The organism is Zunongwangia pacifica, from assembly GCF_023499215.1.
Lineage (GTDB): Bacteria > Bacteroidota > Bacteroidia > Flavobacteriales > Flavobacteriaceae > Zunongwangia > Zunongwangia pacifica.
Genome location: NZ_JAKHSK010000002.1, coordinates 57,672 through 115,342, shown reverse-complemented (window position 1 = coordinate 115,342; position 57,671 = coordinate 57,672). Strand labels below are relative to the sequence as shown.

At 38.4% G+C, this 57,671-nt stretch carries 37 protein-coding genes and 1 pseudogene (2 of these 38 cut by a window edge); 26 read left to right on the top strand and 12 right to left on the bottom strand.

What is annotated here, in order from left to right; genetic code table 11:
- From L1967_RS01870 to L1967_RS01845, 6 genes are all read left to right on the top strand, one after another.
- Nucleotides 1-1,516, top strand: the 3' portion of a protein-coding gene (locus L1967_RS01870; RefSeq protein ID WP_249600017.1) for a ThuA domain-containing protein. Its footprint begins 254 nt before the window's first position; the window shows 1,516 of its 1,770 coding nt (coding positions 255-1,770); its start codon lies beyond the left edge, outside the window; its stop codon occupies nucleotides 1,514-1,516.
- Nucleotides 1,517-1,567: 51 nt separating this feature from the next.
- Nucleotides 1,568-2,149 carry a gluconate 2-dehydrogenase subunit 3 family protein gene (locus L1967_RS01865; RefSeq protein WP_249600016.1) on the top strand — a complete coding sequence of 194 codons (582 nt, stop codon included), beginning with the start codon at nucleotides 1,568-1,570 and terminating at the stop codon, nucleotides 2,147-2,149.
- Between the two features lie 89 nt (nucleotides 2,150-2,238).
- Nucleotides 2,239-4,395, top strand: coding sequence for an outer membrane protein assembly factor BamB family protein (locus L1967_RS01860; RefSeq protein WP_249600015.1), 2,157 nt, complete (start codon nucleotides 2,239-2,241; stop codon nucleotides 4,393-4,395).
- A 66-nt stretch (nucleotides 4,396-4,461) separates the two neighbouring features.
- Nucleotides 4,462-6,522, top strand: coding sequence for a TonB-dependent receptor (locus L1967_RS01855; RefSeq protein WP_249600014.1), 2,061 nt, complete (start codon nucleotides 4,462-4,464; stop codon nucleotides 6,520-6,522).
- Nucleotides 6,523-6,649: 127 nt separating this feature from the next.
- Complete coding sequence (locus L1967_RS01850; RefSeq protein WP_262917402.1) at nucleotides 6,650-8,824, top strand: outer membrane protein assembly factor BamB family protein; 2,175 nt, start codon at nucleotides 6,650-6,652, stop codon at nucleotides 8,822-8,824.
- A gap of 88 nt (nucleotides 8,825-8,912) precedes the next feature.
- Nucleotides 8,913-10,142, top strand: coding sequence for an MFS transporter (locus L1967_RS01845; RefSeq protein ID WP_249600012.1), 1,230 nt, complete (start codon nucleotides 8,913-8,915; stop codon nucleotides 10,140-10,142).
- A gap of 35 nt (nucleotides 10,143-10,177) precedes the next feature.
- On the opposite strand, the pseudogene L1967_RS01840 reads toward L1967_RS01845, so the two are convergent.
- Nucleotides 10,178-10,392, bottom strand: a pseudogene (locus L1967_RS01840) (IS1595-like element ISNia2 family transposase); the annotation flags it as partial.
- A gap of 270 nt (nucleotides 10,393-10,662) precedes the next feature.
- On the opposite strand from L1967_RS01840, the gene L1967_RS01835 reads away from it, so the two are divergent.
- Nucleotides 10,663-12,819: a SusC/RagA family TonB-linked outer membrane protein gene (locus L1967_RS01835; RefSeq protein WP_249600011.1), complete on the top strand. Its 2,157-nt coding sequence runs from the start codon at nucleotides 10,663-10,665 to the stop codon at nucleotides 12,817-12,819.
- A 17-nt stretch (nucleotides 12,820-12,836) separates the two neighbouring features.
- Nucleotides 12,837-14,471: a RagB/SusD family nutrient uptake outer membrane protein gene (locus L1967_RS01830; RefSeq protein ID WP_249600010.1), complete on the top strand. Its 1,635-nt coding sequence runs from the start codon at nucleotides 12,837-12,839 to the stop codon at nucleotides 14,469-14,471.
- 132 nt (nucleotides 14,472-14,603) lie between these two features.
- On the opposite strand, the gene L1967_RS01825 is transcribed toward L1967_RS01830, so the two are convergent.
- Nucleotides 14,604-15,428, bottom strand: a complete 825-nt coding sequence (locus L1967_RS01825; RefSeq protein ID WP_262917404.1) for an AraC family transcriptional regulator — start codon at nucleotides 15,426-15,428, stop codon at nucleotides 14,604-14,606.
- Between the two features lie 210 nt (nucleotides 15,429-15,638).
- Here L1967_RS01825 and L1967_RS01820 point away from each other — a divergent pair, with 210 nt between their 5' ends.
- The 9 genes from L1967_RS01820 (at nucleotide 15,639) to azu (ending at nucleotide 24,072) form a co-directional block, all read left to right on the top strand.
- Entirely contained in the window at nucleotides 15,639-16,463 is an 825-nt protein-coding gene (locus L1967_RS01820) for a phytanoyl-CoA dioxygenase family protein (protein WP_249600008.1), read from the top strand.
- A gap of 37 nt (nucleotides 16,464-16,500) precedes the next feature.
- Nucleotides 16,501-17,322: a sugar phosphate isomerase/epimerase family protein gene (locus L1967_RS01815; RefSeq protein ID WP_249600007.1), complete on the top strand. Its 822-nt coding sequence runs from the start codon at nucleotides 16,501-16,503 to the stop codon at nucleotides 17,320-17,322.
- 38 nt (nucleotides 17,323-17,360) lie between these two features.
- Entirely contained in the window at nucleotides 17,361-18,476 is a 1,116-nt protein-coding gene (locus L1967_RS01810; RefSeq protein WP_249600006.1) for a Gfo/Idh/MocA family protein, read from the top strand.
- A gap of 33 nt (nucleotides 18,477-18,509) precedes the next feature.
- On the top strand, nucleotides 18,510-19,517 hold the full coding sequence (locus tag L1967_RS01805; RefSeq protein ID WP_249600005.1) for an aldo/keto reductase: 1,008 nt from the start codon (nucleotides 18,510-18,512) through the stop codon (nucleotides 19,515-19,517).
- Nucleotides 19,498-20,388 (top strand): creatininase family protein, encoded by an 891-nt coding sequence (locus L1967_RS01800; protein WP_249600004.1) that lies wholly within the window; start codon nucleotides 19,498-19,500, stop codon nucleotides 20,386-20,388. The genes L1967_RS01805 and L1967_RS01800 overlap by 20 nt, the downstream gene beginning before the upstream one ends.
- Before the next feature lie 48 nt (nucleotides 20,389-20,436).
- Nucleotides 20,437-21,174 (top strand): ThuA domain-containing protein, encoded by a 738-nt coding sequence (locus L1967_RS01795; RefSeq protein WP_249600003.1) that lies wholly within the window; start codon nucleotides 20,437-20,439, stop codon nucleotides 21,172-21,174.
- An 80-nt stretch (nucleotides 21,175-21,254) separates the two neighbouring features.
- Entirely contained in the window at nucleotides 21,255-22,394 is a 1,140-nt protein-coding gene (locus L1967_RS01790) for a Gfo/Idh/MocA family protein (RefSeq protein ID WP_249600002.1), read from the top strand.
- Between the two features lie 26 nt (nucleotides 22,395-22,420).
- Complete coding sequence (locus L1967_RS01785) at nucleotides 22,421-23,473, top strand: sugar phosphate isomerase/epimerase family protein (RefSeq protein ID WP_249600001.1); 1,053 nt, start codon at nucleotides 22,421-22,423, stop codon at nucleotides 23,471-23,473.
- A 68-nt stretch (nucleotides 23,474-23,541) separates the two neighbouring features.
- A complete protein-coding gene (gene azu / locus L1967_RS01780; RefSeq protein ID WP_249600000.1) occupies nucleotides 23,542-24,072 on the top strand; it encodes an azurin in 531 nt (176 codons plus the stop codon).
- Between the two features lie 193 nt (nucleotides 24,073-24,265).
- On the opposite strand, the gene L1967_RS01775 is transcribed toward azu, so the two are convergent.
- Nucleotides 24,266-25,471, bottom strand: a complete 1,206-nt coding sequence (locus L1967_RS01775) for a site-specific integrase (RefSeq protein WP_249599999.1) — start codon at nucleotides 25,469-25,471, stop codon at nucleotides 24,266-24,268.
- A gap of 548 nt (nucleotides 25,472-26,019) precedes the next feature.
- Between L1967_RS01775 and L1967_RS01770 the strand changes: the two genes are divergently transcribed.
- From L1967_RS01770 to L1967_RS01760, 3 genes are all read left to right on the top strand, one after another.
- The gene (locus tag L1967_RS01770; protein WP_249599998.1) at nucleotides 26,020-27,105 is read left to right on the top strand and encodes a Fic family protein; all 1,086 of its coding nucleotides are present in this window, start codon (nucleotides 26,020-26,022) and stop codon (nucleotides 27,103-27,105) included.
- Nucleotides 27,106-27,352: 247 nt separating this feature from the next.
- Nucleotides 27,353-27,628 (top strand): hypothetical protein, encoded by a 276-nt coding sequence (locus L1967_RS01765; RefSeq protein ID WP_249599997.1) that lies wholly within the window; start codon nucleotides 27,353-27,355, stop codon nucleotides 27,626-27,628.
- A gap of 560 nt (nucleotides 27,629-28,188) precedes the next feature.
- A complete protein-coding gene (locus tag L1967_RS01760) occupies nucleotides 28,189-29,112 on the top strand; it encodes a hypothetical protein (protein ID WP_249599996.1) in 924 nt (307 codons plus the stop codon).
- A 566-nt stretch (nucleotides 29,113-29,678) separates the two neighbouring features.
- Here the strand turns inward: L1967_RS01760 and L1967_RS01755 are convergent.
- The 4 genes from L1967_RS01755 to L1967_RS01740 form a co-directional block, all read right to left on the bottom strand.
- The gene (locus L1967_RS01755) at nucleotides 29,679-30,527 is read right to left on the bottom strand and encodes a 3-keto-disaccharide hydrolase (protein WP_249599995.1); all 849 of its coding nucleotides are present in this window, start codon (nucleotides 30,525-30,527) and stop codon (nucleotides 29,679-29,681) included.
- Nucleotides 30,528-30,556: 29 nt separating this feature from the next.
- Nucleotides 30,557-32,032, bottom strand: coding sequence for a Gfo/Idh/MocA family protein (locus L1967_RS01750; RefSeq protein ID WP_249599994.1), 1,476 nt, complete (start codon nucleotides 32,030-32,032; stop codon nucleotides 30,557-30,559).
- 166 nt (nucleotides 32,033-32,198) lie between these two features.
- A complete protein-coding gene (locus L1967_RS01745) occupies nucleotides 32,199-34,046 on the bottom strand; it encodes a RagB/SusD family nutrient uptake outer membrane protein (RefSeq protein ID WP_249599993.1) in 1,848 nt (615 codons plus the stop codon).
- A gap of 15 nt (nucleotides 34,047-34,061) precedes the next feature.
- Nucleotides 34,062-37,097 (bottom strand): SusC/RagA family TonB-linked outer membrane protein, encoded by a 3,036-nt coding sequence (locus L1967_RS01740; protein ID WP_249599992.1) that lies wholly within the window; start codon nucleotides 37,095-37,097, stop codon nucleotides 34,062-34,064.
- Between the two features lie 1,063 nt (nucleotides 37,098-38,160).
- Between L1967_RS01740 and L1967_RS01735 the strand changes: the two genes are divergently transcribed.
- Nucleotides 38,161-39,783 carry an aspartate:alanine exchanger family transporter gene (locus L1967_RS01735; protein ID WP_249599991.1) on the top strand — a complete coding sequence of 541 codons (1,623 nt, stop codon included), beginning with the start codon at nucleotides 38,161-38,163 and terminating at the stop codon, nucleotides 39,781-39,783.
- Between the two features lie 136 nt (nucleotides 39,784-39,919).
- On the opposite strand, the gene L1967_RS01730 is transcribed toward L1967_RS01735, so the two are convergent.
- Nucleotides 39,920-43,996, bottom strand: coding sequence for a hybrid sensor histidine kinase/response regulator transcription factor (locus tag L1967_RS01730; RefSeq protein ID WP_249599990.1), 4,077 nt, complete (start codon nucleotides 43,994-43,996; stop codon nucleotides 39,920-39,922).
- A gap of 598 nt (nucleotides 43,997-44,594) precedes the next feature.
- Between L1967_RS01730 and L1967_RS01725 the strand changes: the two genes are divergently transcribed.
- The 5 genes from L1967_RS01725 to L1967_RS01705 all read left to right on the top strand — a co-directional run bounded on the left by L1967_RS01725 (nucleotide 44,595) and on the right by L1967_RS01705 (nucleotide 53,659).
- Nucleotides 44,595-47,753 (top strand): SusC/RagA family TonB-linked outer membrane protein, encoded by a 3,159-nt coding sequence (locus L1967_RS01725; protein WP_249599989.1) that lies wholly within the window; start codon nucleotides 44,595-44,597, stop codon nucleotides 47,751-47,753.
- 22 nt (nucleotides 47,754-47,775) lie between these two features.
- Entirely contained in the window at nucleotides 47,776-49,617 is a 1,842-nt protein-coding gene (locus L1967_RS01720) for a RagB/SusD family nutrient uptake outer membrane protein (protein WP_249599988.1), read from the top strand.
- A gap of 31 nt (nucleotides 49,618-49,648) precedes the next feature.
- Nucleotides 49,649-50,320, top strand: a complete 672-nt coding sequence (locus L1967_RS01715) for a DUF3823 domain-containing protein (protein WP_249599987.1) — start codon at nucleotides 49,649-49,651, stop codon at nucleotides 50,318-50,320.
- A 331-nt stretch (nucleotides 50,321-50,651) separates the two neighbouring features.
- Nucleotides 50,652-51,665 (top strand): glycoside hydrolase family 43 protein, encoded by a 1,014-nt coding sequence (locus tag L1967_RS01710; RefSeq protein ID WP_249599986.1) that lies wholly within the window; start codon nucleotides 50,652-50,654, stop codon nucleotides 51,663-51,665.
- Between the two features lie 50 nt (nucleotides 51,666-51,715).
- The gene (locus tag L1967_RS01705; protein WP_249599985.1) at nucleotides 51,716-53,659 is read left to right on the top strand and encodes a glycoside hydrolase family 97 protein; all 1,944 of its coding nucleotides are present in this window, start codon (nucleotides 51,716-51,718) and stop codon (nucleotides 53,657-53,659) included.
- 101 nt (nucleotides 53,660-53,760) lie between these two features.
- Here L1967_RS01705 and L1967_RS01700 read toward each other — a convergent pair whose 3' ends face one another.
- The 4 genes from L1967_RS01700 to L1967_RS01685 all read right to left on the bottom strand — a co-directional run.
- Entirely contained in the window at nucleotides 53,761-54,273 is a 513-nt protein-coding gene (locus tag L1967_RS01700) for a GNAT family N-acetyltransferase (protein ID WP_249599984.1), read from the bottom strand.
- 748 nt (nucleotides 54,274-55,021) lie between these two features.
- Nucleotides 55,022-56,449 carry a TolC family protein gene (locus tag L1967_RS01695; RefSeq protein ID WP_249599983.1) on the bottom strand — a complete coding sequence of 476 codons (1,428 nt, stop codon included), beginning with the start codon at nucleotides 56,447-56,449 and terminating at the stop codon, nucleotides 55,022-55,024.
- A 3-nt stretch (nucleotides 56,450-56,452) separates the two neighbouring features.
- Nucleotides 56,453-57,124 carry an ABC transporter ATP-binding protein gene (locus tag L1967_RS01690; RefSeq protein ID WP_249600176.1) on the bottom strand — a complete coding sequence of 224 codons (672 nt, stop codon included), beginning with the start codon at nucleotides 57,122-57,124 and terminating at the stop codon, nucleotides 56,453-56,455.
- A 43-nt stretch (nucleotides 57,125-57,167) separates the two neighbouring features.
- On the bottom strand, nucleotides 57,168-57,671 hold the 3' end of the coding sequence (locus L1967_RS01685; protein ID WP_249599982.1) for an ABC transporter permease. Its footprint extends 1,878 nt past the window's final position; only the last 504 of its 2,382 coding nucleotides appear in the window; its start codon lies beyond the right edge, outside the window; the stop codon is at nucleotides 57,168-57,170.

Here is a 57,671-nt window from a genome sequence, read left to right as displayed (position 1 = left end):
AGATATCCCAATTGGAGTTCCTAAAGGTGATGCTTTGCTTCTAAAGGATCGACAAGGGTGGAGCGATACTTTGATTTCACGATATCCTCACGATATATGGGAAAATAAAGGAGTTCGGGGAGCAGTAGAACTTTATAGAAGAATCCTCGCAAATCAGCCCAATAACAGCGTTACCTTGATTACGGTTGGATTCTTAACAAATATTGCTGGGCTATTACGATCTTCGGCAGATAGATTTTCTCCGCTTTCGGGTAAAGAGCTTATAGATAAGAAGGTTCTTAAAATGGTTAGTATGGCGGGAAAATTTCCGTCCGGATTGGAGTTTAATATAGAAGAAGACGTAGCATCCGCTAGGTATGTGTTCGAGAACTGGAGTAGATCATTGCTCTTTAGTGGGTTTGAGATAGGTAACGAAATAAAGACGGGTCTTTCTCTGGTTCAAAATTCGCGTATTAATAATAATCCTGTAAAAGATGTTTACAGGATAAGTATTCCTCAGGAAAAAAAGGATTCTACGGGTAGAATGAGTTGGGATCAGACGGCGGTGCTTGCTGCCGTTAGGGGACTTGAACCTTACTATAAAGTAAAATCGGGTAGTATAATAATTCGGGATGATGGTAGTAATACATGGAGTCCTATAGGTAGTCAGCAACATCTTATAGCAGATAGACCGGTAGCAGAAGTGCAACAGATCATTGATAATCTTATGATGCAACAACCTTTACATGATGAAAAGCCATTGGTGGTATTTGTTCTGGGAGATCATGAGTATAGCGGTGAAGTTACCATGCCTATAATAGCAAAGGAACTGGAGAAAAATTACGGCATTCGTACAAAAGTTTTAACAGCTTTTCCCGATCAAAATTCGGAGGAGAACATCCCTGGTCTAGAAATTCTTGAAAAGGCAGATCTGGTGGTATTTTTTTTACGCTGGAGAAGACTTCCTGCAGAACAAATTAAATACATAGAAAATTATCTGGAGTCAGGTAAGCCTGTAATGGGCTTACGTACCTCTACTCATGCTTTTAATTATCCTGAAGGTCATGAACTGGAAAAATGGAATGCCTTTGGCGAACTCGCTTTTAATTCGCCACCGGGTTGGGAGAAAAAAGGTCATACTCATTACGGTCACGAATCTACAACGGAAGTTTCCGTTATTCCGGAAGTAAAGGATCATCCAATATTAACAGGAGTAGAAGAGAATTTTCCTGCTAAATCCTGGCTTTATACAGTACTGCCTGATTATCCGCTGAAACCTTCAGAATGGCTCTTGATGGGAAAACCAATTAATCCCGATGATCCGGAAGCAATTAATCATCCCGTTGCCTGGACAGGTATAAATTCCTACGGAGGGAAGTTTTTTATGACGACCTTAGGACATCCGGAGGATTTCAGCGAAATATCTATGCAGAGATTGATTCTGAATGCGGTACATTGGACTTTGGGAAAGCCGGTTCCGAAACAAATGAAGACGGAACTCAATATAAATGTACCTTATAGAGGAATTGAAAATTAGGAGTTCAACATAGAAGAGGAAGTTAATTATACAAGTTGGAAAACAAAGATTATGAAAAGAAGGGAAGCTTTAAAGAATGTAGCGCTTTTATTAGGAGGAACTGTGATTGGCGGTTCGGCTTTTGTTGCCGGTTGTCAGTCGGACCGGAAAAAGGAGTCACAAAGTGACAAAAGCTTGTTTTCAGAAAAAGATATAGAATTTATGAATGAAATAGGAGAAGTTATTATTCCTACAACTGATACTCCGGGTGCGAAAGCTGCGGAGGTGGGAAGTTTTATGGCCATTATGGTTACTGACTGTTATGATGAGGAACAACGGAAGACTTTTGTTAATGGTTTGAACAAAATGAAGAATAATTTTTCCGCTGAATATGGCCATTTTTTTGAAGAAGCAAAACTGGACGAGAGAACGGATTACCTAAACACTCTGGAACTTGAAGTGGAGACTTATTATCGACAAAAAAAAACAGAAGACCCTGAACATTTTTACCGCATGCTAAAGGAGTTGACGCTGTTGGGATATTTCACTTCCGAGGTAGGTGCCACTCAGGCTCTTAATTATATTCAAACTCCCGGAAGCTATAAGGCATGTATACCTTATGAAGAAGGCGAGAAGGCTTGGGCTATAGCATAAGACAGTTCTCTCCATAAATCCGAAATTGATAAACTGTAGGTTATTTTAGATCCGATTTAACCTATTAAATTTTTCATAACAAAGTATTGATGAAATTATTTTTAAAACTTTTTTGTATAGCTGTGTTTTTGATCGCAGGACTTGCCGCTTGTACCTCTGAAAACGACTCCAAAACCTTTACTGGTTCCGGCAGTGAGTGGACAGAATATCTGGGTGGCCCTGGACGTAATCAATATTCAAGCCTAAAGCAAATAAACCCTTCAAACGTTGATCAGTTGGAGGTTGCGTGGGTGTATCATACGAAGGATACCGGACAGGTTCAGTGCAACCCCTTAATGGTGGACGGAATGGTCTTTGGAATGACAGCTACCACCCAACCCTTTGCTGTAGATGCTGCTGCTGGAAAACTTATTTGGAGAAAAGAATCCGAAGGCATGGATAGCTACAGTACCAGTCGAGGACTTTCCTTCTGGGAAGATGGAAATGATAAAAGAATTCTTTATACCAGCGGTCCATGGCTTTATGCTGTGGAAGCTGCTACCGGAAATCCCGTTGAATCCTTCGGTGAAGGAGGACGGGTAAGTTTAAAAGCAGGTCTTGGAGATATTTCTCAGGATAGAATGGTGATCTCCAATACTCCAGGTACGATATATAAAGATATAATTGTAATGCCCTTGAGAGTATCCGAAGGTGCAGGTGCCGCCCTTGGACTTATTCAGGCTTTTAACATTAGAACAGGTGATTTGGAGTGGGTATTTAATACTATTCCTAAACCTGGAGAATTTGGTGCTGATACCTGGCCCGAAGATGTTCGGACAAACAAACTCATAGGAGGTGCCAACAATTGGGCAGGGATGGCGGTAGATATTGAACGCGGAATAATTTATGCACCCACAGGTTCGGCTGCTTTTGATTTTTACGGAGGGAACCGCAGGGGCAAAAATCTTTTTGCTAACAGTTTGATTGCATTGGATGCCGAAACCGGTGAACATATTTGGCACTATCAGTTCGTACACCATGACATTCTGGATCGGGATCTTCCTGCTCCTCCAAACTTACTTACCGTCACCCATGACGGAAAGAAAATTGATGCTGTGGCTCAAACAACGAAGCAAGGTTTTGTTTTTTTATTTAACAGGGAAACAGGAGAACCTTTATTCCCGATTGAGGAACGGCCGATACCTGCTTCAGATATTCCCGGGGAAGAAGCCTGGCCTACCCAGCCTTTCCCTACCAAACCGGCTCCTTATGCTAGACAGACCTTTACTGAAGACGACATCAGCCCCATTGCTTCCAATCGGGAAGAACTCATCGAAACCTTCAGGGACAGCCGTTCCGAAGGACCTTTTACTCCACTTAGCGAAAAGGGTACAATTATTTATCCCGGGCTGGACGGCGGTGCGGAATGGGGAGGCGCAGCAGCTGATCCAAATGGTATTCTCTATGTTAACAGCAATGAAATGGCGTGGCGTATTTCCTTAAACCCTACCATTACTGAAGAAGAATTAGCCGGCCAAACTTTTGGGCAAAGGTTGTACACCATGAATTGTGTGATGTGCCACGGTGAAGACCGAACAGGTAGCCCAGCAAGCGGGTTCCCTTCCTTGGTAAACATCGAATCACGTCGGGATAAAGCGCAGATCAGAAATATTATTGAACACGGTCAGGGAATGATGCCTGCCTTCAATAAATTCTCTGAAGAAGAGATGGATGCCTTGATAGCCTATGTTAACGAAGAGGAGATAGCAGAAGAGATGTCAAAGGAACCGGGAATGGGTAAATCTAAAGAAAATGACAAAATACCTTATCAGATTTCCGGATATGATAAATTCCTTGACGCCGATGGCTTTCCGGCAGTACGACCACCATGGGGTACTTTAAATGCTATTGATCTGAACACTGGGGAGTATTTATGGAAAATCACCTACGGAGAATATCCCGAATTAATGGAAAAAGGAATACCTCAAACAGGAGCCGAAAGTTATGGGGGACCAGTGGTTACAGCCAGCGGGCTTTTATTTATAGCAGGTACCAAGGATGCCAAGATCAGGGCCTATAATAAAGACACAGGAGAATTACTGTGGGAAGCACAGCTCCCATCTGCAGCGTTTGCCACTCCAACTACCTACGAAGTTGAAGGCAGACAATATGTGGTTGTGGCTTGTGGAGGTACTAAATTAGGAGCAGCCGGTGGAGATAGCTATGTCGCTTTCGCGCTTCCCGAAAATTTGATGGCTGGGGAATGAGAAATTATGGAAACCATAAATCTTAGACACAACTTCAGATTTAATTTTATAATTAAAAATTTTTTGATGAAAATAATTCTATTTCTTTTTTCATCCAGCCTCCTGAGTCAGGTTGCCCCCAGAGATACTATTTTGGAGCTTAAAGAAGCGGTGGTAAAGGGCTATCTTTCTACACAACCTTTGTTGCACACTCCCACCTCAGTGGGAATTATAAATGTGAACCGGTTGAGGAGTGAGGCAGATGAAACATTGCTTCCTGCCTTAAATTCTCTTCCGGGAGTGAGGATGGAAGAGCGCTCACCGGGAAGTTATCGGCTTTCCCTCCGTGGAAGCTTACTTCGCTCTCCCTGGGGTGTCCGGAATGTTAAAATTTATATGGATGAATTTCCACTGACCGATGCCGGTGGAAATACCTATCTTAACCTTGTGGATACCAGGAGCATAAACAGAATTGAAGTTCTAAAAGGACCGGACGGAAGCCTTTTCGGCGCGAATTCCGGTGGGGTGGTGCTCATAGATCCAGTTGGAAGTCAACAGGATCATTCGGGTTTGGAACTCGGTCTAAGCGGTGGTTCATATGGTATGTTGCACCAAAACGCTTCCTTACAGTTCCAGGGAGAAGAATCGCAGTTTAATTTAGATCAGGCTTACCTCCGCTCAGACGGGTATCGTGAAAATTCTGCAATGCGCAGGCATTATATTCAGGCTGCAGAGCAATGGAACTATAGTCCCGGCAACGAATTAGAACTTTTCGCTTTTTATGCCGATCTGCAATATGAAACTCCGGGAGGATTAAATGAACAACAGTATGCCGAAGATCCGCGACAGGCAAGACAGGCTGCAGGACCTAATCCGGGAGCAGTCGAACAACAGGCAGGAATATTTAATAAGACCTTGTTTGGGGGAATTTCACATGAAGCACATTTTGGCAGTAATCTGCGTCACGTAGCTTCAGTATTTGGTTCCCTGACAGATTTTGAAAATCCATTTATCACTAATTATGAGGTGCGGGATGAAAGGAACTTTGGAGGGCGTACCTATTTGGAGCTTACCTGGGAAGACACCGGAGTAGAAGCCACCAACTGGAAATGGAACCTTGGGCTGGAATGGCAGCAGTCCCATCATGAAATTGTCAATTATGACAACGAAGGCAACGCCATTCGCGGTGCTTTACAGGCTGCAGACGAGTTCAAAACCAACAGCCATTTTTATTTTACCAGCTTTACGGCTAATTTCTACGACAGGTTTACCGCAGAAGCTGCTGTTAGCCTTAATTTCTATAAGTACAATTTTGAAGCGCTTTCCGCCGGTACAGCTCCTTCCGGGGAAAATGGTTTTTCTCCTCAATGGATGCCACGTTTGAGCCTTTCCTATTTGCTTAATTCAAACCTAGCCTGGAGAGCATCCGTTAGCCGTGGCTATTCTCCCCCGACCACGGCAGAGATTCGTCCTTCCAACCAAATCGTTAACACTGACCTGCAGGCGGAAACAGGCTGGAACTATGAAACGGGATTCCGTTATATGAGCAGGAACAATAGGTTACAGATGGATGCTTCCATTTACTTTTATAAGATGGAGGAAGCCATCGTAAGACGTTTGGATCAGGATGGTGAAGAGTTTTTTACCAACGCAGGAGGCACAGATCAACTGGGGTTTGAATCGTTGATTTCTTATTGGTTTTTAGAACCAGGTGGCGATGGAATTATACAGGGATTGAGAGTGACCAACAGTTATACCCACAATCAGTTTGAATTTAGGAATTATATTCAGGAGCAAGATGATTATTCGGGAAACCGACTTACCGGCGTGCCGCGCAACGTGCTGGTAACAGGAATAGAGCTCCGTTTACCGCACTCGCTTACCTTTACTGCACAGCATAATTTCACAGATGAAATTCCTTTGAATAACGCCAACAGCGTCTATGCCGATAGCTACCATCTGGTACAGGCTAAGTTGATGTGGAGAGCAGTGGTAAATAATGAGCACAGGCTGGAGATATATGCGGGAGTGGACAACCTCCTGAACGAAAAATATAGTCTGGGAAATGATATCAATGCATTTGGAAACCGTTTTTTCAATGCAGCACCCGATAAAAATTATTTTGCTGGAATCACTTTTGGGCTGTAATCCATAAAAAAAAGCAGTGTGAAAAGCTTATGTTAGAGCAGCAGAAATTAACTGAAGATTCAGAAAATATTATAAAATATTGAAGAAAGACAATATAAAATAGATCAATAATTAGAGACATAATTAAATGAGACGAATAATTATCCCGCTAGTATTAATTGCTATTCTCCTTGGAATATTACAGTCGTGCGCCGAATCTGAAGAGTCCAATGGTGCCACAGCCCTCTCCTGGTCCGGCAGCGATTGGAGCGAATATCTTGGGGGTCCCGGCAGGAACCACTATTCAACTCTGAAAGAGATTAACTGCACAAATGTCAGTCAGCTGGAGGTGGTCTGGAAGTACAGCACATTGGACACAGGACAGATCCAGAGTAATCCCTTAATTATTGATGGCGTTCTTTACAGTATGACCGCTACCACAGAACCTTTTGCCCTAAATGCCGCCACTGGGGAGAAATTATGGAGAAAAGATACCGACAGCCTCGACCAATTCAATACCAGCCGCGGACTCGTGTACTGGGAAGACGGAGATGACACGCGCATCCTCTACACCCACGGAGAATGGCTGTACGCAGTGAAAGCCGAAACGGGCGAAGACATTACCTCTTTCGGAGAAGACGGACGTGTTAGCCTCAAATCTGGACTTGGCGAAACAGCCAAAAACAAAATGGTTATTTCCAATACTCCCGGTACGGTGTACAAAGATATTATTATTATGCCTCTGAGGGTTTCTGAAGGGACGGATGCCGCTTTAGGTCACATACAGGCCTTCAATATAAGGACAGGAGAGCTGGAGTGGGTATTCCATACCATCCCTCAACCCGGGGAGTTTGGTTACAACACCTGGCCGGAAAATACTCACCGGAATACGGAAGTGGGCGGTGCCAATAACTGGGCAGGTATGGCCATAGATAAAAAAAGAGGTATAGTATATGCTCCTACCGGCTCAGCTGCTTATGATTTTTACGGGAGTAACCGCGCTGGTAAAAATCTCTTTGCCAGCACCTTGCTGGCACTCGATGCTGCTACTGGAGAACGTATCTGGCATTATCAGTTTGTTCATCATGACATGCTTGACCGTGATCCACCTGCACCACCAAACCTGGTAACCGTAACGCATGAGGGTAAAAAAGTGGATGCCGTAGCACAGGTGACAAAACAGGGCTTTGTATTTTTATTTAACAGGGAAACAGGGAAACCCTTGTTCCCAATTAAAGAAACCCCTGTTCCCGCATCCGATATCCCCGGCGAAAATACCTGGCCTACACAGCCATTTCCCACTAAGCCGGAACCTTTTGCAAGACATACTATTACCGAGGAGGATTTGAGTCCTTATGCAGAGAACAAGGAAGAGTTGCTCCGGATTCTTCGAGAGAGTAATCTAGACGGCCCTTTTACACCTCTTAGCGCTGAAGGAACCCTTGTTTATCCCGGACTCGATGGTGGGGCAGAATGGGGAGGTGCTGCAGCCGATCCAGATGGTATCCTATATGTGAACAGCAGTGAAATGGCCTGGAACATTGGATTGGGACCTTCTGCTTCCGAAGAGGAGCTGTCAAGCCTTTCGGAGGGGCAGCGACTTTACACGCTTAACTGCGTTGCCTGTCATGGATCCGACCTTGAGGGAAACAGTGCGAGTGGTTTTCCCTCCTTGGTTGATATTGCCGATTCCAGGGATAAGGATTATGTAGCAAATATTATTGAACACGGAAAAAACATGATGCCGGCTTTTAAAAATTTTTCTGATGAAGAAATGGACGCTCTTCTAGCTTACATTTACGGAGATGAGGAGGAAGTAGATTTTTCCAAAGAACCTGGATTGGCAGATTCCAGTCTGAATGTGACCTACACCATCAACAAATTCGGCAAATTTCTTGACAGTAATGGCTATCCTGCCATTCGTCCACCCTGGGGTACCTTGAATGCGATTGATCTGAATACAGGGGAGTATGTTTGGACAGTACCTTTTGGAACTTACCCTGAGCTTATGGAGCAGGGTTACCCCGTAACTGGTGCAGAAAGTTATGGCGGTCCCGTCGTAACGGCAAGTGGCCTGCTCTTTATCGCGGCCACTAAGGATAAAAAGTTCAGGGTTTACGATAAGAAAACAGGAGAGCAGCTTTGGGAAACCGAACTTCCTGCTGCCGGTTTCGCCACGCCGAGTACCTATGAAGTAGACGGAAAGCAGTACGTAGTCATCGCCTGCGGAGGTAGCAAACTCGATGCCGAAGGGGGAGACAGCTATGTAGCTTTCGCCTTGCCAAAAAGAAATGAAGAAAATGGAAATTCAGAAGATGATTAGGATTTTTCAGCTAAATAATTGTCTTGACTAAATTTAATATTTGTATTAACGTCTTTTAACAACAACTAAATCTTCTAAACCAGAAATCATGAATAAAACATTAAACAAGAACGCCCTCTTCTGGGGGAGTTGCTTTGCCCTCATCACCACCGGCTTTACCTTTTCTATAAGGGCAGGAATATTACCTCAACTAGGTGCGGAATTTGGTCTATCTGCCGAACAACTCGGATTTATAAATTCCATGTGGTTCCTGGGATTCCCTCTTTCCATGGTCATCGGGGGATTGGTTTATCACATTGTTGGTCCTAAAACTATTATGACAGTAGCTTTTATAGCTCATACTTTGGGTATAATACTTACTATATACGCGGGAGGATATACAGCTTTGCTAATTTCCACTCTTTTAATCGGTATTGGTAACGGATGTACCGAAGCTGCCTGTAATCCCATGATTGCAGATATGTACTCAGGAGTGAAAATGAATAAAATGCTGAACAGGTTCCATATGTGGTTTCCGGGAGGAATTTTTCTTGGTGCCCTTATCTCAAAGTTCATGACAGATTTTAATTTCTCCTGGGAAGCACAAATGTGGTTCATTATGATACCAGCCATTATTTATGCCTTTTTATTTTTTGGAAAAGCCTTTCCGAAACCAAAAGTGGAGGGAGCTACTTCTATTGCGTCAAACTTTAAAGCGATGCTCAGCCCGTTATATATATTCTTAATAGTCTGTATGGCCCTTACTGCGATCACAGAGTTTGGACCTGGTCAATGGATAGAAATTATTCTGGGAAGCAGTGGAGCAGACCCTATGCTGATCTTAGCCCTTACCGCTGGATTAGTGGCCGTGCTCAGGTTTTTTGCCGGGCCTGTTGTGGCTAAATTAGGTCAAACCGGGGTTTTGCTTGGAGGTGCGATTTTTGCGGCAATAGGTATTTATATGTTCAGTGTAATAACTGGTCCTATGGCATATGTGGCAGCCATTGTTTATGCCATTGGGTATGCTTATTTCTGGCCGGTTATGGTTGGGGCTGTCGCACAGCGGGTTCCTTTAAGCAGCGCCTTGGGCATGTCTATTATTGGTGCAGTAGGCATGTTCTCTACAGCTATTTTTCAGCCCATTATAGGAAGCTGGATTGATGGCTCTATTACAGATTATAAAAGTCAAGGACTCACGGAAACTGAACTGGAATTGGCAGCTGGTCAGGAAACTTTGGAAAAAATGATCTCCTTCCCTGCAATTTTGATCGTGCTCTTCATCATCCTGTTTATTTGGCAGAAGAATTCCAAGAGAACAAAAGAAATGGTAGCGGAGTAGCTATTATTAAATTTAATGCTTATCCCTAAAGGCACCTATAATTCGTTCCATCTTTTTGTCGTCCCTGCAACTAAGAAGCGTTCTAAAGTTTGTTGACCAAAGTACCTTCCATTAAACTTATAGCAAAATTCATTGAAGTAGTTTTGAAAGTTATCATCTATTCTGTGATGGATGTCCAAAAGTAATCGCTTTGCATTGCTGATTGCTTTGTGGACTATGGCAGTATTTTATTTACATTGGCCTTGTCTACTTTGTGGCTGTATGTTCAATGGTGCCGCTGTTTTTTTGTAAGATTGGTAATCATAGGATAACACATGAGCGCCTTTGGGCACTCCTGTTCCTATCCCCCTTATTCATGTAAATTTAGGTAGTTAAATGGATAAGCATTTTAAATTTTTCTATGAAAGGGTGGTTTTAGAGAAGATCACACTTTTTATTGATCCTTGTAAACAGGGAAATGAAAATGGCCCCAATCAGAAAAGATAAAAAACCATAAAGAGTTATTGGTTACCATACCCGATTGATAGGGGAAGGAGTGCCTTTTTCTGATCGTGGTGCTTCTACAGACTGGCTTGACGAAATAACACGTATTCCTTTTTCTCATGTACACAACCTTGCCTTTAGGGGAGGGAATGCAAAAACAAATTATATCGCTACGGCAGGTTATCGATCTCTTGAAGGAATTATGCTAAAATCAAATCAGATCGGGCTGAACGGACGAATTGACGTTAATCATAACATGTTTGATGATAAACTGAAATTCAATGTGGGCATCCTGTACAGAAAATACAGTAACAGCCAGGGATATGATGCTTCCGAAGTCTACCAAGATGCCCTTAGCCGTAATCCGACAGAGCCTACCAAAAATCCGGACGGGACATGGTATGAAAGACCGGACATCATCTATTATGAAAACCCCCTTGCACAGATCCACGAATCAGAAGGTGAAAATGTCAATTCCACTACGCGTCTCAATGCGAGTGTATCTTATTTTCCAATCGAGGATCTTCATATAAAAGGACTTGTTTCTCAGGAGAATCACTACAATATTAGTGGTTATTCTGAGACCTTTAACCACATTTCCAATATTAGGGATAATAGAAGAGGTTATGCAACACGGAACACTAGTACAGGTACAGACTTTTTAACAGAACTAACCGCTACCTACGATAAGAAAATCAACTTACACAAGTTTTCAGTGCTTGGAGGCTACAGTTATCAGGAAGGATCAACGGAAGGCTTCCTTATGGATAACTATGATTTTCCAACTGATGTTTTTTCGTACCACAATATGGCTTGGGGAGATGCCCTTAATGCAGGTCGTGCCAATATGAGCAGCTATAAATCTACATGGAACCTTATCGGATTCTTTTCGAGAGTAACCTATAACTATGATAACAAATATCTTTTTATGGGAAGTTTTAGACATGAAGCCTCTTCCAAGTTCCTCGGTGCAGAAGAGCCATGGGGCAGCTTTCCTGCAGTTTCTGTGGGATGGAGAATCAACAGGGAACAATTCATGGAAGATTTCAATTTCATAGATGACCTTAAGCTAAGAGCCGGTTACGGTGTGACAGGTACAGCACCCGAGGCGTCCTTTTTAGGTGTGGCACGATTGGGTTTCTCGGATTACTTCTTTCAGAACGGAGAATGGGTGCCTGCCCTCCAGCCGGTAAGTAACCCCAATCCTTACCTTCGATGGGAAGAGAAACATGAAACCAATATCGGACTTGACTTCTCTTTCCTTAACGGAAGAATGGGTGGTAGTATGGACTACTATGTAAGAAGAACCAACGGCCTCCTTTACGATTATCCGGTGCCTTCTCCTCCAAACCTTTACGACATTACCACAGCGAATGTGGGTAAGATGGAGAACAAGGGATTTGAGGCTATTGTAAATGTGATTCCTGTTCAGGGAGAGGATTTCCAATGGAATACGAGTATGAATTTCTCCACCAATCAGAACAAGCTTGTAAGCCTTCAGAATGAACTTTATACCCTTACCAACAATTTTTTCGATGTTGGACACTACGATGATGCAGGTCTTCAAAGTCACAGGGTCCAGGTAGGAGAGTCTATTGGAAATCACTTTGGTTTTAAAGTAGTTGATGTTTCAGAAGAAGGAGAGTGGATCTATGAAACTCCATCAGGAGAAAGAGTACCTTATGACGAGTTCGAGCGTAGAGAGGAAGACAAGCAGATACTCGGTAACGGTTTGCCTACTTACTTTGCAGGTTGGAACAATAATTTCCGTTATAAAAATTGGGATCTGAGTATCAGCATGAGAGGTGCCTTTGATTTTCAGATCATGAACACGCAACGTCTTTTCTATGAGAACCCGACCCTTACAATATTCAATCAGCTGGAGTCTGCTCATGAACCGGTATTTGGAAAGGCTAAATTAACAGTGCCACAGGAGGCGAACAGTTATTACCTTGAGGACGGGGATTACTGGAAAATTGACAATATTACATTAGGTTACAATTTGGGTACGACCGGGATAAAATATATCAAAAGTGCCCGTGTCTATGTTTCCTCTTTGAATACCTTCACTATTACCGGATATTCCGGTATTGATCCGGAGGTAAACAGGATTGGACTCGCACCTGGTATTGATGATCGAAACAAATATCCTAGCACCCGTACTTTGACAATCGGAGTTAACCTGAAATTCTAACTCAAAAAAAAGCTAAAATGAAAAATTATAGAATAATATTTAAAAGTTTTACTCTTTTTGTGGGAATTATGTTTTTACTGGTTTCCTGCACTAAACTTGAAGATGAGAATTTTGGAGATATCATTGCCTCGGAGTTTACTCCGGAGAAGAGTGATTTGGCATCTTTGGTAGGACCTGCTTACACCAACTGGCGTACTTTGATGATGAATGAGACAGGTCTTTTCTACCTTCAGGAACTTACTGCCGACGCAGTGGTTATTCCTGCCCGTCCTAACGGTTGGGTGGACGACGGGCTCTACAGAAGACCTCACCTGCATCAATGGACAACTCAGGATGCTTATGTTAACACTGTTTGGAGCTCAGCATATGGTGGAATTACCAATACTAACAGAATCCTATATCAGATCGAGTCTGATATCATTCCAATGGAAGAAGGAAAAGAGGCTCTTATTGCAGAACTTAAAGTGCTTAGGGCATCTTATTATTATGTTTTGATAGATGCCTTTGGGAGTGTACCCATTGTTGAGCAGTTTGATCTGCCGGAAGGATTCCTTCCTGAACAGAGCAGCCGTCAGGAAGCCTACGATTTTATAGTTCAGGAAATCACCGAAGCCCTTCCTGATTTAAGAGAGGAATCTGATCTTACCATGTACGGGCGTTTTAATAAATGGGGTGCTTATGCCTTATTGGCCAAGGTGTACCTCAATGCAGAAGTTTATACCGGAGAAGCTAATTGGGATGGAGTTATTTCCGCTACCAGTGCCATCATAGAATCAGGGAATTACGCACTTGATCCCAACCCAGAAGATCCTTTTATTACAGAAAACCAAAATTCTGAAGAGATCATTTTTGCTATCCCTTATGATGAGAACTATGCTGAAGGTTACGACGATGGTTTTATGATGCACCTGATTTCCCTTCATCCCGCCAATCAGGCAACCTTCAACATTGCTACTTCCCCATGGGGCGGTTCTGCTGCCGTTCCACAGTTTATTGATACATATGATGAAGACGACGAGAGACTGGCAAAAGATTGGCTTCAAGGTCAACAGTATTCCTCTAACGGAGAGCCTCTTATGGGTACTATGGATATGGAAGGAGAGCCTCTGGTCTTTGTGAATGATATTCCGAGTATATATTCTTCTTCAGAAGCTTCAGGATATCGGCTTGCAAAATACGAATACAAGCAAGGACTTCAGGAGAGCATGAGTAATGATGTCCCTTTATTGCGTTATTCTGATGTTCTGATGATGAAAGCCGAAGCTCTTCTTAGAACGGGCAATCCTGATGAAGCGGCCCTTTTGGTTACTCATGTAAGGGAAAGAAGCTTTACCGACAATCCTGAGAAAGCAACGGTAACCGGTAGTGAATTGCTTGAGGGAAGTACTTACGACTACGGAGTAAGGGATGAATTTAACGATATGTACACTCAAGAAGGTGGCGATGATATACAGTTCGGAAGATTTCTCGACGAGTTAGGCTGGGAATTCAGCCAGGAAGGCCGCCGCAGACAGGATCTTATCCGTTTTGGAATATTTACCGAAAAATCTTGGTTTTCCCATCAGCCAAATGGGGAATTTAGAAGTTTATTCCCAATTCCACAACAGGAACTGAACACCAATCCAAATTTAGTCCAGAACAGAGGGTATTAGTATTCTTCTTGACGATTTCCGATTCGAGACGCATTGAGTTTCATGTACTAAATAAAGAGCGGTGTAGAAATTCTACACCGCTCTTTATTTAGTATTAAACTTTCGACTGAGATTCTTTTCCCATATTTGTTCTTAATCAGCAAAATAAGCTTTAGGAGAAATTCCAAAGGAATGTTTGAAAATTTTATAGAATTGAGAGTAGCTGCCGAATCCGACCATATAACAGGCTTCGCTTATGCTAAAACTGGGATTTTGTTTAATGCAATCCAAAAACTGCTCCAGTTTTAATTTGTTTTTATAATCAACAATACTTGAGCCTATTTGTTCATTAAATAATCTACTCAACCTGGAGGAACTAACTCCGCATTTAATGGCCAAATCAGTTAATCCAAAATCTTCTTCAGGGAAAGCTTTCAATAAAGCTATCGCTTTTTCCACAGCTGGGTTTAAAGCTTTATTTTTTTCTTCTGCTCCTTCTGTGAGGAAAATATGCCATCCAACAGTCATTAGATATGTTAAACCGGCATTTAATAAGATGGGATCTGAATGGAGATATGGCGAGTTATCTTTATATCCGAATGCCTGGCCAGCATAGTAATAAGCCGGAGAAAGAATATTTTTATTATTTAATTCACACAAGGATTGACAGGTTTTTTCTAATTTCTCAATTGAAGAAAGTGAAACACGTCGGCAAAAAGATCCTTCAGGATTTTGCTCTGAGAGCATATGATATTTTTCTTGTAAATATTGATTTTTCTTAAAAAGGTCTTCTTTAAAAACCACCACATACATCTCAAAATTGGAGTCCGTTTTAGTTAATTGGTGTTCCTGCCCCGGAAAAAGCCACACAATATTTCCAGGAGTTAATTTATAACGTTGCTCTGACAGGATATATTCAGCACAGCCTTTAATGATGATATTCATTTCGAGCTCCTTATGCCTGTGAGGGTTTCTCATTCCTACTTTATGTGTTTTAGAGTCATAAAGGAATACGAATCCCTGATGGTTTTCTTCTATTTTATGTTCTTCTACCATAATTTTTTGTCCCTGTATCATATTGAATAAATTATAATCACTCTTTGATTAAAAATGAAATATATCTTACTTGAAGAAAAACTAACTTACAAAAAATATTCAATATAACGTTTTCGTAAAAATATTAATCTCATGAAAATTACTGTCGAAGAAAAGAAAAAGTTTGAAGAGGATGGCTATATCATTGTGCGCAATCTCTTTTCAAAAGAGGAGATTGGTGCCCTGAGTAAGAAGGCGCATAACGATCGAAAGTTGAACAAAGCTGCCTCTTCCATGGATGATGGAAAGGGAAATGCCGTACGCCTTTCTCTGTGGAACCACCCCGGAAACGGGCTTTACGGGATGTTTTCCCGGTCCAAAAGATTGGTGGACCGGGTAGAGGATCTCCTGGGAGGGGAAGTATACCATTACCACTCCAAGATTGTGCTTAAGGATGCCAAGGTAGGAGGCGCCTGGACATGGCATCAGGATTATGGATATTGGTATCAAAATGGGCTACTCTTCCCAGACCTTCTAAGTGTGATGATTGCTGTAGATAAGGCAACGAGAGAAAACGGATGCCTTCAGGTGATCCCTGGTTCACATAAAATGGGTCGTGTAAATCATATTTTAAGTGGGGATCAGGCCGGTGCCGATATGGAGCGGGTTGATGAAGCACTCAAGATCCAGGAGAAGGTATACTGCGAAATGGTACCTGGTGACGCCCTCTTCTTCCATTCGAACACCCTGCACGCTTCCGATGCCAATAATTCAGAGAATTCCCGTTGGACAATGATATGCGCCTATAACAAAGCTTCTAATAATCCATACAAGGAATCCCACCATCCTTCCTATACTAAGCTCCACAAGGTGGAGGATGATATGATCCTGAAGGTGGCAGCCAGGGATTCTGAAAATTCGGAGGTCGAATTTGCCGATCTCTCTTCGGAAGACAAGAGTGCCAAAAGCCTGGATTAGAATGATATGGAAATTTAAATTTTAAAATTATAAAACAATGAAATTAGGAATTATTAATAGTGCCTTTGCTCAGGCAGGGGTTGATACTAAAACAGGTTTGGAGCACATCGCCAGGATGGGCTTTGATACAGTTGATATTTTTCCCGAACCAATGACTATAGATCAGGAAGAAATAAATCTCATTAAAAATATTTGCAGTAAAGAAGATCTTCCAATTGTATCTGTTGTAGTAATAGCATTCGGACTTGTAGATTTTAATGAACCGGTGAGACAATTTCATGAAAAAAGAGTGAAAAAGGCTGTTGATCTTGCTAAAGAATTTGGTGCCAATAACGTCCTGTTAGTTTTGGGTGAATATATTTGGCAAAAAGAGGTAATTCCTCCTGAGGCTCAATGGGAATGGGGAGTACAGCATGTAAGGAATATTGGAGAATATGCTGCTGAACATGGAATAGAAATAGCCCTGGAGCTGGAACCATTCAGACTTAGCCTGCTAAACACGGTACCTAAAATGGCACAATTCATTGATGAATGCGGGCTGCCTAACATTAAAGCCAACATAGACATAAGCCATTTGGTGCTTGCGGATTCCTCTCCGGCAGAACTATCCCTACTTAAAGGAAAAGCTGCTCATGTACACATTAGTGATTGTGACGGGATGGTACATGGAGATCTTCCACCGGGCAGAGGGGTGGTGAAATTCGCTCCTTATCTTCAAGCTATAAAAGAGCTGAATTTTAATGGTTCTGTTTCATTGGAACTGGAATATTCCCCAGACCCTTCAAAAATAGTGGAATGGGTAGAAGAAGCCTACGAAGCTACCAATGAACTTATGCAGCAGGTAGGGCTAAGAAGTTGATGCATATCCTCTGTCTAATAAAAAATCATATCATATAAATGAGTAAAGAGAACGACGGCTATGGTTTGAGTGCTGAAAAGTCAGCTAAAGAAATAAAACCTCCCAAATTAAATTATTTACCACGAAAACCTAAATCATACAATCCAAAGATAGGCCTTATTGGTACTGGTGGAATCAGCGATTATCATTTAAAAAATTATAAAGCTTTTGGCCTAAAGGTAGTGGCTATTTCAAACCGTACTCCTTCAAAAGCAGCAGCATTAAGAGATAAATACTATCCTGATGCCGAAGTTTATGAAGATTATAAAAAGCTGCTGGAAAGGGAAGATATAGAGGTGGTGGACATAACGCCACATCCTATGGACAGATTACCCATTCTAAAAGAAGCTCTCCGATCAAAAAAACATGTTTTAAGTCAGAAGCCATTTGTACTCGATCTTAAAGAAGGAGAAGAGTTGGTGAAGTTGGCAAAGGAAAACAATGTAAAAATTGCTGTAAACCAAAATGGAAGGTGGGCACCACATTTTAGCTATATGCGAGAGGCAATAGATGCCGGTATTATTGGAAGACCGGTTTCGGTGGATTTTTCCCTGCAGTGGGATCAAACCTGGATCACAGGGAATCCTGCGTTTGAAAATATCCACCACATGGTTCTCTTTGATTTTGCTATTCATTGGTTCGATATTACGGCCTCCTTCATGAAGAAATACACACCGAAAAATGTCTATGCTTCAGTTGTGAAATATGATGAGCAGCAGTATTCTCCTCCTGCTCTTGCTTCCTGTATAATTAATTATGAACAATCCCAGGTAAGGATGGCCTTTAATGCTCATACGGTTCTGGGAGAAGAAGATGTCACCACTATAGTTGGCACCAAAGGAACTATCAGGAGTAGGGGGCCGGGTTTAAACGACCAACCTCTAATTGAGCTTTATGTGGAAGGTGGTGCGGTGAAGATACCTCTTGAAGGCTCCTGGTTTGAGAATGGATTTAAAGGTACAATGGGAGAATTATTATGCGCAATTGAAGAAGACAGGGAGCCACTTAATAGTGCAGAAGACAATTTAAATAGCTTAAGACTATGTTTTGGTGCTCTGGAAAGCGCAAATAAAAATAAAATTATAGTGCCGGGAAAGGTTAACAAGATAAGTTAAAAACCTATGCACCCAATAACGATTAAAAAATGTATGAATTCAAATAGAACCAGATTTATTAATTCTGATAAGCAGGTGTCTGAACTTTGTTTTGGAGCCTGGGGTTTATCAGGAATATTTGAAAAATGTTCTGAACAGGACCTTATTCGGTCTGTTGTAAATTGTTTAAATAAAGGAATTAATTTTATTGACACAGCAAGGGATTATGGAGATTCAGAACACATTGTAGGAAAAGTATTAAAACAATATGAAGGAGAAAAACCTTTTATATCTACCAAAATCCAATCAAGAGGGCCCGGCATGCTCCGATGGGGAATGCCTCGGGATGTTAACGAGGTTTTTCCCAAAGGATGGGTAACTAAAAGTGCAGAGGAAAGCTTGAGGCAATTGCAACTCGAAAAGGTAGATCTTATGCAGTTACATCTATATTGGGCTAATTGGGGACTGGATGGATATTGGATGGAAGAACTTCAAGAACTGAAAGAATGTGGTAAAATAGATCATATTGGTATTTCCATTCCCGATCACCGCCACGAAAATGCTCTGGTAATGGCCAGTAGTGGCTTAGTTGACTCTATACAAACCATTGTGAATATTTTTGATCCCTATGCTTTTGATAGTTTGATTCCACTGTGTCAGGAGAAAAAAATAGCAGTATTGGCTCGTTGTGTTCTCGATCAGGGAGGGCTTAGTGGATTTTTGACACCCGAAATGAAGTTTGAAGACGGAGACTTGAGGAAAGTACTTTTTTCAAAAGAAATAAGGGAAGAATATATTGAGAGAGTAAAAGCTCTTGAGCAATATATTCCTACATATGCCTCCAATTTAACTTCACTTGCTATAAAATTTGTACTGGCACATCCGGGGGTAACTTCGGCCTTGATATCTATGCATATTGAGAAATACGCAAATGAGAATATCGCAGTTCTTCAGGAGGAGCCTTTACCGGAATCTGTTTTTCAGGAGATAAGGATGCATCACAGATGGTTAAAAAATTTATTTAATAAAGTGTACTGGTCAGATGGAATATATCAGGAATAATTCTAAAGTAAAATGGATGGAATTATTGCCTGATGAATTTCTCGAAAGGCAAAATAATTGTCCTTTGGTATATCTGCCTATGGGACTCTGTGAACCACATGGGCACATTTCAGCTTTTGGACTGGATACCATCAAAGCAGAATATATTTGTGAAGTTGCAGCGCAAGAAGCCGGAGGGATCATAGCACCCACTCAGGGATATCATATTCATGAAACGGGATATCATGCACCGTGGCTGGAAGAAGTCGTAGGTGAGGTAAATCCTTATATGGCCTCCATTCCTCCCAATATCTTATTGCATTTATTTCTTTATCAGCTTCGGGCATTTAACAATGCGGGATTTAAAGCAGTAATCGTAATAAGTGGGCATGCCGGTGGAAATCAGGAAGATCTAAGATTGGTTGCATCTACATTTATGGAGCATTATAATATGAAGGTCGAGATAAGAGCAGATCCGGAATTAGTGAAGGAAAAATATGAAGGAGATCATGCAGGTAAATATGAAATATCTCAATTGATGTACATTAGGCCAGACCTTATAGATATGTCCAAAATTTCAAGGCAGTTCAAAGATGAAACTCTTGGAAGGTTCGCCCTGGGAACTGATGCTTCCGAAGCTTCTCCGGAGTTAGGGAAAAAGATTATTAATTCCTGTATCAACGAAACCTGTAGAATAGCAGGTAATCTAATTAGATCAATTGATAAAAAGGCACCTGTAAAAACTATTGATTTTGAACAGATAGAAGAGCTTTGGAAAAAAATCGCAAGGGAACAAAGGGATTGGACTACCTGGAATCTTCATAAGGGACAAAATCCAGCGGGAGAAGGATCCAGGTGGAAAAAGTACGAAAGATGGGTGCCATCTCTATGAAATGAAGGATTCAATTTCTCAAATATTTATAATTAACATGTTAATCAGATGAATAAAATTATTTCTTTAAAAGGGTTGCTTATTGTTTTTCTCATCTCCGTGTGTGTTTCTTCCTGTAAGGCACAACACTTGGAGGATACAAGGATTTTAGTATTTAGTAAGACAGCCGAATGGCATCATGAATCTATTCCCGCGGGAAATAAAGCATTGATTAAATTGGGAGAAGAAAATAAAATTTTAGTGGATACTACTACAGCTTCCTCTTTTTTTAATGAAGATAATCTCAGAAAGTATGCAGCAGTAGTGTTTTTAAATACTACAGGAGATGTCTTAAACGATGAACAAGAGGAGGCATTCATGCAGTATATTCAATCTGGAGGTGGATTTGTAGGTATACATGGAGCTTCGGATACTGAGCATGACTGGGAATGGTATGGAGAGCTGGTGGGAGGATATTTTAAAAACCACCCGGATATTCAGGAGGCGGTCCTTCATGTCGTGGATAAAAAACATCCTTCTACAGAAATGTTGCCTAACAATTGGGTAAGAACCGATGAATGGTATAACTTTCGGAATTTAAATAAGGAAGTGAATTTACTCATCACCATAGATGAAGAAAGCTATAATGGGGGTGAAAATAATAAACTGCACCCAATGGCGTGGTATCATTCTTTTGACGGAGGACGAGCTTTCTATACAGCTTTAGGACATTCTGAAGAAGCTTTTTCAGAGCCGCTTTTTCTAGAACATCTTTTGGGAGGAATTAACTATGCTATAGGGGAGTAAAAATAATGCAGAGCAATTCGATTAAGAAAAATGCAAAAAAGAACGGTAGATATTTAATATAACAATAAATCGTAATTAAAATGAATTCAAAAATTAAATTAGGCATTCTCGGAGGGGGAGGAGATTCTCTCATAGGTGTTCTTCACCGGATAGCTTCATCAATGTTTGATCAATTTGAACTAGTGGGGGGAGTCTTTAATCCTGAGCTAAAAGAAAGTATATCTTTTGCTGAAGAAATTGGATTGCCCACCAATCGGATTTATGAAGATTTAGATTCGCTTATAGAAAAAGAAAAAGCTCTTCCGGAAAACGAAAGAATGCAGGTGATTTCTGTTCTGACACCTAACTTTCTCCATTTTCCTATGGCTAAACAGCTGTTGGAAAATAATTTCCATGTGATTTGTGAAAAACCTTTAACAACTACTTATGAGGAAGCCAAAATTCTTGAGGAATTAAGGAAGAAATCTCGAAAAGTTTTTGCTGTCACTTACACTTATACGGGCTATCCTATGGTTAGGCAAATGAAGGAAATGATTGCTGCGGGAGAGATTGGTAAGGTTCATAAAGTTGATGTCCAATATTACCAGGGATGGATAAATGAAATTATTCATGATAAAGAGAAACGTTCCTCCGTATGGAGGTTGGATCCTGAAAAAGCTGGGCTAAGCAGCTGTATAGGAGATATCGGGACACATGCATTTAACATGATAGAATATCTTACGAATCTCGAGGTCAGGGAGATTTTAGCCGATCTTAATTATTTGTATCAGGATAACCGAATGGACATAGATGGTACCATACTGGTAAGATTTTCTGATTATGCTAAAGGTGTTATCCGGTCTAGTCAGATTGCTACAGGTGAAGAAAATAATCTAACAGTCAAGATATACGGAGAAAAAGGCGGATTCAAATGGGAGCAGGAAAATCCTAATCATTTGTATTTGATGAAAGAAGGACAGCCGATGGAGGTATTAAAACCGGGACATTCCTATAATAGTAAAATTTCTCTAAATGGAACAAAACTTCCTCCCGGGCATCCGGAAGGTATTTTTGATTCCATGGGGAATATCTATAAAGGTGTAGCCAGAGCAGTAAAAAAGGGAAATTTTTGGCCGGGAGAATTTCCGGATTTAAGAGAAGGCATACGAGGGGTGAATTTTATTGAAAAAACTGTAGAATCACACCAGAATGGCAACATCTGGGTAAAACTTAATCATTGAAATTTAAAAAAGAAAAACAATTTAAGATGAAGACTATAAAAGGACCAGCAGTCTTTCTGGCGCAATTTATGGATAGCAAACCTCCTTTTGATTCCTTAGACGGTCTGTGCAAATGGGCTGCAGATTTGGGATATAAGGGAATACAAATCCCTACATGGGAAACTGCACTGATAGACGTAACGAAAGCAGGGGAAAGCAAAACTTACTGTGATGAATTAAAGGGGAAAGTTGAATCCTATGGCCTCAAAATTACAGAACTTGCTTCCCACCTGCAGGGGCAATTGGTAGCAGTACATCCGGCTTATGATATCATGTTCGACAGTTTCGCTCCTGAAGAATACAGGAATAATCCAAAGAAACGAACCGAATGGGCCATTGAACAGTTAAAAAGTGCAGCAAAAGCCAGCAGAAATTTAGGGCTTGATATTCATGGTACCTTCAGTGGTTCGCTTCTGTGGCACACTTCACATCCCTGGCCGCAACGTCCCCCAGGTCTTGTAGAAATGGGATTTAAAGAACTCGCAAATCGATGGATACCTATCCTCGATGTATTTGACGAGCAAGGGGTGGATGTCTGCTACGAAGTACATCCCGGGGAAGACCTGCATGACGGTGTTACCTTTGAGCGCTTTTTGAAAGCTACCGGAAACCATAAGCGGGTAAACCTGCTCTATGATCCTAGTCATTTCATTTTACAGCAACTGGATTACATTGCTTATATAGACCATTACCATGAGTTTATAAAAATGTTCCACGTAAAGGATGCCGAATTCAATCCCACAGGAAAAAAGGGGACTTTTGGAGGATATGAAGATTGGATTGATAGAGCAGGGAGGTATCGTCATCCCGGAGACGGCCAGGTGGATTTTAAAACTGTTTTCTCAAAGCTTACCCAATACGGCTGTGATGTTTGGGCTGTGATGGAGTGGGAATGTTGTATAAAATCACCAGAGCAGGGGGCTAAAGAAGGAGCACCCTTTATCAAAAGCCATATCATACAAGCTACAGAGAAGAAGTTTGATGACTTTGCAGGTACCCAGACCGATGAGGAGGAACTCAAAAGGATTCTGGGGGTGTAAGTGTTGCTATTTTCGGTTATTTATAAGATTAGTTACCATTAATGCGTATTAATAAGTTAAAATAAAATATGAAATATTGTAAAAGAATTTTTTTGGGCATAATAGCTTTGGCAGTAATGTCTTGTGGAGAAAAAAAAGAAGAAAAGGAAAAAATCACTATTGGAGACAATAATTCAACAAGTAGTGCAATTACTACAAAAGCGAAAGCATCGGATGAAGAGAAAGTTGTTGAAGTTTTTATTTCGGCTAACGATCAAATGCAATTTAGTAAAAATGAAATAAAAGTTGAAGCTGGAAATGTAGTGAGGCTAACCCTTAAGCATACAGGGGAAATGAATGAAAAAGTAATGGGACATAATTTCGTTTTACTAACGCAAGGGACAGATATTAGCGCGTTTGGACAAAAAGCGATGACAGCAGGGGCAGAAAAAAATTACATCCCTGAAGATGGGAAGCAAGTGATTGCTCATACAGAAATAATTGGCGGAGGAGAATCTACAACCATTGAATTTAAAGCACCTAAAGCTGGGAGGTATGATTTTATTTGCAGTTTTCCGGGACATTATGCAGTAATGCAGGGTAAATTTATTGTTGAATAGATCGATTTAGCATATTAATTAAGGGGAATATTCAATCTAAATCTGGTGCTAGGGGATATCTTTACTAAAGTAATGGTCCTCTGTATATGCGTTGATTTTAAGTTTACTGGAAGTTAATGTAACCCCATCGCCTAACCAAGAATGGCTTCCTTAATTGAAATTACCATCAAAAATCCCGATATTTGCATATCTATTATTGCAGCAACAATTCACTGGCTTCATCCAGTACGGCAGTATCCAGCTCTTTCAGATAAGCCTTGGTGGTTTTTATATCCTGGTGACCGAGGGATTCACTTATGATATCTGTTCCCGCTCCTTTTTGTTTTAAGCAATTGGCGAAGCTATGTCTGGCGACATAACTCGTAAGGGGTTTATCAATTTCGGCGAGACTTGCTAATTCCTTTAAATCCTTATTAAACTTACTCAGGGTTTTTCTTTTTCTGTCATTTAATTGAGTAGGGGTGAGTTTCTCTCTAAGGATTATTGGAAATATATAGGGTTTTTTATCTTTCCGGTAATAGTCAAGTATGTCTTTTACTGGTGGCATAATTTTAATGATGAAATTCCCTTTGGTTTTTGCTCGGGTATAATGAATTCTGTCGCCGGAAACATTTTCCCACCTAAGTCTCATCATATCGGCGAAATTCATTCCCCTGGTATAAAAGCTAAAAATAAAATAATGTCTACTATTAACTAAATGAGGTTTATCACTCAAATCCAAATTTTGCAGGTTATGAACTTCTTCAATGTTAAGGGCTTTTTTAATTGCTTTACCTTTTAGTTTAGCTATTTTATAGTTTTTAAAGGGATAAAGTTTTTCGGAAATTATACCTCTCTTTATCGCTACATTGAAAATTGCTCTTATTGCTCGCATTTTAACTCCAATGCCTCCTCCAGTTCCGCCTTTATTCCTAAGGTACACTTCATACTTATCTAGAAAGGTAGGGGATACTTCATTGAAATGTAAAGATTTCTGCTTCACGAATTTTTGTACCGAATTTTTAGTGTGGTGATAAATGGCAGCATTGCTCATTCTTCCTGCTTCTTTCATTTCATCAATTTGCTCTTGCCAAAATATAAAAATGTTTGAAGCTTCGGGATTTGATTGTATCCTAAATTTTTTTTCAAAATCATTCAGGGTATAGAAATCCTGATTCATTTCCAGTTCACTTATTACTTCTAATGCTCTATCTTCAATTTTCCCCAATAATCTATTTGATTTAAGTTGTAGAGAGTGTTTCTTATTAAAGCGCCCTACCTTGGGATCCCATTCACTTAATTGAGCTTCAAATGGGGTCCCAAAAAATTTAGATTTACGATCTTTGGTTACTCTTAGGGAAATTGGATATTTGCCATTGGACAACTTTTTTTTCCGAAGTATTGTTTTAATAGACGACATATCAAGTATTTAAAACTAACATGGGTACAACATAGGTACAACAAATTCACAGATAAAGATAATTTAAAGAAACCAAATTAAAAATTATATTTCATAAAATACTGATAATCAAATAAATGAAAATAAATGAAAATTATGAGTAGGCTCTTTTTGACTTCTCATAATCAAGGGGTCCCTGGTTCGAGCCCAGGTGGGACCACTAAAAGCACTCAATTTGAGTGCTTTTTTTATTTAAAGCTCTTATTATCAGCTTTTTACATTTGAGTAGCCATTTTTAATTCCCTATAAATTATTATGTTTTTGATACCCGCCTAATTTTGGGTATCACAATCTTTAATTTGCGATTTTCTTTTAAACTGATTAATTCCCCATAACGCACTATTTTTCCCTATTTTTTGTAGTGAATTGACATACTGTTGTTTATAAATAATCGCTCATATAGTTTAGCTTGAATATTTAAAATTTACATTTATATGTTATACGAGGGTAAAATTTTATTATATTTACCCTTGTTGATAAAACACAAGTAATTATTACTCTTGTTCAGAATGACAGATTTTAATAAAAATATACCATTTAATAGCCTACCACTTTTACCTCCAAAAACAACTTTAGAAACCACTAAAGTGCTACGCAAAACTATTAATGCAAGCAGAGCCTTAGCCCAGCTTAATGGTATGTTGACTAATCTGCCCAACCCTACTTTATTTTTAGACACCATACATCTTCAAGAAGCAAAAGCAAGTTCAGAAATAGAAAATATTATTACAACTAACGACGATTTATATAAATCTTTGGTTGCCGATAAAAAGTTTGATAATCTAGCGACAAAAGAGGTAATTAGCTACAAAGAAGCACTCTGGAATGGCTTACACGAAATAGAAAAACGCCCTTTTATAAGTACAAGTTTATGCATAGATATTGTACAACGTATTAAAAAAAATAGTGCAGGGATTAGAGCAACTCCGGGTACAACCTTAAAAAATACTAAAGGAGATACTATATACACGCCTCCAACAGGTGATGCGGTAATAAGAGAGAAATTGGCTAATTTAGAAACTTTTATTAATAATGATGACGCTATGGATCCCTTAATAAAAATGGCACTAATGCATTATCAATTTGAAGCTATTCACCCATTTACTGATGGTAATGGCAGAACAGGGCGTATTTTATTATTACTCTATCTTAAGTTAGAAAAGCTATTAGATACACCTGCTATTTTTTTAAGTGAATATATCATAGCAAATAAAGAAGATTATTATAGCAAGCTACGTGAAGTAACTGAAAATAACGATTGGGAATCATGGATATTATATATGCTTGATATGGTAGAATACACATCTAAAAAAGGTTTGGAACGCCTAAAAAATGTTACCAACCTAATGGAGCAAACGACTATTGAAATTAAAGAAAAATTACCTAAAGTTTATACAAAAGAACTTGTGGAAATATTATTTAGATTGCCATATACCAAACGACAGTTTTTAATAGATGAAAAACTAGGGACACCTAAAACCGTAGGTAATTACCTAATAGCTTTAGAAGAAGCAGGTTTTTTAACTTCTGAAAAAGTTGGGAAAGAAAAATTATATCTCAATCATAGATTAATGGCTGTTTTAGAACAGTCTTGATTATAGATTGAATTAAAAATATAAAAATCAATAAATGACAAGTACAGCACAAAGAGCCCAGGTGGGACCACATTGAATACTTGTAAAGCCCTATAAACATTATGTCTGTAGGGCTTTTTTTATCTCAGGGGACGACTATTTATTTTTTGCTTGACTTATTTTGTTAAAATTACAATAGGTATGATGTGCTTCTAAAACATTCTATTTTCTACTTTATATTTGAAAATCTAGACAAAATTAAATTTATTTGGATGCTGCAAAAATTGGATTAGAACAGGATAATGGCGAGATTCTAGGTCATAACATTCATTCTGAAATTCAGAATGGACTTTATCTAACTACGGATACGTTGTTAATTAATGAAAATATTAATAATTTCAATATTAATGTTGAAGTTATTCCAAATCAGGTAGTCACGAAGATTTCTAAATGTGATAAAGTCGCTATAATAACTTTTGTAGTAGATGAAAGTAGAAAGTATCAATACTTAGTCGGTGCGGATTTGGAAATCGGAAAAATGTAGGGGTTGATTACTAAGCAGGTACCCGAACAAGTAAAAAGATCTTATTAAGGAAGCATATTACTTGACCCAAAAAATAAGCTTTCAGATTTTATGTAGTTCTTACTTGAATTTTTATCTTTAATTGAGCCTTATAATCATTTGGATTGTAGGGTTTAATTTTTAGTTGGCAGAAGTTTTAAGATTTGAATAATCTGACAAGAAATCTGAATATGTAATTATTGTCAGATTTTGGGATAAAAAAAGCCAAAATGACATATATCAGGCATTTTGGCGCAATTCTTGATAATTCAGGCGTAGACATTTTATCTCCTAAATAATCTATATTATTCAGAGACTTACAATCTTGGTTTAAAAAAGTTATTTAACTGATTTATTTGCCTTTAATCGATGTTTTTAGCTTAATCGAATACAAATGTAAATAAAACTAAATGAATTGAATGTTAAAATTTTCTAATAATTAAATTTTTTTTGTTGTAGATACTAAAAATAATTTCGGAGGAAGTCGCTAACTAAGCAATTATAGCGCACTATTTTTTTATTAATTTTATAATACAACAAGAATGAAAAATTTTTCATCAGTTTTTAATATTGCTCTTCGACAGCCAGAATTAGAATTTGTCGACATTAAACTTAACAGAGATAATCCAATATTTTTAGACCCTAGATTGATTGAGTATCAAAGAGATCCAATAGCTAAGAAGATGCATAAAAGAATTGAAATCTTTTGGGCAGAAGTATTCAAAGCTATACGAGCTAAAGATTTAAAGAGAACGCATGCCTTATTGGAGGGTATGAAGGAGCCTCGTGAAACTAGATTAGGTTACGCTAGTGGTATTCAAGGAAACAATGTAGGGGAGGTTTTAAAAGACGAAATCATCACCGCTCTGCAAAATAGTTTTGCTATTAAAACAGGTATTTTATCTCATTTCGGTGATGTGGAACTTTTTATTGATCAGATTGGTATTGATAGAATTTCTGATATAACAACCAAAATAATAAAGGATGTTTTAATTGAATTCACGCAAGATCAATGTAGTATTTTTTCTTCGCACATTAAACTTCATAAAATTAAGCAGAGAGATATTTTTGACTACAAAACCTTGAAATGGCTCGACAAGGAAGTTCTGTTACCCGTATTTGATGGTATTCCCATTATTCTTGTGCCTAAAACTTTAGTAAGATTGGGTGGTCAATCAAGAGGGAATTTTCAGTGTTTTTATAGGTTTGCTACTCGATATTTTATTGAGAAAGAGCCTGAGATGTTGAAAGATATAAGTCCTTCGGGAAAGGACGGTAAATTAATCTTGCGTGATGTAAGAGCTTATTATCCGCCATCTAAGGATTCTTTAGCAAGATGGTGTGCCTTTAACAGTAATCTTTTAATTGATTTTAAAAGTGATAAATTAAATGGTAGAATCCATATCTTAAGCGATGATGAGATTATGGATGTAGTTTACGGTAATCTAATGAAAGACGCTGGTTAATTCTAAATTAGAGCAGGCTAATTATTTAGTCTGCTCTTTATCTATTAATTCGAGATTCTTGTGATTTAACCTTCTATAAAGCGGTAATGTTTGTCTGTTTAGGTCAATCACTTTAATATTAGAAAAGGTCTTTCGATATGATTGCATTTAATCGTTTAAAGTTATCCAAGAACTCCGTTGTAGTGTAAAAGTCTGTGTAGAGCTCTGAAATGCGTTTAGAGCAGTTCCAAAACTGACATTTAATTTAACATAATTCTGAGTATGTATTTTGTTACAGAACCATTTAGGATATTGTTTAATATTCCTTCTATTTCCCACTTTAGTCATTCAATTTAAAAGTAAGAGTTCCGGCTTATGGGAATTATCTTTTCTAAAAAACAAGACCTCTTCATTTTTAATTTTGAAGAGGTCTTTACTTGATAATCGAGATTAAATGATCTGGATTCCGATAGTCTTCGGGATGTCTCGAAATAAAAAATAATTTTCTAACAACTAACTACCGCATGGGCTTGGCATGAAGTAGTTTGCTGTTTGATTTGATCGCAATAAATTAGTCCAATATTGCACTATAACTCCTTTATTTTTATATTTCTAAACCATACATCGTCACCATGATCCTGAAGTCCGATATATCCTTTTTTATCATCGCCTCCGGCATTTAGAAAACTGTTCCAGTCTTTAAACTTACTGTCTTTAATCATTTCTTTCCATTCATCGGTCCATAAATGATATTCTACAACATTTTCTCCATTCTGAGTATGTACCACGGTTCCCCTATATACAAGAATAGAAACTTTGTTCCATTCTCCCACAGGTTTAGCGTTTTGTGGCTTAGCGGGTATTAAATCGTATAAAGAGCCAGCCTGTCTGTTTCCATCCTTCCCTAATTTTGCATCTGGGTGTCTGTCATTATCAAGGATCTGCATTTCAGGAGCTGAAGTGAAGATTGGCTCTCCTTCTATTTCTTCTGCTAAATAGAATATTCCGCTATTCCCTCCTTCTGAAATTTTCCATTCCAATGAAAGCTCAAAATCTTTAAATTCCTCATCAAAGATGATATCACCACCATTTCCGGCTTCTCCGGTACCTGCCCCCTGAACTTTTAAGGCGCCATCTTCGATAGTCCATCCTTTTTCAGGAAAGGAATCTTTAAGGTATCCTCGCCAGCCATCGGTACTTTTACCATCAAATAGTAATTTCCATCCATCTTCTTTCTCCTTTTCAGATAGTTGATTAGGGGAGTTAGCAACAGCTGTTTTTACACTATTTGCTACACTGTCGATTTTCTGTTCGTCTGATGATGATTCTTTTTTACTTTCTCCACAGCCTACAAGCACAGTACCTGATAGAAAAAGTGTAAGTAACTGTAAATTGATGGTTTTTGTTATTGGGGATAAGTTTATTGTTCTTTTCATAATTCTATAATTTATACACGACTTATTTCTTAAGATAATTTCCAACCTTCTCTGTAAGTATGTTTAATATACTCTTGTGATGCCTGCTTGGCATTTATTGTAGCATATTGGGTATCGAATTTAGGATCACCTTCTATTACGGTAAATTTATCTGAAGTGACCACTCTTATTTCTTCGTTATCCTTGATATTGGTGATTTCCATTTTTTCTGCGTCCCATTCCAGTTTTTTCTTTAAATCCTGTAAACGTACCGCCAAATCTCCCATTACCACAACTTCGTTAAATGGCCCGGAATACATGAAATTTGAACTGGCTTCGGTACGACTTTCCTTAGGTTCTTTACAGGCTCTAACCCAATCCATTTCGTGACTGGTGGAAACACGCGGAATAGTTTTTTTAACATTTGGAGGGTTATTCTCTCTGCCTATAATATAAGGGTCACGACCGTAAGTGCTACAAATAATGGTTCCTTTGGTTCCTACAACCATGGCTCCTCCGCCATCATCACCCATAATTTTTCCTGGTATCATACCTTCAGGACGTTCTGGTAACAACCCTCCATCATACCACGTAAATTTGAGTTCAGGCATTTTGATGTTCTTTAGCTTTTTTCTTTTCGGGAAATAATAAGTTACCTTTTCAGCTATAGGAGCACTTTCGGTATTTACCTGCGAAGAACTTCCTTCAAATGCAATAGGCTGTCCCAGATTTAGGGCAAAATAAACCGGATCTATAAGATGGCAGCCCATGTCTCCTAAAGCACCTGTTCCAAAATCCCACCATGCTCTCCAGTTCCAGGGAGTGTACGAAGGATGATAAGGCCTATAGTTTGCCGGACCAATAAAAAGATCCCAATCCAGGGTAGATGGAATAGCGGGTTGTTCTTTTGGTCGTTCCAATCCCTGTGGCCATATAGGACGATTTGTCCAGGCATGGGCTTCTATCGGGTGCCCAATTTCTCCATTTTGTATCCATTCGGCAAATAATCGTGTGCCTTCACCAGAATGACCCTGATTTCCCATTTGCGTAGCCACACCCGTTTCCTTTGCTAGTTGGGTTAAATAACGGGATTCGTAAATGGAATGGGTAAGGGGCTTTTGAAGGTACACATGCTTTCCTAATTTCATACTATCTGCAGCGGTAACCGCATGAGTATGATCTGGAGTTGCAATGACTACGGCATCAATATCTTTACTCATGTCATCGAACATCTTTCGATAATCCTTGTACCTTTTAGCTTTAGGGTACTTATTGAAGGTTCCTGCCGCATATTTCCAGTCTACATCTGCAAGAGCTACAATATTTTGCCCGGTTATATTTCCTAAGTTAGCTGCGCCCATTCCGCCAACGCCAATCCCTGCGATATTTAAAGCATCACTTGGAGCGGTATATCCAATTCCTCCAAGAACATGCCTTGGAACGATACTTATCCCGGCAGCAACAGTGGCGGTCCGGGAGATAAACTTCCTCCTTGAGAATGTATTTTTCTCTTCTTTGTTGTCCATGATTTTTAGTTTAATTATAGAATATTCGGATTTAATAGTTGTTTTTAAAAAAGCGACTTAACCTGTAAAGTGGTATCATCCTGACTATAAATATATAAAATTTAGCTAAATCGATTTACTTTATTTTTTATTTATGATTTTTTAGTTGGTTAAGGTTTTTTTTGAATTACCAGAATGGGTTTTGTACTAATTCAGGATTAATATCAATTTCTGTTTGATGGATAGGAACCCAGTAGTTCTTTTTAGAGAACTTACGTGTTTGATATACGGTTCTTTGAAAGAAACAATTAGGATTACTTTCTTCGTCGCAATATTCGGTACCAAAGAAATTCATACCGTAAAAATCCCTATCCAGTGTTTCTTCACCAATTTTCCATCTTCGTATATCTCTATAGCGTATACCCGATTCACAATTTAATTCAACCCTACGTTCCCTTCGTATTGCTTCTTTCATTTGAGCCTGTGTCATTCCAGATGGGAGATCAGGAATTCCTGCTCGCTCTCGTATAAGGTTTACATATTCAAGGATCTGAGGATTGCCGGGATCACTTTCGTTTAAAGCCTCGGCATAGTTTAAATAGGCTTCTCCTAATCTGTATAAAATTCCTGGGCGATATGGATTAATTCCTGCTCTGGGATCATGATCTGGATGAACTTTTTTTCTAACCAAATAGCCGTTTTGTGGTGCATCATGTGTTGGGCCACCATCCCATTCCCCCAGCATAAATCGAGTAGTACGGTTCTCTCTTCTGTGCCATGCTCGGTTATAAAGTACTGAAATATAGAAACGAGGTTCCCGATGCGTGTACATATTATAGGTGCCGGGTAAGGTGACCTGCCCTTCTTTCCCTTCCTGATCTCCCTGAACTTCTATCCATTTGGTATTGCGGTATTCAGACTCTTCTGAAAATCCTTTTTCCTGGTAACCGGAATCAGGATCATCGATAGGCAATCCATTTTCCATAAAAAAGGCATCCACCAGTGATTGTGTTATCCCCAGGCCACCATTTCCTCCGGTACCCCGTGGTTGTGCATGTTTATCATATTCCCAGTGATTATTATCCGGGCGGGCAAATAGTATTTCAGTATTTCCATCAGTGATCTTTCGAAACATCATGTTTTGATAAGAAAGAAAAGGATCAATAGAGCCGTCTGCATTATACTCATAATAAAGATCATGCCCGGCAGCATGGGCTACGTCAATTAACTCCTTACATGCATCTGCGGCCTTAATCCATTTTTGCGGATCGTAAGTGGTATTAAATAAAGGTTCTCCAAGGCTATTTGTAAAACCATCATAGTCTTTATTTCCATTAACCAGGGGACTGGCAGCAAATAATAACATTCTTGCCCTTACCGCCAAAGCCATTACAGAAGTGGCTCTACCAAATTTTGACCCGTCGGAATAGCGCGCGGGCAATAAGTTGGAAACCTCCCTAAGCTCGTTGTCAACCCAGGTTACGATTTCATCAAATGGTCTTCGCTCCTTTAATAAATCCTCATCGGCCGTAACGATCTTGTCAGTAAACGGAACAGGGCCATAAGCTTCTATTAACAGCCAGTAATAATAAGCAACAAGGAAACGGGCTTCGTTTCTCATATTCTCCACATCTTCTTCGGTAACCTGTTGGGCGGGTAAAGGCTTAACATTTTCTATAAAAATAAAAGCAGATCTAATCCTTTTGGGTAAGACATCCCAGTAATCACTATCCCAGGGAGAAGAGGGACTCCAGTTTCCTGTTTGCTTGGCTATCACGTTCCAGCCAAATTGCTCCCATCCCGTAGAGGGGGCCATATCATCGCCCAAAGCATCATATCCAATATCTTTAAGCATTGCAAAATAAGGATCTGGTACACTGTTATAAATTCCCGCAAGCCAGTCCTCGGTTCTGGTTTTATCATTAAAAACTTTCTCAAGGGTTAGCTGATCTTCCGGTGCCTTATCTAAATAGTCGGTACAGGAAAAAAGTAGTATGCAGATGAAGAGACTTATCGTGTATGTTATATTTTTCATTTTATCGTTTTTTTGTTAAAAATTGATATCAATTCCAGCTGTAAAAGCCTGAATTGGTGGATACCTGAAACCTGTAGAAGTATCTATTTCGGGATCCCAAAGATCGAATGAGGAAAAAGTTAAAAGATTATTACCTCGCAGATAAAACCGGGCCGTTTTCATGCTTACTTTTTTAGTAAGCTTTTTAGGCAGGATATATCCTATTTCGGCATTCTTTAAGCGCAACATGCTCATATTTCTTAGCCACCATGTCGAGGCCATTCCGTTATTTGCATTGGTTTGGTTGGACAATCTTGGCCAAAATACATCCTGACTTGGATTTTCAACGGTCCATCTATCGTTTACATTAGCATAAATGTTTCCCAAAGCTGCCGCTCCGGTACCCGGGATAAAATACTGGCCTCCTATGATACGGTCTGTCTTGGCATTCCCTTGGAAGAATAATCCGATATCAAAATTTTTATATTGGGTATTAATCCCAAAACCATACACGATTTCGGGGGTATAAGTTCCTCCTATAGCCGTATTATCCAGGCCGGTTATTCTACCGTCTCCGTTTAAATCTTTATATTTTATATCTCCGGGACGTACCGGGCCAAATGTATGCTCGGGAACTCCTTCCTTTAAAATACCTTCTTCTATATTCTCAAAGTCCTCATTTTTGAAAAGTCCGTCGTCCACCAGTCCAAAAATTTGCCCAACAGGTTTACCGGTAGAAGATCTGCTGGTGCCAATTAACGCTTTTGGTTCGTCCTGTTCAATGATTTCATTATGCGCATAACTGAAATTTCCCCATGCTTTTATAAAAAGGTCTTCAGAAAACTGCTTATTCACATCCAGTGATAATTCAAATCCCTGATTATCCACTTTACCGTAATTGGCCCAGGGATTATTTACGAAACCAGAAGAACCCGGAACTGTTCTTCGCTGTTGGAAAATATCTCTTCTCTGCTCTTTAAAGATATCAGCTCTTAAGTTGATACTGTTCCATAAGCCAAGCTCAATACCCAAATTTGCTTTGGCTACTGTTTCCCAGGTTAAATCTGGAACACCATAATCTCCTTCCCAACGTCCTGCTCTTTGGTAGTCATTATTAACTCCCCATCTGTAGCCACCGGTATCACCTATAGTGGTAATGTATGGGAAACGTCGGCCTCCCAGCTGGTCATTCCCAACCAGACCGTAAGAAGCTCTTATTTTTAAATTGGAAATACTCTCCTTTAATTTTTCCATAAATGGCTCCTCTGAAATAATCCATCCTGCTGCTACCGAGGGGAAGAACCCAAAACGTTTTCCTTTTGCAAAGTTTTCAGATCCATTGTATCCAAAATTAAACTCAGCTATATATCTTCTTTTTCTGGAGTATGAAAAACGTCCAGCGAACCCCTGATTTCGGTAAGGCAACCTATCGCCATTGTCGTAATTCCGCTGATTATACAAGAGTAAACCATCCACCTGGTTATCATCACCAAAATTATTGGAGTATTCCAGTCTGCTTTCTATATAAACCGCTTTATCTCCCCAGTCAGAGCCCGTTTCATATCCAAGAAAATCCTGCCCGTAACTGTAAATGGTAAGGTCTAAAGAACCGTCATCGAGTCTACCTGTAGCCGGGTTAAAATAATCTGGGTTTTTTCTTCGGGTAACGCTGTTAGCATTATAACGGTCAAAGGAAAATTTAAAGGTTGTTTTTAAGCCTTTTAATAGAAAATCTAATTTCTGTTCTACGGAAAATAAAGACTCTAGTTTACTCGCACTTTGGCGTTCATATCCGGTTTGTGTGGCAAGAGCCCATGGATTTGACCTTTCTGGTTGCACGGGGATTTCTCCTGATGAATATTGTGTAGGGTGTTGGTATGGCGGAGTCTCAAAAGCCAGGTTGAATAAATTGTCAACAGATTGCGGTGCTCTTCTAAGATCCTGAAGGTATCCACCAATACTAACCCTGAATAATGTAGTTGGAGTAACATTTAAGTCGACATTCGATCTTAAATTATAACGATCAAGATTAGGCGAAGAATCCCATTCCTGCGACGGATCCCTTTCAATGATACCCTGCTCATTATAGTAAGAAGCGACAAAAGCATAACGAAGAAGATCGGTTCCGCCAGAAATCGTAAGATTTACCCGATCATTGGAAGCAAAGTCTTTGGTGATCTCGTCTAACCAGTTTACATCTGGATATAAATCTGGGTCATTCCCGGCTCTTATGTTTTCAATCCTTTCTTCTGAAAAAGGAGGTGTGGTACCTTCTTCACGGGCAATAGTATTAAACAATTCCAAATAGTCTACAGCGCCTATAAATTCCGGAAGGTGCACCGGCTTGGTAATACTGTGCTCATATCTTACATTTAGCTGAGGTTTCCCTATTTTCCCTCTTTTAGTGGTAATTAAAATAACGCCATTGGCTCCTCTAACACCATATACTGCGCTGGCAGCGGCATCTTTTAATATCGAAAATGTGGCTATTTCAGCCGGATCAATATTATTTAGGGATCTTTCAACACCATCTACTAATACAAGGGGGGAAGAATTGCCTGCAAAAGAGGAGATTCCACGTATCCAAAATTGCGCATTATCATAGCCTAATTCCCCAGAGCGCTGTACGGCGATGACCCCTGCAAGTCTTCCGGCAAGATTATTACTAACAGATCGCGAAGAACTAGTTTGTAATTCTTCGGGTTCTATAGTCGAAACCGAACTAATCACAGAATATTTTTTCTGGGTTCCATAACCTACCACCACGACATCTTCCAGAGATTCTGCATTAACCTCAAGTAAAATTTCAGTGATGTCCTTACTCGCAGGTACACTTTTGGTGAGATATCCTACATAACTTATTTCTAATGTTGAAGTAGGGGAAACCTGTAGTTCAAAATTACCATCAAAATCGGTTATAGCTCCGTTGTTCTTTCCAACTTCTATGATATTTGCTCCCGGTATGGGCATTCGGGTTTCGGCGTCCAGCACTTTTCCCGTTATGGTAATGGCATCTTGTGAAGATGCCGCTATACTAAAAAGACAGCATAGTAAAAGTAAAATTTTTCTCATATTTTAAGCTTTGATTAATTTTGGTTATTTTGTCTGATCATTTTGATATTGTTATTTTATCGTTGATGAGTTGATGTTTGCACTTCAATCGATTTCGATGTCTTTACATAGGAAATTGGGAAACTTGATTTCAGGTTTTTATGAAATTCCCTTAGGTTTTCGCTAATTATACCATCAACTAAAAGCCTAATTATTTACCTGTGATTAACAGACGATGGCAGATTTAAAACTTCTATCTGTTTATAACAGCTTTTTTGGTTATCGTAGAGCGATGCTTTAGCATATTTCCTGTATCAGTTTATTTTGAATAGTATCCTTTATAATCCCATGACGATTATTGTGATCCCAAAAAAGAACTATATCTATTTATGGATGCTCCTGGTAAATGAATTGATTAATTAATAAAGATTTTATGTGTTATAAATACATTTAATAATTTATAAGGTTAAGTGTTGATAAATCATTAATTTTTCATCCAAATTATAATTTTGGTATCTTTTGAAATGTTCATTTTGTGTCATTCTATCATTAATACCGTTCAAACTTTAAAAAAATCTTAATTTTGAGGTGTTTTGAAACATTATGTGAAAAAGTGATACGATACATTGAATGTTTTTGGGAGTCTTGATTGTATCGTTTTTTGAAGCTAAATAGGGGAATAAAGTATCGTATGCAGGATGAAAACGAGAGGAGTTTTAAGCTTTTCTCTTTAGATTATAAAACTTCCCTTACTTAATTATATGCCCTAAAAACTGATTGAATAAATAGGTTAGTATTTATTTTAGAAGGCTGTAAATACCGTATAAATAAATTTGCTTTAACCAGATGTTTATTGGGTGCATAGGTGAGGTAAAACAATCCCGTGAAGTATAGATTATTTGGTTTTATAAAGCCATAAATTACATTGCCGAGATCAAAAAAAGTAGTCCAAAATCTTTAAATAACAATATCTTGCAAAGTTTTTAAAACATGATAATCATCAGTTTCGAAACTTTGATTCTCCTGTATCTTTACACTCGATTTTTGTACAAATATTTTAGAAAGCCAATTAAAGCATTTAACTATGGAATTTTTGTTAGATTTTCTTAGTACAGATTACATTGCACTTTTCATTATTATTGGTATTGGTATTTTTATGGGAGGTATTAAGATTAAAGGGGTCTCCTTTGATTCTTCCGCAGTAATTTTTGTAGCTATTTTTTATGGATACTGGCTGAATGCCCGAGGTGTTGAGTTTCAGCTTCCAGGAATTATTCAGAAAATAGGTTTGTTGCTATTTATCTTCACAATTGGGATGCAAGCGGGACCTTCCTTTTTTGAAGTTTTCAAAAGTCAGGGTGCAAAACTAATTATTCTGGCGGTATTGAGTGTAGTAGTGGGTACTATTACTACTGCATTGCTATCGGTTGGATTTGATGTAGATTATAAAATTTCGGTAGGCTTATTAACCGGGGCTCTTACCAGTACTCCTGGTTTGGCGGCAGCGATAGAGGCTTCTAATTCACCATTAGCTTCCATAGGATATGGTATTGCTTATCCTTTTGGGGTTGTTGGGGTTATTTTATTTGTAAAATTATCCCCTAAACTTTTTGGGGCAAAGGTTGCTGAGGAAGAAGAAAAATACGCCTTAGAAGCACAAAGTAAGGTTCCCGAAGTGACCAATCGTAATTTCGAAATCACCAACGACAATATTGAGGGCAGAACGATTAAAGATCTTGATATCAGGATGATGACCAAGGCAAATATTTCTAGGATCATGAGTCCCGATACCATGAGCGTGACGCCCCCTACCGCAGAAGTGGTCTTACATAAAGGAGATGTAGTAAAGGCTGTTGGTACAGAAGAAGCCCTAAAAAGGGTAGAGGTATTGCTAGGGCATACCACCGAAGTAGAGATACCGGCAAGCGGTTTAATGGAAGTAAAATGGTATGTTGTTTCTAGGCGTAATGTGGTGAATAAGTCACTAAAAGAACTGAATTTGCAGAGCAATTTTAAAGCAACCGTTACAAGGGTTAGACGAGCCGGAATAGATTTATCTGCCCGACCCACCTTAAAACTTAGATATGGAGATCGATTATTAATTTCGTCTAGTAAAGGAAATGTAACTGCACTTTCTAATTTGTTTGGTGATAGTATGAAAGAGGTAGAGACTACAAGTTTCTTGCCGGTGGCCCTGGGGTGCGTTGTAGGCTTATTACTCGGTGCGATAGAAGTACCACTTCCTGGCGGAAGTTCTTTCTCTTTGGGGATAACCGGTGGAGTTTTAATTGCAGCTTTGGTTTTAAGCCGAATTGGGAAAACGGGGCCAATTATTTGGAATTTACCGGTGATAGGAAATCAGATTTTAAGACAATTTGGACTGCTGCTTTTCCTTACTCCGGTTGGTTTGGCTGCAGGAAGTAAAATAGGCCCTACAATTAACGAATATGGATTTAATCTTTTTGGGATAGGTGCCGCTATCACTTTAATACCCATGATTGTGGTTGTTATTGTAGGACGGTTGTTTTTTAAAGTAAACTTTCTTTCACTTTTAGGTGCGCTTACCGGAGGAATGACCAGTACACCGGGCCTATCTGCGGTAGATTCTATGACCAGTACAGAAGGGCCTCAGGTGGCTTATGCAACCGTATATCCATTTGCCCTGGTAACTATTATTATTTGTGCGCAAATATTGGGAAGCTTGTAATGTTTGGACTAAAAAAATAAAACCTGGGTTTTATTGAGAAAAGTGATATAATAAAATAGCCTTTCATAATTTTTGAAAGGCTTTTTATTGGATTAAGATTGGTTGAATTTTCGATCGATTATTACTTAAAATCTTACTATAACTGCCCGGCGCCTGTTTTAAATTCAGATGGGTTATAACCATATTTTTCTTTAAATACTTTCCTAAAATATTTAATACTACTAAAACCAACTTCAAAAGAAGCTTCTGTCACCGAGTATTCTTCCTGATAAATAAGTTTGGCTGCTTTCTTTAGCTTCGTATCGCGAATAAACTCGTTTATGTTTTGGCCGGTAATGGCTTTTATTTTTCGGTATAAAGAAGTTCTGCTCATACCAAGTTCTTTAACCAGATAATCGGTATTTACTTTAACTTCAGGACATCCGTTTAAAATAAGCGCTTCAGTTTTCAGTAAAAATTTCTTTTCGGAATCAATAATTCCTGAGGTATTTTCAGAGAACGTATTTTTCTGAAATTCTGGATTTCCCTTCAATAAAAATTCCTGTAATTTTTTACGATTTTCGAGTAGCGCTTTAATTCTGGTTTTTAATAAATTGGGATGAAATGGTTTGGTGATATAATCATCTGCACCTTCTGCAAATCCAGAAGAAATACTTTCGGTATTGCTTTTCGCGGTTAATAAAATGATAGGGACATGGCTGGTAATATGATGCTGCTTTAATTGATTGCAAAGCTGAATACCATTTAATTTTGGCATCATGACATCTGAGATGATTAAATCAGGTACATATTTTAACGCTTTTTTTACGCCATCTTCGCCATCACGTGAATGTATTAAATCAAATTCATCTTTAAGAATACTGTCTAGATACGTTAAGATTTCAGGATTGTCGTCTATAATGAGTACGATCTCTTTGCCTTTTTTACCAGCCAATTGTTTTTCTTTTTTATCCTTAATGGTGATGCGGGTTAGACTTTCTTTAGCGAGTATGTTTTCAAGATCTTTTTCTTCATTTCCCGTGTCTAATATAGTGGTGCTTAAATTTATAGGAATACTAAGGGTAAATTGTGTCGTCCCGTTACTTTCGCTTTTAACTTTTATATTTCCCAGATGTAGCTCTGCAAAACGTTTTGATAAAGCTAAGCCAATACCAGATCCTTTTTTTCTAAGACTATTATCGGCGCGGTAATACCAATCGAAAATTTGATTAATGTCTTCTTGTTTTATACCAATTCCCTGATTGCTCACTTTTATCTTAAGCATCTCGTTTTTGGTAAAAACCTCAATAGTTACTTTTCCTTGCCATTTGGAGTATTTTATAGCGTTGGATAACAGGTTGTTATAGATAATTTCGAGTTTGCCCAGATCGCAATTAAATTTTTCCAGAGGTGTTAATATGCTTAGCGAAAGCTTTATTTTTTTGTCTTTAGCCAGCGGCTTATAATTTTTTGTCCATTGCCGGATGTTTTTTTCAAGATCATGCTGTCCTACCACTAACTGACTAAGACCTTCTTCGGCTTTTCTAAATTCTAAAAGACGGTCTATACGGCCATATAAAATTTGAGCATTACGTTTTATAAAACTAAGGTTTTCGATAGTTTCCTGTTTATGCACTTTACCAAGTAGACTTTCAACCGGAGCCATAATTAGGGTAAGCGGAGTTTTTAGTTCGTGAGAAAATGCGGTAAAAAAACGTAATCGTTCTTCGTTAAGATCGTGTTCTAATTTTCGTTGCTTTTTTTCGAAAATTAGTGAGTTATTAAGTTTTAGTCGATCTGAATAATACTTGCCGATAATGCACAATATTAAACCGAAAATAAGAACATAAAGGATATAAGCAGGAAATGTGGCCCAAAAAGGAGGGAGTATTGTTATGGCTAATATTTTTGAAGTATTTGCACGATAAGGAGAATCTGTTTTAATTTCAAGCTCGTATTTTCCTGGCGGCACGTTGGTGAAATTAGCCGATCCTATGCCCTGAGTTTTAATCCAGAATTCGTTGTATCCCTTTAATTTATAGAGATATTCTATATTATTGGCCTGTGGAAATTTTAATACTGCAAAGTTTACTGAAAAGGTATTTTCGCTATGATCTAAAGTAATTGAAGATCTATAAGGGAGCGAAGCAGTTAAAATCGCGTCTTCGTCGTCGTTTACTAAAACCTTTTTATTTAAAACGATAAGGTCTTTAAGAATAAGAGGGTACGATTTAGTTTTTTTAGAAAACGTCTTAGGATCAAAATAATTCACTCCATTGATACCGCCAGCATAAATAGTTCCTGCTTTAGACATTAACAGGCATCCTACACCAAAACCTCCTTTTTGAATATTGTTTAAGCTCGATATATCCAGTATCTCTTTATTTTCAAGACTAAATCTATTAATACCTTTGTAGGTTGAAAGCCAGATATACTCTTTATTTTCCTGAACAATATCGGTAATGGTATTATTGCTAAGACCATCTTCCTCGGTATAGACCGTAATTTTTTTAGATTCAGGATTTAGTAAAATCAATCCGCCATAGCGCGTGCCAACCATAATTGTATTTTCTGATATTGGATGAATAGCGAATACAATATTACTCGTCATCCCTTCAATATTAGAAGAATTAAAAAATTCAGAGCTATTTGTTCTGGGATCATATTTAATGATTCCTGTACCAAAAGTTCCTAACCACAGGTTTCCTAATTTATCTTCTTCAATAGCTCTAATATCGATCTTGCCAAGCTTTTCTATGTAATTAAATTTATCTTCCTGCTCATTGTACAGGTATAAGCCACCCTGGTTTGTCCCTACCCAAATATGCCCATTGCTAGACTGAAAGATAGCTCTTACATCACTCCCATCGCCAGGTTTGCCTTCTAGATAATGTTTAAAATTACCCGATTTTTTATCTAACCTGTTTAAACCTCCAAGATAAGTACCAACCCAAACTCGATCTTGTTTATCTTCCAGGATCGATAAAATATAGTCATTGCTTAAACTTTTAGTATTATTTTCGATATGGGTAAGGTGCGTGAATTTTTTTGAAGCTGGATGGTACAAATCTAAACCTCCACCATCTGTTCCTATCCAAATATTGCCGTTAGAGGCATTAGCTAAAGTTCCTATGCGATTATGGATTAGGGAATTTTCACTTTGTTTTTTTTGCTGAAGGGTATGGACAATTTCACCTGCAGGATTTACATAATTAAGCCCTGTTGAAGTACCTATCCAAACTTTCCCATGATGATCCATCTTCATCTTGTGGATAGAGCGATTCCATACGCTAGTGCCATCAGTTGCAGGTAAGAATTTTCTAATGATCGCCTGGTTAGGGTCTTTAAAAAATGAAGCTTTATTTAGAATATTTAGCCCTCCGTTTCTTGTCCCTACCCAAATATTCCCTTTTTTATCTTCCTGAAAGGATAAAACATCATTATCGCTTAAGCTTCCCGTCAAGGTTATTTTTTTTCCAGCATTGGTGATTACTGAAATTCCAGCTCGTGTTCCAATCCAAAGATTTTCATGATCGTCTTGATATAAACAGTTGATGATCGACGAATTTAAAAAACTATTTCCCGCCTGATATTTTTTAACAACTTTCCCAGATTTTAAGTCGATTTTATTTAGTCCTTTATTAAAAGTGCCTACCCAAAGTATCGAATCTCGCTGTAATAGAGATGAAGAAATTTCGGTAGAAGTCATCGAGCTATAATCGATGTGTTTTTTCTGAAATCTGAAGTTTTTATCTAATAGTTGAAGTCCGCCGCGATAGGTACCCACAATAGTAGCTCCCCAAGAAGTTAAAGAAATAGAACTTATACTATTATTGATCAGGCCATCTTTTTGACTTATCAATTTCATTTTACCTGTTCTGGTATTATAAATGTTAAGTCCGCCATCTGTACCAATAAGAAGCTCTTCAGGGTTTTTAAATGCTAAACGCTGAACCGAATTATTTGCGATTTGATATTCATTAGCGCTTGTATTTTCTCTAAACTTTAAAAATTGGGATCCGTCGTATCTATTTAGGCCGTCTTCTGTAGCAATCCATATAAAACCCAAAGAATCCTGAACAATATCATTTATGACATTACTTGAAAGTCCATTTTCTACATTTAGTATATGAAAATTCAATGCTTGTTGGGATACTTTATCGATGGTGTCTTGAGCGTAAATAGCGTTTCCTAAAATTAAAGAACAAAAATAAATAGTCGTTATCATCTTCATAATCCTGGCTTTTAGAATATAATCACGAAATCGTTTTCCTATTTTAAATAATAAGAAAAGAGATTTCAATAATTTTTTAAATGTAAAAAAAACACTTATAATTTTATTGGAAATTCTAAATAAATTCAGCCTAGATGATTTTAGACATCATTTATGAGGATTTTTCGTGAGAACATAGCCAAATGCTATCGACTATAAGGTTTATAATAATAAATAGGAGCTTTCTTTTTGTTTTGAAGTTGAAGTAATCCAGAAGTCACTCTATTTTATGCCTTTCCTGCTTCAAAAAATCAATATTTGCTCGAAGGGTTTTTTAAAATAGTTCACCACACATTATACGCTTGCCCGTCTTTTTTTAATGATTGCTGAAATTAGCGATTTTTAGACCCAATTTTTAAAGAATATTGAAATATAGACTTCTGGGATTTATGAATTGGCAAAAAATGCTAGAAAACACCCTTTTTCTGGACAGATTTTATCCTTTAGAAAAGGTTAAAAATGGGGAATATTGTAAATGATAATTGTCGAAATCGATTTCTTTCTTTCGATGATGTTATTTAAAAAATAACGAATCGTTTTCAATTAAATTTTTAGCAATATGTATAAAATTTTACTACAATCGCAAAAGCTCAAGGTGATTTGCTTTTTATTCTTTGCGCTTTTATCGCAATTTATCCTTGCTCAGGAACGGGAAATTTCTGGCTTGGTGCTAGATAACTCAGGTTTACCTTTACCAGGGGCATCTGTGTTATTAAAAAACACTTCTAACGGTGTGGTTACCAATTTTGATGGTGAGTTTAAAATTACCGTTCAGGAAGGAAATGATCAAATTCTTTTAATTTCCTATATAGGATTTTTAGAAAAAGAAGTAGCTCTAACAAAAGAAACTTATTATGAAATTACGCTTCAGCCTAATGAAGAGGCTTTAGATGAAGTAGTCGTAGTAGGTTATGGTACAAAAAGAGAAAAGGAGGTAACGGGTGCTATCAGTACTATTAAATCTGATGATATTTCCCGTACCACCTCAACAACCACTGCCGGTGCGTTGGCCGGTAAGATTCAGGGGGTATCGGTAAGAGCTCAGGATGCAAGACCAGGCCGTGGTGCTTCGTTAGAGATTCGAAATATGGGAAATCCACTTTTTGTAATTGACGGGGTGCCTTACGGAGGCGATAATGGTCGTGACTGGTTACAATCTACAGGAAACTCGGGTCAGGACATGTTTAATTCTTTAAACCCGGAAGATATAGAAAGTATTACTATTCTTAAAGATGCTTCTGCAGCCGTTTATGGAATGAGGGCTGCAAACGGAGTGGTTCTGGTAACCACTAAAAAGGGAAGAAATTCAGATCAGCCAAGGATCAATATTAATGGATATACAGGTTGGCAAAATCTAACCCGCTTTCCAGAACTTGCAAATGCAGCGCAATATACAAGAGGTCTTGTAGAAGCAGCACAAAATGAAGGCCGTGATCCCAATACCGTTTTTACTCCAGAGGAATTACAAAAATGGCAGGAGGGAACCTTACCCGGTTATCAAAGTTATGACTATTACGACTTTATTATGAGGGATAATGTTCCGCAATATCACATAAATGCAAGTGTAGCTGGCGGAACGGATAAAACGAACTATTATTTATCGTTGGCTAATACAAATCAGGAGGCTTTATTAGACGATTTTGGATACGAAAGAACCAATTTACAAGCGAATATAGAGTCGCAGATCGCTGATAGATTAAAGATAGGTACACAAATTAGCGGTAGAATCGAGGAAACAAATGATGTTGGTTTACCAGGAGGAGATGGTTATTTTTCTGCAATATTAGGAATGTTTAGCAATCTGCCAACCACACCACCGTATGCCAATAATAACCCGGAATATCCCAACCATACCAGAGATTTCTCCAGAAACCCGGCTTTATTTAAAAGAGATCTTGTAGGGTATAAAGACAATTTTGCCCGAAACCTGAATGTAAATTTATATGCAGAATATGAATTTGATTTCGGGTTAAAAGCAAGAGGAACCTATTCTTACAATTTCAGTAATAATAAGTTTGACGGTTTTCAATACACGTATGATGTATTTACGTACGACGAAGCTAATGATACTTATAATGCTACTGGGGGATCAGATGGAGGTTGGAGATACCAGGCAGAGCGAGAAGATATTAGTACATTCTCTCAAATAAAATTAGATTATTCCAAAAAGATCGATAAGCACTCCTTTTCTGTAATGGCCGCTTACGAGCGATCTGATTTTGAACAGGATTATCAACAAATGGGAACTAATCCTTCCAATAATTATTTACCATTATTAGAGTTTGACCAATTAAACTCTTTTTCAGATGGATGGAACTATCAGGCAAGAGTAGGTTATATTGGTAAAATTAACTACAGCTACGATGATAAATATTTAGTTGAATTATTAGGAAGATATGATGCATCATATCTATATCCCAAAGGAGACCGTTGGGGATTCTTTCCGGGGATTTCATTAGGTTGGAGGATCTCAGACGAGAAATTTTTTGAACCCCTTTCTGGTGTAATCGACGACCTTAAAATTAGAGCTTCTACCGGAGAAACCGGCCAAGAACAAGATGTGAGAATGTTCGATTATCTAGGAGGATATACATGGAATAATGGTAGCGCGGTATTAGACGGAACTTACACTACCGGATTGCGGCCAAGAGGATTACCCATTAGAAATTTATCATGGGTAACCAATACCAACTCTAATATAGGGATAGATCTAACGATGTTTGATAACAAACTTAGTGTCACAGCAGATGTATTTAGAATTAGAAGAACAGGGGTTCCTGCCCCAAGGTACGATGTTTTATTGCCTAGCGAGGTAGGATATACTTTACCAAAAGAAAACTTGAATGAGAATGGCTATAATGGAGCAGAAGGAATTATTACCTATAAAGGATCTATAAATGATTTCGATTATTCCGTTAGTGGTAATTTCACCTATTCCAGATATAAGAGTATTTCTACTTATAAACCACGTTTTGGGAACTCCTGGGCAGAATACAGAAACTCTGCAGAAGGCCGCTGGGGCGGTATTTGGTGGGGATATCAGGTTGTTGGAAGGTTCGAAAACGAAGAACAAATTAGAAACCATCCTATAAACATTGACGGACAAAATAACCGGACGGTATTACCTGGCGACTTTATTTACAAAGATGTTAATGAAGATGGGGTGATTAACTGGATGGACGAGCGTCCTATTGGTTATCCCGATAGCTGGTCACCAATCATATCTTATGGAGGTACCATTGCAATGAACTGGAAAAATATCGATCTTACTATAGATCTTGCAGGAGGTACCATGCAATCCTGGTTTCAAAACTATGAGCTAAGAAATCCATTTCATGCAGGTGGTAACTCTCCAGCCTATTTATTGGAAGATCGTTGGCATAGAGCAGATCCTTACGATCCGGAAAGTGAATGGATTCCGGGACGTTATCCTGCGATACGTAATGGTAATGTTGGCCCCAACCATCTTAATAGCGATTTTTGGCTAACCAATGTATGGTTTTTAAGACTAAGAAATATTGAGTTAGGCTATACTTTTCCTAAAGAGTGGGTTTCAAAAGTAAATTTAGATAAGCTCCGTTTTTATGTAACCGGTTCTAACCTTGCTTCATTTGATAATGTAAATGGTTTTGAGATCGATCCGGAAATATCAGCAAATGCTTCAGTAGTTTATCCACAACAAAGAACAATTGTGGTTGGCTTAAATCTTTCACTTTAATCGTGGTTTTTAAAATATTATTATGAAATATACAATCTTACGCATCTTAATAGTTGCATGCTTTATAAGCGTTATGGGCTGTGATAATGATGCATTCCTTGAACGCGAACCCCGCGATATTATAGGGGATGAACAATTATGGAACGATCCCGATTTGATTAAGTCCCTTCTTGCTAATTATTATGATAGGTTACCAAGTTTACACGGTGTATTTAATGTTGGCGGAATGACAGAGATCGATGATGCGATGTGGTCTGGCCATAACGATCAAAACTGGAGAAATGATTTTCAGTATAATTATGACTATGGTCGCTATTGGGATTATGGTTTTATAAGAGATATTAATTTAGCTCTCGATAACCTGGAGGAGTTTAGTACCGAAATTGACGTAGACCAAAAAAATCTTTTCGGAGCAGAACTCAGGTTCATTAGAACTTTTGTGTACTTCGAAATGGTAAAACGAATGGGGGGAGTACCATTGGTCACCGAACAACTTATTTATGATTATAGCGGGAACCCTGAGTATTTACAAATTCCCAGGTCTAAAGAAGCACAGGTTTACGATTTTATCTATACTGAATTAGAGGATATTAAAGAGGATCTTAAAGGGAATAATGATAGCCAAACGCGAGCTAATTATTACACAGCTTTAGCGTTAGAAAGTAGGGCAATGTTATATGCAGGCTCTATAGCTAAGTATAATAACTTAATGGACAACCCCATTACTTTGCCAGGGGGAGAAGTTGGGATTCCTGCAGGCAGGGCTAATGAGTTTTATACGAGATCTTTAAAGGCTTCACAAGAAATTCTACAGAACGGAAATTATTCTTTATATGATGAAAATCCAGATAAAGGCATGAACTTTTATGAGATGCTAATGGATAAAAACAGTAATGAGGTAATTTTTGCCAAGGACTTTCAGAATAGTTTAAAAACTCATGGCTTTACTTACGAAAATATCCCAAGAAGCTTAACCGAGGACAACGAATATCCAACCAATCTTACTCCATCTTTAAATCTGGTGGAAAGTTTTGATTATTTAGATGGTAGTGATGGGGAATTAAAAATCACAGATGCCAGTGGTAACCCTATAGTGTATGACGAGCTTACCGGCATTTTTGAAAATAAAGATGCCCGTTTATATGGGACTGTTATTTACCCCGGGACTTCTTTTAGAAGTATGCCAGTTGGTTTACAGGCAGGTGTAGCGGTTTGGAATGGTTCAGGATATTCTTACGAAACCTCTCAAACTTTAGGAAGTACTTACGAAGATGGTGATTTATGGACAGGAGCAGATGGCCCGCAGGACAATGCACAGTTTGTAAGTAATACAGGATTCTATATCCGAAAATTTTTAAGTAATGCCTCAGGAGCTAGTACGAGAGGTGTTGCTTCAGAAAATTGGTGGCCTTGGTTCCGCTTAGGGGAAATCTATTTAAATGGAGCAGAAGCGGCATACGAATTAGGGCAAGCTGAAATAGCCACGACCTATGTGAATACTTTGAGAGAGCGAGCAGGTTTCCCGGCTAATAGCATTGCTAATGTTAGCATAGATGATATACGTAATGAGCGCCGAGTAGAATTAGCTTTTGAAGACCATCGTTTCTTTGATTTAAAACGCTGGAGAATTGCACATGAAATCTGGGATGGAGATGAGAATAGCGAGCAGGCCGTAATTTATGGTTTATATCCTTATAGAATAGTTCGCCCGGGGCATCCAGATGATAATCATTATATCTATAGCAGGATGAGACCTACCCGATTTAAAAGAGCTCGTTTGTTTAGACTTGGTAATTATTACGCTTCGATAGATCAGGGAGTTCTTAATAACAATCCAAAACTGGTTAGAAATCCTTATCACTAGAATTTTAATATCTAATGAAAATTTATTTGTAATGAAAAAATATATCATATATAGCCTTGTATCGATAAGCTTGATGCTGGCAGGTTGTGAAAAAGATAATTTTGATGAACCTAAAGCGATGCTGGAGGGGCAAGTAACCTACAATGGTGAGCCTATATCTGTAAGGTCCAATAGTGCCGAATTTCAAATATGGCAGGATGGTTATGCCTTGTATGAACCTATTCCCGTATTTATCGCTCAGGATGGTACATATTCGGTTTCTCTTTTCAAAGGAGAATATAAACTGGTTCGACGTGGTGGAGATCCTTGGTTACCGCAAGTAAACGACACTATTGTTGTTCAGGTGAGCGGAAACACACAGGTTGATGTTCCTGTAACACCATATATTAATATATCTAACGAAAGTTTTCAGGTAAATGGAACAACTTTGAGTGCAAACTTTCAAATCGATCAGATTGTAGCAGGTACTAACGTTAAGGAAATAACTATTATGCTTAGCAGTAATATTCTTCTAGATCAACAAATAAACGATTTTAGTGAAGTAATAGAACTCGAAAATTGGGAGTTTGGCAAAAGTAATTCAGTAAATATACAGATACCAGAATCTTTAAGAGATAAAGGATATCTTTTTGTGCGAGTTGGCGCTCAGTCTTCTATGGCTAACGAGTTCATTTATACCAATGCACAAAAGATCGATCTTTAGATAGTTTATAATCATCCTGATATAAGTATTATTTAAAACATCATATTTACACAGTTTGTAGGATTGTGTAAGATGATGATGAAAAAAGAAAACCACCTCCTTACTTTTTAGTAGGGAGGTAGCTTTTGATTATAAGACAAGTACGCAAGATTTTATATCCATTTGCCCTGGTAACTATTATTATTTGCGAGCAAATATTGGGAAGCTTGTAATGTTTGGACTGAAAAAATGGAATGTTCTGATATATAACTATTTTAGTTGAATTCTTGACACTAGTTTTAAAGAATACTACTATTTTTAATTTTTAAGGAATTATAAACATCCACCAAAAATGTATAAAAAGAGAATAAGAAATATTAATTATCCATTATTAATGTTCTTATTTTTTTTGTATTCCGAAGGTTTATTTGCCCAACGCAATTTAGAAGTAAAAACCGATATCCCTTTAGATTCCATTCGTCTTAGTGATCCCTATATTTTGGCAGATAAAGCTTCAAAAACTTACTATATGACGGGGACGGGTGGCAAACTCTGGAAGAGTAAAGACCTTAAACTTTGGGAAGGCCCTTTTACCGTTGTAGAAACCGATCCTAATTCGTGGATGGGAAAGCGACCAATGATCTGGGCAGCAGAAATTCATCAATTTAAAGGAAAATATTATTATTTCGCCACTTTTACCAATCGCGAAGTTATTATCGATACGGTAAAAGGTAATAAAATAGAACGCCGTGCCAGCCATATTTTGGTCAGTGATTCCCCAGAGGGGCCTTATAAACCAATGGAGGACGACACCTATCTTCCGGCAGATAAACCAACTTTAGATGGTACTTTTTGGGTAGATAAAGACGATAAACCTTATATGGTTTATTGCTACGAATGGTTACAAAATGGGGATGGGACGATAGAGAAAATTCAGCTAAAACCAGATTTAAGTGGATCTATTGGTGAAGGGAAATTACTATTTAAAGCCAGTGATTCTCCGTGGAGTAAAGAGCGTACGACTGATGGAAAAATTATACCCAATAAAGTAACCGATGGCCCATTTTTGTTCGAAACGCAAACCGGAAAATTAGGAATGCTTTGGACAAGCTGGGTGTTTGGAGATTATGTTCAGGGTGTGGCTTATTCTGAAAGCGGAACCTTAGACGGTCCCTGGATTCAGGAAAAAGAACCTATTACTCCGCCTAATTTTGGTCATGGGATGATGTTTAAAACTTTTGGAGGCAAGTTGCTTATGGCTTTGCATAGTCATCGCGAAGGTCCCAATGGAAACTATATCCGAATTCCTAATTTACTGGAAGTAGATGATAGCAAGGATAAAATTTCTGTACTTTTAAAAAAGTAACTACTTACCAAAATCATTTCAGTATCAAAAACCTTAATCATAAATATAAAATGAAATCAGTAAAACTCGCTCTCACTATTTGTTGTTTCATTTTTGCCGGTGTTACCCAGGCACAGGTGGCAGAAATTAAAAGTCCCGATGAAAAAATACAATTACGGGTACACGAAAACGATGGAAAAATATCTTACGATATTCGTTATGCTGAAGAGCAATTTTTAGAAGATTCACCTTTAGGTTTAAAAACCTCTTTAGGAGATTTCTCTTCACAACTAAAATTTATGTCTACGGAAGTAAATACCATCAAAAACTCCTACGATCTCAACCGTGCTAAAGTGAGCCATGTAGATTATAAAGCAAACGAGTTGATTTCAAAATTTATTAATGAAAATCAGGATACCCTATTGGTATACTTTAGGATTTCTAATCGTGATGTTGCTTATTCCTATAAATTAAAATCGAAAGTAGGACGATCTAATGTGAAGATTTTTGAAGAAGCTTCAGGTTTTAATTTACCAGATTACGCGACTTCTTATATTACTCCGCAAGCATTGCCAATGACGGGTTGGATGGAAACCAAACCATCGTATGAAGAAGAGTATACGCTAAGTGAAAAATTAGGAAAACCATCAACTTATGGCGTAGGATATACCTTTCCTGCATTATTCAAATTGGGCGAAAATGGATGGATTTTAATTTCTGAAACGGGGGTAGACGGTAATTATCCGGGTAGTCGATTAAGTGAAGCTAAAGAAGATGGATTGTTTACCGTAAAATTTCCGCAGGAAGGAGAAGATAACGGCATTGGGGATACATTTGCAGCAATGGCGATGCCGGCTAAAACACCCTGGCGAACTATTACGCTTGGAGAAAGCTTAAAACCAATCGTAGAATCTACCGTAGTATTCGATTTGGTAGAACAAAAGTATGAGCCAAGTATCGATTACCAAATGGGGCGAGCAACCTGGAGCTGGATTGTTTGGCAGGACAATAGCATTAATTACGACGACCAGATCAAGTATATCGATTTGGCTTCAAATTTGGGGTTTGAATATGTGTTAATCGATAACTGGTGGGATAACAATATTGGTTACGAAAAAATGGAAGAACTGGTAAAATATGCCCAGTCTAAAAATGTAGATGTATTATTATGGTATAATTCTAATGGATACTGGAACGAAGCACCGCAAACGCCACAAGATAAAATGAATACCAGTATCGCCAGAAAAAAAGAAATGGAATGGCTACAAAAAATAGGGGTGAAAGGTTTAAAAATTGACTTTTTTGGCGGGGATAAACAAACCACCATGAAGCTATATGAAGATATTTTAACTGATGCTAACGATTACGGATTGGGGATTACCTTTCACGGATGTACGCTTCCAAGAGGTTGGCAAAAAATGTATCCAAATTATGTAACTTCAGAAGCTGTTTTGGCTTCAGAAAATCTGATATTCCGTCAGGATGCTTTAGATAAACATGCTTTAAATTCAACCATATTACCTTTTACAAGAAACGCGGTTGGAGCGATGGATTTTGCGCCGGTTTTCTTAAATCAAAAAATGTCCAGAGACCAAAAAAAAGGGACTATTAGAAGCACAACAGATGCTTTTGAGCTGGCAACTTCTATTTTATACTTTTCGCCAATTCAACATTTTGGTTTAACGCCAAATAACCTTGAAGAGCAACCAGAATACGTTCTGGATTTTATAAAAGAAGTGCCCAGCGTTTGGGACGAAACCATTTATATTGGCGGCGAACCAGAAGATTATTGTGCACTGGCGCGTAGAAAAGGCGAACAATGGTATTTGGCAGTAACCAATGCGAAAAAAGAAAAGCGGAAGATAGAATTAGATGTACCTATGCTGGCAGGAAAAGAGTTAAAACATCTTTATGATAATGACGATAAAACAACCGGCTATAAAACCTCAAAAATCAAAAAGAACGGAACCTTAAAGATTGAACTACTTCCTGAAGGAGGAGCCGTTTTATATTAAAATAGCAGGTTCTGTAGTTTGATAGTTTATAAAGAGATGAAATGAATCCAGAGAAGTTATTTTCTCTGGATTTTTTTTAGTTGCTTTAAAATTTTTTACTTCTAAAACTCTTTTGAAAATACCAGTCTGGAGCCACGATCTTTAGTAGGGATTTCTTTTACTTCAGTTAATCCAAGTTTCTTGATTGCATGGATTGATGCGTGATTTTGCGGACTAGCAGCTGCCAGAATTCGATTTAAATGAAGCGTGTTTTTGGCAAAATCGATCCAAAATTGACCAATTTCAGTAGCAAAGCCCTTTCCCCAATGATCCTGGTGCAAAACAAATCCAAATTCAAGGTCATTTTCGTTTCCAAGAAAATTACAGGGAATTACCCCCGTAAAACCTACAAAATCTTCAGTTTTTTTATCCAAAACACATACAAAACCAATCTGATCTTCATTATTCAGAATAAAATCATTGGCTAAAACGTCCAAAAACTCTTTTTTTGAAAGCGTTCTCCCTTTAAAAGCCAATTTCATTACGGTTTCATTCTCACAAAACAGCTCATAAAGTGGCATAAATAATTCGGCTTCAAAACTTACAATCTTGAGTCGGTTAGTTTCTAGTTTCATTTTGGAATCTTTCTTTACAAGTCGAAAAGTATGGAAAATTTTGGATTTAGAAATTAGACCGCTGCGCTGTTGGAATAGAGTTAAGATGCAAGAGCCAGGAAGCAAGATTAAAAATGTTTAGTTTTAAATTATAGAAAATGAGGTCATCTCGACCCTGCCTCGCCGTTAGGCAGGCGGAGTGGAGATCCCTTTTGGAAAGTTGTTTTGGCTGAGATTTCTCCATTCCGCTGCGCTCCAGTCGAAATGACAAAACCCGGTTTCATTGCTTTCCCTTCTTCTATTGAAATGTAATCATTAAAAATATAGGATGATAAGTTTGTTCTTGAGCTCGATAGGAGATTCTGTCATCTCGACCTTGCCTCGCCGCTAGGCAGGCGGAGTAGAGATATCTTCTGGAAATTTGTTCTGGCTGAGATTTCTCCGTTCCGCTACGCTACAGTCGAAATGACAAAGTCCGGTTTTTTGCTTTCTTTTTTTGAAATCTAATCATTATTTCTCCTAAACCTACCCATTAAAATACAGGATGACAAGTTTGTTCATGAGCTCGATAGGAAGATTTTGTCATCTCGGACCTGCTTCGCCGCTAGGCACGCGGAGTGGAGATCCCTTTTGGAATGTTTGTTTTGGATGAGATTTCTCCATTCCGCTGCGCTTCAGTCGAAATAACCTAACCTCAATAACCACTGCTCACTGAATACTGAGATTGCACACTGAGACTGAAAAACTGAAAACTGCAACCGCCCACTGATTACGTACCCGTTTCTATATTTCCGCGGTAATATTCCATCACTTTAACTCGTAGTAAATACTGAAATTTGGCATTTGCAAGGTTGATTCTGGACTGATCCAGACTGTTTTTACTAACGATATAATCCACAATGGTCGAAGCGCCGGCATTATACCGAATTTCATTGATCCTGAAACTTTCCTGATAAGCGTCCACCTGCTCTTCTAAATTTTGCCATTGCCGGTAGGCCGTTTCCATATCGGCATGAACCTGAATGATACGTTGTCTAAACTGATTTTTAGTACTTTCAAGTTCAATTTTAGATTGTTTTAGGTTGATTTTTTGAAGTTCTACATTGTTTTTTGCTCGAAATCCATTAAAAATAGGAATGCTTATCGAAACTCCTGCACCCGAATTCAGGTTATTGGAAAACTGATCTAAAAAGGTAATATCGGCTGAGGAATACTGAATTTGGTTGGCCAATACCGGTAAAGACTGCCCGTTATACTGAATATAACTTCCGGTTTCTACGATTTCGCTTCCATTTTCTGTGAATGTCCGCGCCGTACTCGAATAATTAGTGTTTAACTGCGCAAATAATCCCACCTGCGGATAGTAATTGGAACGAGCAATTTTCACCTGTTTTTCAGCCGCTTCAATTCGAAATTCCCGCGCTTTAAAGGTCGCCAGATTTTCTACGGCTTCTTTAAAAACACGCTCAGCACTTAAATTGTACTTTTCATAAACTTCAAGGGAATGATACGCTTCAGGAAAAACTTTATAATCGATATTCAGTAAAAGCGCGAGTTGAGAAACCGATTGTTTCAGGTTATTTTCAGCATCGATCACACTGTTTTCATCAGCCGAGAACTGACCTTTAATATTATTGAATTCTGCCGGATTTGCATTTCCTTCTTCATTCAATTTTTGTAATCTGTCCAGCTGTCTTTGGGTATTTAAACGCCTTATTTTGGAAAGTTGCAGTAAATCTTCAGCATTTAAAATACCCAGATAAGCCATAGTTACATCTAAAATGAGGTTTTGACGTGCTTCCTGTACCTCAGCTTCAGCCGCTTTAATATTCAGTTTATCCCTTTTTAATTGATTCAGCAATCTAAAGCCGTCAAAAACCGTAACATTAAGGTTTAGTCCGGCATTTGAATAATTTAGTTGCTGTTCAATTACATCATTCGAATACGGATCGATGCTACGCCCGTTAGTAATCCCTGCGGAAAAATTTCCGCTTAAATTGGGTAACAATTCATTTCGACTTTGTTTAAAATTCACTGTGGCCGATTCCGAATTTAATTTTCGTGACTTTAGATCGGGATTATTCTTTAAGGCCAGGGTGATGCATTGGTCCAGATTTAGTACGACCGAATCTTGTTGAGAACGACTTAAAAACGGACAAAGGATGATGAGTATTAAGATTGATGATTTTAAATTCATGTTTTAAGATTTTGCGATGCTACCGTCTAACAGATTAATGATTTTAGAGGCATAAGCGGCGTTACTTTCAGAGTGTGTGGCCTGGATGATGGTCACGCCGTCTTCTTCGTTTAATTGTTTAAAAAGTTGCATAATTTCGTCACTTTGCTTGGAGTTGAGGTTTCCTGTAGGCTCGTCTGCAAGGATTAATTTAGGTTTCGAAATCAGCGCTCTTGCAATCCCTACCAATTGCTGTTGCCCACCGCTTAACTGATTTGGGAAAAGGTCTTTTTTCCCAACAATATTAAAACGATCCAGCATATCGCCAACTAAGGCTTTACGTTCATTCGATTTTACACTTTTGTATAAAAGCGGCGTCTCGATGTTTTCGTACACGGTGAGTTCGTCGATAAGATGATATTGCTGAAATACAAAGCCAATGTATTCTTTGTATAATTTTGAGCGATGTTTTTCCTTCATATTATGAATGGTCTCGTCCAGAAATTTATATTCACCTTCCTGAAAGCCATCTAACATACCAATAACGTTTAGTAAGGTAGATTTCCCCGAACCCGATGGCCCCATAATAGAGATAAAATCGCCTTCTTCAACTTTAAGGCTTAAATCGTTTAACAGAAATGTTCTTCTTCCGCCGGTGGTTACCCATTTGTAAATGTGGTCTAGTTCTAATAACATCATTTTATTTTTTTGAATTTTTTATAAACATTAGAGGTTTTGATCATTCGGTTTTTAAAGATTTTACAGGATTGGCCATAGCTGCTTTTATGGCGTGAAAACTCACTGTTGCAATAGCTATAACTATGGCAATAACTCCGGCTACTATAAATACAACCCAGCTAAGCTCTATTCTGTAAGCAAAATTTTGCAGCCACGAATTCATAAGCCATGCTGCTAATGGGAATGCCAATACCAGCGAAATGGCTACTAACGTTAGAAAATCTAAGGATAATAATTTAGTGATTTTAAATACACTGGCACCCACTACTTTTCGTATTCCAATTTCTTTAGAGCGTTGCTCTGCAGTAAAAGCAGCGAGCCCAAACAGCCCCAAACAGGCGATAAATACGGCAAGGATCGAAAATGTGAGTCCGATACTTGCCATTCTTCGCTCTGAGGTATAAAAACGCTCCAGATTTTTGTCTAAAAAGCTATACTGAAATGCCGCATTTGGAATGATTTCCTCAAAATTATCCTTTATCTCTTCAAGAATAGAAGCAATATG

What these genes read in the sequence shown, in the direction of transcription:
- L1967_RS01715 (WP_249599987.1), top strand. Translation starts at nt 49,649, where the DNA reads ATGAAAAAATATATCATATATAGCCTTGTATCGATAAGCTTGATGCTG.
- L1967_RS01750 (WP_249599994.1), bottom strand. Translation starts at nt 32,032, where the DNA reads ATGGACAACAAAGAAGAGAAAAATACATTCTCAAGGAGGAAGTTTATC.
- L1967_RS01730 (WP_249599990.1), bottom strand. Translation starts at nt 43,996, where the DNA reads ATGAAGATGATAACGACTATTTATTTTTGTTCTTTAATTTTAGGAAAC.
- L1967_RS01695 (WP_249599983.1), bottom strand. Translation starts at nt 56,449, where the DNA reads ATGAATTTAAAATCATCAATCTTAATACTCATCATCCTTTGTCCGTTT.
- L1967_RS01795 (WP_249600003.1), top strand. Translation starts at nt 20,437, where the DNA reads ATGAATAAAATTATTTCTTTAAAAGGGTTGCTTATTGTTTTTCTCATC.
- L1967_RS01705 (WP_249599985.1), top strand. Translation starts at nt 51,716, where the DNA reads ATGAAATCAGTAAAACTCGCTCTCACTATTTGTTGTTTCATTTTTGCC.
- L1967_RS01735 (WP_249599991.1), top strand. Translation starts at nt 38,161, where the DNA reads ATGGAATTTTTGTTAGATTTTCTTAGTACAGATTACATTGCACTTTTC.
- L1967_RS01710 (WP_249599986.1), top strand. Translation starts at nt 50,652, where the DNA reads ATGTATAAAAAGAGAATAAGAAATATTAATTATCCATTATTAATGTTC.
- L1967_RS01725 (WP_249599989.1), top strand. Translation starts at nt 44,595, where the DNA reads ATGTATAAAATTTTACTACAATCGCAAAAGCTCAAGGTGATTTGCTTT.
- L1967_RS01855 (WP_249600014.1), top strand. Translation starts at nt 4,462, where the DNA reads ATGAAAATAATTCTATTTCTTTTTTCATCCAGCCTCCTGAGTCAGGTT.
- L1967_RS01745 (WP_249599993.1), bottom strand. Translation starts at nt 34,046, where the DNA reads ATGAAAAATATAACATACACGATAAGTCTCTTCATCTGCATACTACTT.
- L1967_RS01775 (WP_249599999.1), bottom strand. Translation starts at nt 25,471, where the DNA reads ATGTCGTCTATTAAAACAATACTTCGGAAAAAAAAGTTGTCCAATGGC.
- L1967_RS01810 (WP_249600006.1), top strand. Translation starts at nt 17,361, where the DNA reads ATGAGTAAAGAGAACGACGGCTATGGTTTGAGTGCTGAAAAGTCAGCT.
- L1967_RS01815 (WP_249600007.1), top strand. Translation starts at nt 16,501, where the DNA reads ATGAAATTAGGAATTATTAATAGTGCCTTTGCTCAGGCAGGGGTTGAT.
- L1967_RS01825 (WP_262917404.1), bottom strand. Translation starts at nt 15,428, where the DNA reads ATGAGAAACCCTCACAGGCATAAGGAGCTCGAAATGAATATCATCATT.
- L1967_RS01820 (WP_249600008.1), top strand. Translation starts at nt 15,639, where the DNA reads ATGAAAATTACTGTCGAAGAAAAGAAAAAGTTTGAAGAGGATGGCTAT.
- L1967_RS01805 (WP_249600005.1), top strand. Translation starts at nt 18,510, where the DNA reads ATGAATTCAAATAGAACCAGATTTATTAATTCTGATAAGCAGGTGTCT.
- L1967_RS01760 (WP_249599996.1), top strand. Translation starts at nt 28,189, where the DNA reads ATGAAAAATTTTTCATCAGTTTTTAATATTGCTCTTCGACAGCCAGAA.
- L1967_RS01700 (WP_249599984.1), bottom strand. Translation starts at nt 54,273, where the DNA reads ATGAAACTAGAAACTAACCGACTCAAGATTGTAAGTTTTGAAGCCGAA.
- L1967_RS01865 (WP_249600016.1), top strand. Translation starts at nt 1,568, where the DNA reads ATGAAAAGAAGGGAAGCTTTAAAGAATGTAGCGCTTTTATTAGGAGGA.
- azu (WP_249600000.1), top strand. Translation starts at nt 23,542, where the DNA reads ATGAAATATTGTAAAAGAATTTTTTTGGGCATAATAGCTTTGGCAGTA.
- L1967_RS01720 (WP_249599988.1), top strand. Translation starts at nt 47,776, where the DNA reads ATGAAATATACAATCTTACGCATCTTAATAGTTGCATGCTTTATAAGC.
- L1967_RS01830 (WP_249600010.1), top strand. Translation starts at nt 12,837, where the DNA reads ATGAAAAATTATAGAATAATATTTAAAAGTTTTACTCTTTTTGTGGGA.
- L1967_RS01845 (WP_249600012.1), top strand. Translation starts at nt 8,913, where the DNA reads ATGAATAAAACATTAAACAAGAACGCCCTCTTCTGGGGGAGTTGCTTT.
- L1967_RS01860 (WP_249600015.1), top strand. Translation starts at nt 2,239, where the DNA reads ATGAAATTATTTTTAAAACTTTTTTGTATAGCTGTGTTTTTGATCGCA.
- L1967_RS01785 (WP_249600001.1), top strand. Translation starts at nt 22,421, where the DNA reads ATGAAGACTATAAAAGGACCAGCAGTCTTTCTGGCGCAATTTATGGAT.
- L1967_RS01755 (WP_249599995.1), bottom strand. Translation starts at nt 30,527, where the DNA reads ATGAAAAGAACAATAAACTTATCCCCAATAACAAAAACCATCAATTTA.
- L1967_RS01790 (WP_249600002.1), top strand. Translation starts at nt 21,255, where the DNA reads ATGAATTCAAAAATTAAATTAGGCATTCTCGGAGGGGGAGGAGATTCT.
- L1967_RS01800 (WP_249600004.1), top strand. Translation starts at nt 19,498, where the DNA reads ATGGAATATATCAGGAATAATTCTAAAGTAAAATGGATGGAATTATTG.
- L1967_RS01850 (WP_262917402.1), top strand. Translation starts at nt 6,650, where the DNA reads ATGAGACGAATAATTATCCCGCTAGTATTAATTGCTATTCTCCTTGGA.
- L1967_RS01690 (WP_249600176.1), bottom strand. Translation starts at nt 57,124, where the DNA reads ATGTTATTAGAACTAGACCACATTTACAAATGGGTAACCACCGGCGGA.
- L1967_RS01770 (WP_249599998.1), top strand. Translation starts at nt 26,020, where the DNA reads ATGACAGATTTTAATAAAAATATACCATTTAATAGCCTACCACTTTTA.
- L1967_RS01740 (WP_249599992.1), bottom strand. Translation starts at nt 37,097, where the DNA reads ATGAGAAAAATTTTACTTTTACTATGCTGTCTTTTTAGTATAGCGGCA.